The 55030-nt window shown below is 63.1% G+C and carries 60 protein-coding genes and 2 tRNA genes (1 of these 62 cut by a window edge); 24 read left to right on the top strand and 38 right to left on the bottom strand.

What is annotated here, in order from left to right:
* The 10 genes in view from ACSSV3_RS11030 to ACSSV3_RS10985 are tightly spaced (at most 24 nt apart) and all read left to right on the top strand, a layout consistent with a single transcriptional unit that may run on beyond the window.
* A protein-coding gene (locus ACSSV3_RS11030; protein WP_354325402.1) for a flagellar hook-basal body protein crosses the window boundary here: on the top strand, positions 1 to 86 show its end. The gene continues 727 nt to the left of window position 1, outside the view; only the last 86 of its 813 coding nucleotides appear in the window; its start codon lies off the left edge, out of view; the stop codon is at positions 84 to 86.
* A 3-nt stretch (positions 87 to 89) separates the two neighbouring features.
* A complete protein-coding gene (locus tag ACSSV3_RS11025; protein ID WP_354325400.1) occupies positions 90 to 848 on the top strand; it encodes a flagellar basal body rod protein FlgF in 759 nt (252 codons plus the stop codon).
* Positions 849 to 872: 24 nt separating this feature from the next.
* Positions 873 to 1664 carry a flagellar basal-body rod protein FlgG gene (gene flgG, locus ACSSV3_RS11020; protein ID WP_354325399.1) on the top strand — a complete coding sequence of 264 codons (792 nt, stop codon included), beginning with the start codon at positions 873 to 875 and terminating at the stop codon, positions 1662 to 1664.
* A gap of 5 nt (positions 1665 to 1669) precedes the next feature.
* Positions 1670 to 2383 carry a flagellar basal body L-ring protein FlgH gene (locus ACSSV3_RS11015; RefSeq protein WP_354325397.1) on the top strand — a complete coding sequence of 238 codons (714 nt, stop codon included), beginning with the start codon at positions 1670 to 1672 and terminating at the stop codon, positions 2381 to 2383.
* A 14-nt stretch (positions 2384 to 2397) separates the two neighbouring features.
* The gene (locus ACSSV3_RS11010) at positions 2398 to 3504 is read left to right on the top strand and encodes a flagellar basal body P-ring protein FlgI (protein WP_354325396.1); all 1107 of its coding nucleotides are present in this window, start codon (positions 2398 to 2400) and stop codon (positions 3502 to 3504) included.
* A complete protein-coding gene (locus ACSSV3_RS11005) occupies positions 3501 to 3821 on the top strand; it encodes a rod-binding protein (RefSeq protein ID WP_354325394.1) in 321 nt (106 codons plus the stop codon). The genes ACSSV3_RS11010 and ACSSV3_RS11005 overlap by 4 nt, the downstream gene beginning before the upstream one ends.
* Positions 3818 to 5158 carry a flagellar hook-associated protein FlgK gene (gene flgK / locus ACSSV3_RS11000; protein ID WP_354325393.1) on the top strand — a complete coding sequence of 447 codons (1341 nt, stop codon included), beginning with the start codon at positions 3818 to 3820 and terminating at the stop codon, positions 5156 to 5158. The genes ACSSV3_RS11005 and flgK overlap by 4 nt, the downstream gene beginning before the upstream one ends.
* A gap of 14 nt (positions 5159 to 5172) precedes the next feature.
* Positions 5173 to 6093 carry a flagellin N-terminal helical domain-containing protein gene (locus tag ACSSV3_RS10995; protein WP_354325392.1) on the top strand — a complete coding sequence of 307 codons (921 nt, stop codon included), beginning with the start codon at positions 5173 to 5175 and terminating at the stop codon, positions 6091 to 6093.
* 15 nt (positions 6094 to 6108) lie between these two features.
* The gene (gene motA / locus ACSSV3_RS10990) at positions 6109 to 6972 is read left to right on the top strand and encodes a flagellar motor stator protein MotA (protein ID WP_354325390.1); all 864 of its coding nucleotides are present in this window, start codon (positions 6109 to 6111) and stop codon (positions 6970 to 6972) included.
* Position 6973: 1 nt separating this feature from the next.
* Entirely contained in the window at positions 6974 to 7969 is a 996-nt protein-coding gene (locus tag ACSSV3_RS10985; protein ID WP_454184806.1) for a flagellar motor protein MotB, read from the top strand.
* Here the strand turns inward: ACSSV3_RS10985 and arsB are convergent.
* Positions 7919 to 8989 (bottom strand): ACR3 family arsenite efflux transporter, encoded by a 1071-nt coding sequence (gene arsB, locus ACSSV3_RS10980; RefSeq protein WP_354325388.1) that lies wholly within the window; start codon positions 8987 to 8989, stop codon positions 7919 to 7921. The genes ACSSV3_RS10985 and arsB overlap by 51 nt on opposite strands.
* Positions 8986 to 9327, bottom strand: a complete 342-nt coding sequence (locus tag ACSSV3_RS10975; protein WP_354325387.1) for an ArsR/SmtB family transcription factor — start codon at positions 9325 to 9327, stop codon at positions 8986 to 8988. Before ACSSV3_RS10975 ends, arsB begins: the two co-directional genes overlap by 4 nt.
* Positions 9328 to 9706: 379 nt before the next feature.
* On the opposite strand from ACSSV3_RS10975, the gene ACSSV3_RS10970 reads away from it, so the two are divergent.
* Positions 9707 to 12595, top strand: coding sequence for a M16 family metallopeptidase (locus tag ACSSV3_RS10970; protein WP_354325386.1), 2889 nt, complete (start codon positions 9707 to 9709; stop codon positions 12593 to 12595).
* 295 nt (positions 12596 to 12890) lie between these two features.
* A complete protein-coding gene (locus ACSSV3_RS10965) occupies positions 12891 to 13418 on the top strand; it encodes a hypothetical protein (RefSeq protein WP_354325385.1) in 528 nt (175 codons plus the stop codon).
* 129 nt (positions 13419 to 13547) lie between these two features.
* Here ACSSV3_RS10965 and ACSSV3_RS10960 read toward each other — a convergent pair.
* The 4 genes from ACSSV3_RS10960 to ACSSV3_RS10945 all read right to left on the bottom strand — a co-directional run bounded on the left by ACSSV3_RS10960 (position 13548) and on the right by ACSSV3_RS10945 (position 15958).
* A tRNA-Lys gene (locus ACSSV3_RS10960) sits at positions 13548 to 13623 on the bottom strand.
* Between the two features lie 44 nt (positions 13624 to 13667).
* On the bottom strand, positions 13668 to 14168 hold the full coding sequence (gene folK, locus ACSSV3_RS10955; protein WP_354325384.1) for a 2-amino-4-hydroxy-6-hydroxymethyldihydropteridine diphosphokinase: 501 nt from the start codon (positions 14166 to 14168) through the stop codon (positions 13668 to 13670).
* On the bottom strand, positions 14165 to 15043 hold the full coding sequence (gene aguB, locus ACSSV3_RS10950; protein WP_354325382.1) for an N-carbamoylputrescine amidase: 879 nt from the start codon (positions 15041 to 15043) through the stop codon (positions 14165 to 14167). The genes folK and aguB overlap by 4 nt, the downstream gene beginning before the upstream one ends.
* An 18-nt stretch (positions 15044 to 15061) precedes the next feature.
* Positions 15062 to 15958 carry a class I SAM-dependent methyltransferase gene (locus tag ACSSV3_RS10945; protein ID WP_354325380.1) on the bottom strand — a complete coding sequence of 299 codons (897 nt, stop codon included), beginning with the start codon at positions 15956 to 15958 and terminating at the stop codon, positions 15062 to 15064.
* Positions 15959 to 16065: 107 nt separating this feature from the next.
* Here ACSSV3_RS10945 and msrA point away from each other — a divergent pair, with 107 nt between their 5' ends.
* Complete coding sequence (msrA, locus tag ACSSV3_RS10940; RefSeq protein WP_354325643.1) at positions 16066 to 16611, top strand: peptide-methionine (S)-S-oxide reductase MsrA; 546 nt, start codon at positions 16066 to 16068, stop codon at positions 16609 to 16611.
* A gap of 100 nt (positions 16612 to 16711) precedes the next feature.
* Here the strand turns inward: msrA and ACSSV3_RS10935 are convergent, their stop codons facing one another.
* Complete coding sequence (locus ACSSV3_RS10935; protein ID WP_354325379.1) at positions 16712 to 17980, bottom strand: RsmB/NOP family class I SAM-dependent RNA methyltransferase; 1269 nt, start codon at positions 17978 to 17980, stop codon at positions 16712 to 16714.
* A gap of 112 nt (positions 17981 to 18092) precedes the next feature.
* Between ACSSV3_RS10935 and ACSSV3_RS10930 the strand changes: the two genes are divergently transcribed.
* Entirely contained in the window at positions 18093 to 18263 is a 171-nt protein-coding gene (locus ACSSV3_RS10930) for a DUF1674 domain-containing protein (RefSeq protein ID WP_354325378.1), read from the top strand.
* Between the two features lie 176 nt (positions 18264 to 18439).
* On the opposite strand, the gene ACSSV3_RS10925 is transcribed toward ACSSV3_RS10930, so the two are convergent.
* The 4 genes from ACSSV3_RS10925 to ACSSV3_RS10910 all read right to left on the bottom strand — a co-directional run bounded on the left by ACSSV3_RS10925 (position 18440) and on the right by ACSSV3_RS10910 (position 24254).
* Positions 18440 to 19855 (bottom strand): cytochrome P450, encoded by a 1416-nt coding sequence (locus ACSSV3_RS10925; protein WP_354325377.1) that lies wholly within the window; start codon positions 19853 to 19855, stop codon positions 18440 to 18442.
* A 65-nt stretch (positions 19856 to 19920) separates the two neighbouring features.
* A complete protein-coding gene (gene hemH / locus ACSSV3_RS10920; RefSeq protein WP_354325375.1) occupies positions 19921 to 20967 on the bottom strand; it encodes a ferrochelatase in 1047 nt (348 codons plus the stop codon).
* Positions 20964 to 23249 (bottom strand): molybdopterin cofactor-binding domain-containing protein, encoded by a 2286-nt coding sequence (locus ACSSV3_RS10915; protein WP_354325374.1) that lies wholly within the window; start codon positions 23247 to 23249, stop codon positions 20964 to 20966. The genes hemH and ACSSV3_RS10915 overlap by 4 nt, the downstream gene beginning before the upstream one ends.
* A 3-nt stretch (positions 23250 to 23252) precedes the next feature.
* Positions 23253 to 24254, bottom strand: coding sequence for an Mrp/NBP35 family ATP-binding protein (locus ACSSV3_RS10910; protein WP_354325373.1), 1002 nt, complete (start codon positions 24252 to 24254; stop codon positions 23253 to 23255).
* Between the two features lie 132 nt (positions 24255 to 24386).
* Between ACSSV3_RS10910 and hflK the strand changes: the two genes are divergently transcribed.
* The 3 genes from hflK (at position 24387) to ACSSV3_RS10895 (ending at position 28052) form a co-directional block, all read left to right on the top strand.
* Entirely contained in the window at positions 24387 to 25493 is a 1107-nt protein-coding gene (gene hflK, locus ACSSV3_RS10905) for a protease modulator HflK (RefSeq protein ID WP_354325372.1), read from the top strand.
* 4 nt (positions 25494 to 25497) lie between these two features.
* On the top strand, positions 25498 to 26343 hold the full coding sequence (hflC, locus tag ACSSV3_RS10900) for a protease modulator HflC (protein ID WP_354325371.1): 846 nt from the start codon (positions 25498 to 25500) through the stop codon (positions 26341 to 26343).
* Between the two features lie 176 nt (positions 26344 to 26519).
* Positions 26520 to 28052, top strand: a complete 1533-nt coding sequence (locus ACSSV3_RS10895) for a Do family serine endopeptidase (protein WP_354325370.1) — start codon at positions 26520 to 26522, stop codon at positions 28050 to 28052.
* 57 nt (positions 28053 to 28109) lie between these two features.
* On the opposite strand, the gene ACSSV3_RS10890 is transcribed toward ACSSV3_RS10895, so the two are convergent.
* The 4 genes from ACSSV3_RS10890 to ACSSV3_RS10875 all read right to left on the bottom strand — a co-directional run bounded on the left by ACSSV3_RS10890 (position 28110) and on the right by ACSSV3_RS10875 (position 31870).
* Positions 28110 to 30242 (bottom strand): transglycosylase domain-containing protein, encoded by a 2133-nt coding sequence (locus ACSSV3_RS10890; protein WP_354325369.1) that lies wholly within the window; start codon positions 30240 to 30242, stop codon positions 28110 to 28112.
* A gap of 117 nt (positions 30243 to 30359) precedes the next feature.
* Positions 30360 to 30767 (bottom strand): peptide-methionine (R)-S-oxide reductase MsrB, encoded by a 408-nt coding sequence (gene msrB / locus ACSSV3_RS10885; protein WP_354325368.1) that lies wholly within the window; start codon positions 30765 to 30767, stop codon positions 30360 to 30362.
* Between the two features lie 19 nt (positions 30768 to 30786).
* On the bottom strand, positions 30787 to 31455 hold the full coding sequence (locus ACSSV3_RS10880) for a glutathione S-transferase family protein (protein ID WP_354325367.1): 669 nt from the start codon (positions 31453 to 31455) through the stop codon (positions 30787 to 30789).
* Between the two features lie 67 nt (positions 31456 to 31522).
* A complete protein-coding gene (locus ACSSV3_RS10875) occupies positions 31523 to 31870 on the bottom strand; it encodes a hypothetical protein (RefSeq protein ID WP_354325366.1) in 348 nt (115 codons plus the stop codon).
* Between the two features lie 110 nt (positions 31871 to 31980).
* Between ACSSV3_RS10875 and ACSSV3_RS10870 the strand changes: the two genes are divergently transcribed.
* On the top strand, positions 31981 to 32370 hold the full coding sequence (locus ACSSV3_RS10870) for a VOC family protein (RefSeq protein ID WP_354325365.1): 390 nt from the start codon (positions 31981 to 31983) through the stop codon (positions 32368 to 32370).
* A gap of 5 nt (positions 32371 to 32375) precedes the next feature.
* On the opposite strand, the gene metW is transcribed toward ACSSV3_RS10870, so the two are convergent.
* Complete coding sequence (gene metW / locus ACSSV3_RS10865; protein ID WP_354325364.1) at positions 32376 to 32963, bottom strand: methionine biosynthesis protein MetW; 588 nt, start codon at positions 32961 to 32963, stop codon at positions 32376 to 32378.
* The gene (gene metX / locus ACSSV3_RS10860; protein WP_354325363.1) at positions 32960 to 34048 is read right to left on the bottom strand and encodes a homoserine O-acetyltransferase MetX; all 1089 of its coding nucleotides are present in this window, start codon (positions 34046 to 34048) and stop codon (positions 32960 to 32962) included. The genes metW and metX overlap by 4 nt, the downstream gene beginning before the upstream one ends.
* A 131-nt stretch (positions 34049 to 34179) precedes the next feature.
* Between metX and ACSSV3_RS10855 the strand changes: the two genes are divergently transcribed.
* Together ACSSV3_RS10855 and ACSSV3_RS10850 are read left to right on the top strand one after the other, a co-directional pair.
* Positions 34180 to 35280, top strand: coding sequence for a pyridoxal phosphate-dependent aminotransferase (locus tag ACSSV3_RS10855; RefSeq protein WP_354325361.1), 1101 nt, complete (start codon positions 34180 to 34182; stop codon positions 35278 to 35280).
* Positions 35277 to 36185 carry a prephenate/arogenate dehydrogenase family protein gene (locus tag ACSSV3_RS10850; protein ID WP_354325360.1) on the top strand — a complete coding sequence of 303 codons (909 nt, stop codon included), beginning with the start codon at positions 35277 to 35279 and terminating at the stop codon, positions 36183 to 36185. The genes ACSSV3_RS10855 and ACSSV3_RS10850 overlap by 4 nt, the downstream gene beginning before the upstream one ends.
* Positions 36186 to 36510: 325 nt before the next feature.
* Here ACSSV3_RS10850 and ACSSV3_RS10845 read toward each other — a convergent pair whose 3' ends face one another.
* The 6 genes from ACSSV3_RS10845 to ftsE all read right to left on the bottom strand — a co-directional run bounded on the left by ACSSV3_RS10845 (position 36511) and on the right by ftsE (position 41541).
* Positions 36511 to 37170 carry a potassium channel family protein gene (locus tag ACSSV3_RS10845; protein WP_354325358.1) on the bottom strand — a complete coding sequence of 220 codons (660 nt, stop codon included), beginning with the start codon at positions 37168 to 37170 and terminating at the stop codon, positions 36511 to 36513.
* The gene (locus ACSSV3_RS10840) at positions 37160 to 38488 is read right to left on the bottom strand and encodes a TrkH family potassium uptake protein (protein ID WP_354325356.1); all 1329 of its coding nucleotides are present in this window, start codon (positions 38486 to 38488) and stop codon (positions 37160 to 37162) included. The genes ACSSV3_RS10845 and ACSSV3_RS10840 overlap by 11 nt, the downstream gene beginning before the upstream one ends.
* Positions 38489 to 38628: 140 nt before the next feature.
* Positions 38629 to 39321: a lysophospholipid acyltransferase family protein gene (locus tag ACSSV3_RS10835; protein ID WP_354325354.1), complete on the bottom strand. Its 693-nt coding sequence runs from the start codon at positions 39319 to 39321 to the stop codon at positions 38629 to 38631.
* Positions 39318 to 39848 (bottom strand): YdcF family protein, encoded by a 531-nt coding sequence (locus tag ACSSV3_RS10830; RefSeq protein ID WP_354325352.1) that lies wholly within the window; start codon positions 39846 to 39848, stop codon positions 39318 to 39320. The genes ACSSV3_RS10835 and ACSSV3_RS10830 overlap by 4 nt, the downstream gene beginning before the upstream one ends.
* A gap of 8 nt (positions 39849 to 39856) precedes the next feature.
* A complete protein-coding gene (locus ACSSV3_RS10825) occupies positions 39857 to 40807 on the bottom strand; it encodes a cell division protein FtsX (protein WP_354325351.1) in 951 nt (316 codons plus the stop codon).
* Positions 40804 to 41541 carry a cell division ATP-binding protein FtsE gene (gene ftsE, locus ACSSV3_RS10820; protein ID WP_354325349.1) on the bottom strand — a complete coding sequence of 246 codons (738 nt, stop codon included), beginning with the start codon at positions 41539 to 41541 and terminating at the stop codon, positions 40804 to 40806. Before ftsE ends, ACSSV3_RS10825 begins: the two co-directional genes overlap by 4 nt.
* Positions 41542 to 41707: 166 nt before the next feature.
* Between ftsE and ACSSV3_RS10815 the strand changes: the two genes are divergently transcribed.
* Positions 41708 to 42661, top strand: coding sequence for an MJ0042-type zinc finger domain-containing protein (locus ACSSV3_RS10815; protein ID WP_354325348.1), 954 nt, complete (start codon positions 41708 to 41710; stop codon positions 42659 to 42661).
* A gap of 84 nt (positions 42662 to 42745) precedes the next feature.
* Positions 42746 to 42832 (top strand) — tRNA-Leu (locus tag ACSSV3_RS10810).
* Between the two features lie 306 nt (positions 42833 to 43138).
* Here the strand turns inward: ACSSV3_RS10810 and ACSSV3_RS10805 are convergent.
* From ACSSV3_RS10805 to ACSSV3_RS10755, 11 genes are all read right to left on the bottom strand, one after another.
* Positions 43139 to 43381 (bottom strand): hypothetical protein, encoded by a 243-nt coding sequence (locus ACSSV3_RS10805; protein WP_354325346.1) that lies wholly within the window; start codon positions 43379 to 43381, stop codon positions 43139 to 43141.
* Entirely contained in the window at positions 43347 to 43880 is a 534-nt protein-coding gene (locus ACSSV3_RS10800; RefSeq protein ID WP_354325344.1) for a hypothetical protein, read from the bottom strand. Before ACSSV3_RS10800 ends, ACSSV3_RS10805 begins: the two co-directional genes overlap by 35 nt.
* Before the next feature lie 3 nt (positions 43881 to 43883).
* Positions 43884 to 44051 (bottom strand): hypothetical protein, encoded by a 168-nt coding sequence (locus ACSSV3_RS10795; RefSeq protein ID WP_354325342.1) that lies wholly within the window; start codon positions 44049 to 44051, stop codon positions 43884 to 43886.
* Positions 44048 to 44329: a hypothetical protein gene (locus tag ACSSV3_RS10790; protein WP_354325340.1), complete on the bottom strand. Its 282-nt coding sequence runs from the start codon at positions 44327 to 44329 to the stop codon at positions 44048 to 44050. The genes ACSSV3_RS10795 and ACSSV3_RS10790 overlap by 4 nt, the downstream gene beginning before the upstream one ends.
* A 23-nt stretch (positions 44330 to 44352) precedes the next feature.
* Positions 44353 to 45306 (bottom strand): sulfotransferase domain-containing protein, encoded by a 954-nt coding sequence (locus ACSSV3_RS10785; protein WP_354325338.1) that lies wholly within the window; start codon positions 45304 to 45306, stop codon positions 44353 to 44355.
* 13 nt (positions 45307 to 45319) lie between these two features.
* Positions 45320 to 46087, bottom strand: a complete 768-nt coding sequence (locus ACSSV3_RS10780) for an SDR family NAD(P)-dependent oxidoreductase (RefSeq protein ID WP_354325336.1) — start codon at positions 46085 to 46087, stop codon at positions 45320 to 45322.
* Positions 46084 to 46485: a nuclear transport factor 2 family protein gene (locus tag ACSSV3_RS10775; RefSeq protein WP_354325335.1), complete on the bottom strand. Its 402-nt coding sequence runs from the start codon at positions 46483 to 46485 to the stop codon at positions 46084 to 46086. Before ACSSV3_RS10775 ends, ACSSV3_RS10780 begins: the two co-directional genes overlap by 4 nt.
* 16 nt (positions 46486 to 46501) lie before the next feature.
* Entirely contained in the window at positions 46502 to 46705 is a 204-nt protein-coding gene (locus ACSSV3_RS10770; RefSeq protein WP_354325334.1) for an SDR family oxidoreductase, read from the bottom strand.
* A 15-nt stretch (positions 46706 to 46720) separates the two neighbouring features.
* Complete coding sequence (locus ACSSV3_RS10765; RefSeq protein ID WP_354325332.1) at positions 46721 to 47119, bottom strand: DUF4440 domain-containing protein; 399 nt, start codon at positions 47117 to 47119, stop codon at positions 46721 to 46723.
* A 20-nt stretch (positions 47120 to 47139) separates the two neighbouring features.
* Positions 47140 to 47652 (bottom strand): hypothetical protein, encoded by a 513-nt coding sequence (locus ACSSV3_RS10760; protein WP_354325331.1) that lies wholly within the window; start codon positions 47650 to 47652, stop codon positions 47140 to 47142.
* 257 nt (positions 47653 to 47909) lie between these two features.
* Positions 47910 to 48200 (bottom strand): hypothetical protein, encoded by a 291-nt coding sequence (locus tag ACSSV3_RS10755; protein WP_354325329.1) that lies wholly within the window; start codon positions 48198 to 48200, stop codon positions 47910 to 47912.
* 198 nt (positions 48201 to 48398) lie between these two features.
* Here ACSSV3_RS10755 and ACSSV3_RS10750 point away from each other — a divergent pair, with 198 nt between their 5' ends.
* Together ACSSV3_RS10750 and ACSSV3_RS10745 are read left to right on the top strand one after the other, a co-directional pair.
* A complete protein-coding gene (locus tag ACSSV3_RS10750; RefSeq protein WP_354325327.1) occupies positions 48399 to 48626 on the top strand; it encodes a Fe-Mn family superoxide dismutase in 228 nt (75 codons plus the stop codon).
* Between the two features lie 98 nt (positions 48627 to 48724).
* Positions 48725 to 50836, top strand: coding sequence for a S9 family peptidase (locus ACSSV3_RS10745; protein ID WP_354325641.1), 2112 nt, complete (start codon positions 48725 to 48727; stop codon positions 50834 to 50836).
* Positions 50837 to 50994: 158 nt separating this feature from the next.
* On the opposite strand, the gene terL is transcribed toward ACSSV3_RS10745, so the two are convergent.
* From terL to ACSSV3_RS10725, 4 genes are read right to left on the bottom strand one after another with little or no spacing between them, the layout of a single operon-like run.
* Positions 50995 to 51627: a phage terminase large subunit gene (gene terL, locus ACSSV3_RS10740; RefSeq protein WP_454184805.1), complete on the bottom strand. Its 633-nt coding sequence runs from the start codon at positions 51625 to 51627 to the stop codon at positions 50995 to 50997.
* A gap of 21 nt (positions 51628 to 51648) precedes the next feature.
* A complete protein-coding gene (locus ACSSV3_RS10735) occupies positions 51649 to 52485 on the bottom strand; it encodes a hypothetical protein (protein ID WP_454184804.1) in 837 nt (278 codons plus the stop codon).
* On the bottom strand, positions 52478 to 53047 hold the full coding sequence (locus ACSSV3_RS10730; protein WP_354325323.1) for a DUF5681 domain-containing protein: 570 nt from the start codon (positions 53045 to 53047) through the stop codon (positions 52478 to 52480). Before ACSSV3_RS10730 ends, ACSSV3_RS10735 begins: the two co-directional genes overlap by 8 nt.
* Positions 53044 to 54360, bottom strand: coding sequence for a site-specific DNA-methyltransferase (locus ACSSV3_RS10725; protein WP_354325322.1), 1317 nt, complete (start codon positions 54358 to 54360; stop codon positions 53044 to 53046). The genes ACSSV3_RS10730 and ACSSV3_RS10725 overlap by 4 nt, the downstream gene beginning before the upstream one ends.
* Positions 54361 to 55030: the final 670 nt, after the last annotated feature.

The raw sequence follows: 55030 nt of genomic DNA, 5'->3' as shown, positions 1-55030 counted from the left end.
CTGCACAGCGCAATTTCCAGGCCAACGCCCGCGCGATCGATACCGCCACGCAGATTTCCCAGACCGTTCTGAACCTGCGGCAATAATCCATGGACCGGATGATCTACACCGCGCTGACCGCGATGAACGCGGCGATGGACCGGCAACGGACGGTGGCGAACAACCTCGCCAACGCTTCAACGCCGGGCTTTCGTCAGGAAGTCTTCGCGGTCACACCGGCGACGCTCAAGGACGGGTCGTTGGAGGCCCGCGCCATGGCGCGCGGCAATGTGCGCGGCGCGGATATGACCGCGGCGCGGGTGGTGCCAACCGGCAATCCAATGGACGTCGCGCTCGAAGGCAAGGCGTTGCTCGCCTATCAGGCACCCGATCGGCAGGGCGAGGTTTATTCGCGCCGCGGCGATCTCAGGGTTGCTGCATCGGGCGTGATTGAAAACGGCGAAGGCCTTGCGGTGTTGGGTGAAGGCGGAACGCCGATCACGGTGCCGCCGGGATTCAGCATCGCGATTGCCGCCGATGGAGTGATCCTCGCCAGCGATCCGGGCGACCCCAATGCCCAGCCCGAACCGATCGACCGGTTGCGGCTGGTCAACCCGGAAGGCAGCCCGCTCGCCAAGGGTATCGACAGCTTTCTCAAAGTGCCGGGCGTCAATGGCGCAAACGGCGTCTTGCCGCCCGATCTGACTGCGCGGTTGACCGCCGGCGCGCTGGAACAATCCAACGTCGAAACCGCCGATACGCTGGTGCAGATGATCGAAGCCCAGCGTGCCTTTGAACAGCGCGCCCGGATCATCCGCACCGCAGGCGAGCTTGATGAAGCCTCCAGCGGCCTGATGTCGCTGCGCTGATCCGTTTTACAGGAGACCTGACCAATGCCCACTTCAGCCCTTCACGTCGCCCGCACCGGGCTTGAAGCGCAGGATGCGCGGATGCGCGTTATCGCCAACAACCTTGCCAATATCGGCACCACGGCGTTCAAACGCGACCGCGCCGATTTTGCGACGCTGGCCTATCAGGAACAGCGCGTCGCCGGGCAGCAATCGACCGGGCAGACGGCCTATGCGGTCGGCCTGAACCTTGGCACCGGGGTGCAGGTGCAGGGCACCAGCCGGATCGAGGCGCAAGGCACGCTCAATACCACCGGCAATGCGTTTGACGTGGCGCTCGACGGGCCGGGCTATTTCCAGGTGGAGCTGCCGCCGGGCGGCCAGGTCGGCTTTACCCGCGCGGGCAATTTCACGCTTTCGGCCGATGGCACGTTGATCACTTCGCAAGGCTATGCCGTGCAGCCTGCATTGCAGGTGCCAGCAGGCGCGCAGTCAATCGCCATTTCCCCCGACGGCACGGTCAGCGCGATCACCCCCGGCAATTCCGAACCGACACTGCTGGGTCAGCTCAGCATCGCCAGCTTCGTCAACCCGGCGGGTCTGCGCGCGATTGGCGACAACTTCCTGTTGGAAACCGCAGCCAGCGGCCCGGCCGAAATCGGCGCTGCGGGAGAGAACGGGCGCGGGCAACTGCGTCAGGGAATGCTCGAAGCCTCCAACGTCAACGTGGTCGAAGAACTGGTCGAAATGATCGAGGCCCAGCGCGCTTACGAAATCAATTCCAAGATGGTCAGCGCAGTCGACGAGATGCTGCGCAACGCCAACCAGACATTGTGAGACAGATGATGAAGGGTCGAACCCTGTTCCTCGCCGCGCCGCTGGTGCTGTCTGCCTGCATGGGTGCAGGTAGCAGTGGCCCGCAGCCGGGCTTTGCCGCGCCGCCCCCACCGGGCGTTGCAATCACGGCTGCTACCACAGGCGATCCCTTCGCCATTGCTCCGTCGCAGCCCCAACGGGTAAGCGCGGGCGCAATCTTTCAGACTGGGCAGGGTTATGCGGGTCTGGTTACCGGCACCCGCGCCCGCGCGCTGGGCGATATGGTGACGATCATTCTGGTCGAAGCGACCACCACCAACAAGAGCACAACCGGACGCACCAACCGCGAAGGCAGCTTCGGAATCACCCCACCCACCTCGGGCCCGCTCGATTTTCTCAACCCCAATGCCCTTAAAGCTGCGGGCGAAGGGTCGTTCACAGGAGCGGGCAATGCTGCGCAGCAAAGCCGCCTGAACGGTGCGGTCGCGGTAACCATTGCCGCAGTCTACCCCAACGGCACCGCCGAAGTGGTCGGAGAAAAGCAGATGATGTTCAGCCAGGGCGATGAATGGGTGCAGTTTGCTGGCCGCATCCGGCTGGTCGATATCGACGGCGATAACCGCCTCGCATCGTCGCAGGTCGCCAATGCGCGGATGATCTATTCGGGCAAGGGCGCAGTGCAACAGGCCAGCCGTCCGGGCTGGCTCAGCCGGTTTTTCGGCATGATTTCGCCGTTCTGATGGGGAACCTGACCATGTCCAATCTCACCCGGTTACTGCCGCTGCTACTGGCACTGCTGGCGGCGTTCGCTCCCACCCCGGCACTGGCCGAACGCATCCGCGATCTCGGCCAGTTCGAAGGCCTGCGCGCTAACCAGTTGACGGGCTATGGCGTGGTTGTCGGCCTGCAAGGCACCGGCGACAACAACCTTGCCTATGTCACCGAAGCGATGCGCGGCGTTTCCGGACGCCTCGGCCTGCCGTTGCCTCCCGGCGTCAGCCCGACGCTGCGCAATGCGGCTGCTGTGATCGTGACGGCTGAACTGCCTGCCTTTGCCAAGCCAGGGCAGCGCATCGATATTACCGTTTCGACCCTTGGCCAGTCGTCTTCGCTGCGTGGCGGGGCGCTGATCCTCACCCCGCTATACGGCGCGGACGGGCAGATTTACGCCATGGCGCAGGGCAATGTCGCGGTGGGCGGGCTGGGCGTGACCGGGCGCGATGGTTCGCAGGTGACCGTCAATGTCGCTACCGTGGGCCGGATTGCCGATGGGGCCAGCGTTGAACGCGCGGTCGCCACCGGGTTCGACCGTGCTGGCCCGTTGCGCTTCAACCTCCACAAATCCGATTTCCTCACCGCCGCGCGCGTGCGCGATGCGATCAACAGCCGCTATCCCGGCATTGCCACCATCGCTGACGGGGTGAGCATCGAACTCGCCTTGCCCGATGGCAATGACCTGCGATCTGCCGTCATGGCCGAGATCGAGATGCTGGGCGTGACCCCGGCCCCGGTCGCAGCCAAAGTGATCATCAACAGCCGCACTGGCACGGTCGTGATCAACGACGCGGTGCGCCTGTCGCCAGCCGCCGTCAGTCACGGCAAGCTGGTGATCCGGATCGAGGAAAACCCCGCCGTGATCCAGCCCGCCCCATTTTCACGCGGCGAAACCGCGGTGGAGGAAGCGACCGATATTACGGTTGAGGAACGATCGGACCGGGTCGCCTATATGCCCGGCGCGGCGTCCTTGTCCGAAATTGTCGATGCGCTGAACCTGCTGGGGGTGGGAGCGTCCGATCTGGCCGTGATCCTCGAAAGCCTCAAGCAGGCAGGCGCCCTGCAAGCTGAAATGATCGTGTTGTGACTGGCCCGATTGCCCCCCAAGGGCCAGTTGCCCCCCGCACCCCGGCGGCTGCTCCGGCCCTATCGCCGGAGCACGCCGAGCTGCGCAAGGCGGCGGAGGGGTTCGAGGCGATCATGCTGCGCCGGATGCTTGCCACCGCGCGCGCATCAAGCTTTGCCGAGGATACCCCGCTGACCGGCGGCGGGATGCAGCAGTTCCAGACAATGCGCGACGAACACTTCGCCGACATCGCCGCCAAAACCGGTGCCTTCGGGTTTGCACGCAGTATCGAGGCGCAGCTTACGCAACACCTTTCAGGGCAAGGGGGTAGCCGATGACGAGCGCAATCTTCACCATCGGACGCAGCGGCCTTTCCGTGGCCCGCGCCAGCATCGAGCTGACCGCGCAGAACATCGCCAATGCCGCCAATGCCGATTATTCGCGCCGCACCCTGTCTCAGGGCGAGCTGGTGATGACCGGGTCGATCGGGATCAATGCCGCGGATTCGCTCGGCGGGGTGCGCCCCGGCGTGATCGAACGCGCTGAAAGTGCGCTGGTGCAGCGTCAGGCGCGCGATGCATCGTCCGCGCTGGCCGCTGCCGAGGCGGAGTTTTCCGCGATGCGTGATGCCGAAAGTGCGATTGAAAATTCGGGGGTGTTCACCGGCCTGGTCGATTTCGAGGCCGCGTTGACCCGGTTGGAAGCCAACCCGCTTGAAACAGCCTTGCGGGTGCCTGTGCTGGAAAGCGCACGGCAGCTGGCAGGCAATTTCGCGATTGCCAGTGCCACGCTCGCCAACACCCGCAGTCTGGTGCAGGGCGAGGCGAGTGCCGAAGTGCTCACCGTCAACGAACTTGCGGCCGAATTGGCCGAGATCAACCGCGATCTGGTGGGCACGCGCGAAGGCACCGCAGGGCGTGCGGCGCTGCTCGATGCGCGCGACAAGGCGCTGCGCGGCCTTGCCGAACAATTTGCGATCACCCCCACAATCAACGCCAATGGCACCGTTGATGTCACGTTGAACGGCACGCCGCCGGTTGCGCTGGTTACTGGCGGGGTGGCGGATAGCGTCGGCATCAGCGTTGCTGCTGATGGCACGCTGGCGTTTGCGGTTGGCGGGGTCAGCTTTGTCCCCGGCGGCGGGGCGATGGCGGGCCGCGCTGCGGCGCTCAGCCAGATGGCGGATCTGCAAAACGGGCTCGATACGCTTGCCGTTTCGCTCATCACCATTGCCAATAGCGCGCAGGCCAACGGCGTCGGCACCGATGGAACGCAGGGCCAGCCACTATTTGCCGGAACCGGCGCGGCTGATCTTGTCATGGTGCTTGGTTCGGCAGACGGGCTTGCCACCGCGCCTGCCGGATCGCCTGCGGGCAGCCGTGATACTGGCAATCTTGCCGCGCTGATTGGTGCGCTTGGGGCGGCAACTGGCCCGTCTGCCGGGGCCGATGCCCTGCTGCTGAACCTGTCGAGCCGGGTCGCCGCGTTGGAAACCTGGCGCGATGGGTTGGGCGTGGTCGCCGCCAGCGCCGAAGCGGAACTGCTGCGGGAAACTGGGGTCGATCTGGATGACGAGGCCGCCAATCTCGTCCGCCTGCAACAGGCATTCGAAGCCAACAGCCGGGTGATCCAGGTCGCCGCCGACCTGTTCGATACGATTTTGGCGTTGCGGTAAGGGGAGCAAGAGGCATGAGCTTTGTCAGCAATTCCACCGGTTCGTTCTTCAACCGATCACTCGCTCAGATGGCGGATTTGCGCGCGGGTATCGAACGCGCCCGCACCCAGATTGCCACCGGCAACAAGATCGAGCGCGGATCGGACGATCCCGTTGCCGCCGCACAGCTGCGCAACGTTGCCCGGCGCGAACGGCTTGCCAGCGTCGAAGGCGATAATACCGCGCGGCTGGGGCAGGACATCAGCTCAGCCTCGCAAGAGGTCGAAGCGGTCAAATCGCTGCTCCAGCGAGCGCGTGAACTGGCGGTGCAGGCCGCCAACACCCCGACCGGGGCTGATGGACGGCAGGCGATTGCATTTGAACTGGAACAGCTCACCGAAGAACTGTTTTCGCGCGCCAATGGCACTGCGCTGACAGGCGAACCGTTGTTTGCGGGCCTGTCATCCGGCGCGGCATTCACCCGCGATGCGGCAGGCAATGTCACCTATATCGGCACGCCCACCAGCGGCGTGGTGCCAGTTGCGCCGGGCACCGCCATTGAACGCGGCCTGCCGGGCAATGAAGTTTTCGAATTCGATCTTGGTGGCACCCCGTCAAGCGCCTTTGCGGTGCTGAGCGGGCTGGCGGCGGCGCTTAACGGCGGCTCGCCCGATCCGGCGGGTGCGGCGCTGGCGGCGATTGATGGGATCGACGCCGCGCTCGATACGGCGAACCGCGCACAGACCATTCTCGGCACGCGGCTGGCGTGGGTTGAACAGGTGCAGCAGCAACAGGGAGCCCGCAGCATCGAACTGGCCGAACGCCGTTCAAGGGTGGGCGATACTGACATCGCCGAAGCCATCGCGCGGCTCCAGCAATCGCTGACCGCGCTCGAAGCGAGCCAGGCGGCATTTGCCCGCATCAGTTCGCTGTCGCTGTTCAACGCGTTGCGCTGACAGGAGCCCTGACCCGTGTTTGTTGCAATCGGAATTGTCGTGCTGCTGGTGATGGTGTTCGGCGGGTTCATGCTCGCTGGTGGCGCCATGGGGCCGGTATTGAAAGCCGCCCCGCTCGAATTCATGATCATTGGCGGCGCGGCGCTGGGGGCGACGCTGATCGGCAATTCGATGCACGCTATCAAATTGCTCGGCGGGGGGTTGGGCAAGGTGTTCAAAGGCCCGAAATACACCCACGAAGATCACATTGACGCGATCGCGCTGACCAGCAAGCTGATGAAGCTATTGCGATCCGAGGGTGCAGTGGCGCTGGAAAGCCACGTTACCGAACCGGGCAGTTCGACCATCTTCAGCGAATATCCCCGCTTGCAAAGCGATCCGGTCGTGACCGGGATGATCTGCGATCCGCTGACCTTGCTGGTGGTGTCGTCGGGCACGCTGGATACCCATGCGGTCGAAGACGTGATCGACAGCGCGATCAAGACCCAGCTGCACGAAATGAGCGAGCCGGAACATATGATCCAGTCGCTGGCCGATGCCTTGCCCGCGCTGGGGATTGTCGCGGCGGTGCTGGGCATCATCAAGACGATGGGCGCGATCAACGAACCGCCTGAAATCCTCGGCAAGATGATTGGCAGCGCGCTGGTCGGGACGTTTCTGGGGGTGCTGCTGGCCTATGGCTTTGCCTCGCCGCTTGGCAGCAAGCTGAAACAGATCAACGGCCATGATCAGCAGATTTTCTATTCGATCAAGCAGGTGATCATCGCATCCTTGCACGGCTATCCGCAGCCGCTGGTGCTCGAAGCCGCACGTTCGGGCCTGCCGCCTGCGCATCGCCCGAAATTGACCGATCTGCTCGACATGATGCGAGGGCGGTAAAGTGGCCGAGGCTGACCCCAAAATGCTGGCCCCGGCCCAGCACATCCCGGCACCGATCATCATCAAGCGGATCACCATCCAGGAAGCCGGACACCACGGCGGGGCGTGGAAGGTAGCCTATGCCGACTTCGTGACCGCGATGATGGCGTTTTTCCTGCTGCTGTGGCTGCTCGGTGCGACTGAGGAGAAGCAGCGCAAGGGGATCGCCGATTATTTCTCCCCCACGCTGGTCAAGATGCGCAAGGAAAGTGCGGGCTCTGATGGGATGCTGGGCGGATCGTCGCTTACCGATGTGGATAATTATCCTAATGCAATGGGCCAAACTGGCACGCGTTCGATCACCATTCCGCGCGGCGTTACCGGTGGCCCGGTCGAAGGCGGTGGGCGCGGCGAGCTCGATTCCGACAAGCTCAAGGAACTGCGCGACAAGATTGAAAAGAAACTGGTGCAGCGCCGCCAGTTGTCGCACCTCGCGCGGCAGGTGCGGGTGATGCGCGCGCCCGAAGGCATTCGTATCGATCTGATGGATGATGCCGATTTTTCGATGTTCGAACTGGGCACCACCATCCTTACAAAGGATGCACGCGGGCTGCTCGAGGTGATGGGCGAAACGTTACGGGATGAAAACGCGTCGCTGATCCTGCGCGGTCACACCGATTCGCTGCCGTGGCGCAGCGGGGTTGCGGCCAATAACTGGTCGTTGTCCACCGGGCGGGCCGAGGCGACCCGGCAAGCGCTGGTGCTGAGCGGGGTGCCAATGCCGCGGATTGCGCGGATTGAAGGCGTCGCCGATACCGAACCGCTGATCGCGGATAATCCTGCCGATCCGCGCAACCGCCGGATTTCGTTGCTGCTGCTTGATAATCGCGCCGCTTCGAAACCGGCGCGCACCGGGCCGGTGGGTAAGCCGATCTTCAAAGCGCCCCCCGCCGCCCCCGCCAGCGTCTCAACCCGCAACGAAGCGCCCGCGCGTGCGGTTGGCAATAGCAACCAGTGACAGCATCACCGGCACTTCGACCAGCACGCCGACCACGGTAGCCAAGGCCGCGCCGCTGCCCAATCCGAACAGGCCGATCGCCACGGCAACCGCCAGTTCAAAGAAGTTCGACGTGCCAATCAATGCGCAGGGCGCGGCGATGGCGTGGGGCACCTGCCACACCTTGGCCCAGCCATAGGCGATGAAGAATATGCCATAACTCTGGATGATGATCGGCACCGCGATCAGCGCCACCAGCACCGGGCGGGTAACAATGGTTTCGGCCTGAAATCCGAACAACAAAAGCACGGTGGCAAGCAGGCCGATCACCGACAGCGGCTTCATCCGCCCAGTGAAATCCGCCACCGCAGCCTCGTTCCCGTCGTGGTTGGCGAGCAGCCGCTGGCGCACGAACGCCCCTGCGACAAGCGGCACCACGACATACAGCGCGACCGACAGCAGCAGCGTTTCCCACGGCACGGAAATGCTGGTCACGCCCAGCAACAACGCGACAATCGGGGCAAAGGCAACGATCATGATAAGATCATTCGCGGCGACCTGCACCAGCGTATAGGCCGGATCGCCCTTGGTCAGCTGCGACCACACGAACACCATCGCAGTGCATGGCGCAGCGCCCAACAGGATCAGCCCGGCGATATATTGCTGTGCATCAGCGGGCGCGATCAGATCGGCAAACACGATTTCGAAGAACAACACGCCCAGTGCGGCCATGGTGAACGGTTTGATCAGCCAGTTTACCGCCAGCGTGATGATCAGCCCCTTTGGCTTGTCGCCCGCGCGCCGCACCGCACCGAAATCGACTGCGACCATCATCGGGAATATCATCGCCCAGATCAGCACCGCGACCACGAGATTGACCGAGGCATATTCAAGCGCCGCGAGCGACGCGAAGGCGCCCGGCACAGCATTGCCCAGCGCAACCCCGGCCAGGATCGCAGCGCCGACCCAGACGCTCAGCCATTTTTCGAATAGGCCCAGCCCGGCGGCTGCGGGCCCGGTATCGGCGGTGATGGTGTTCATCGAATCATCGGCTCCTTACATGAATCCGACCCGGATAAAGCGACCGAGCAATCCTCGCCGCCGCAGCAATTTTCGGTGAGGTAGCCCATCAGCGCGTTCATCGCGTCGTAGTCGGCTGAATAGATGATCGACCGGCTTGCGCGTCGCTGTGTCACCAGCCCGGCATGGGCGAGCTGGGCAAGGTGGAAGCTCATTGATGACGCAGGAACGCCGATCCGGTCGGCCAGCACGCCCGCAGGGATGCCTTGCGCGCCAGCCTTCACCAGCAACCGGAACGCGGCGAGGCGATGTTCCTGCGCCAGAGCAGCGAGCGCGCGGATGGCATGATCGGGTTGCAAGGAAAACTCCAATAATTCGATAAATATAGAAATATGGGAGAATGGTTTAGCGGTCAAGCGCCTTCGGCAGCCCGGTGGTTGGCACGAGAACTGCCTGACAAGATGGAGGAGCGCCCCGCTGTAGTAATACCAAAGCGCGATGAGCCTGACTCATCGGACTTTGGTTAAGCCCGTGCGGCGCTTGAGCATTTCCAGCGCGTGATGCGTCAGCATCTTAGCGCGCTGGTATAAAGTTGACTTGGTTCGGGTGGGGCCCTGAAGGTCTGTTTCAAAGGGTTAGCAATGAAACGGGAACAAGGTTGCCTTGGCCTTGCGTCACTGCTTAATGTGAAAAAGCTGAGATAGTTCTGCCGGGTAACACATTCTGAGGAGAGATTACGTGGGTCGCACCGCCAAAGGTTCAGTTCGCGCCGTATCATGCCTTGCCATCGCGGTAGGGCTGGTTCTTTCCGGGGCACCCGCAGCGCTGGCGCAGGAGCACGGTGAGCAGCCTGCCGCGACGGCGCAAGCCCCGGCGACGGGCGTTCCGGCTTGGGGAATCGCCAGCACCGACTTTCCTGCCGACCCCGACATCGTGTTCGGCACCCTGCCCAACGGCATGCGTTATGCCCTGCGGCGCAACGGCAATCCTCCGGGTGAAGCGGTGATCCGCTTCTCCGTCGCCGTCGGCGGCAAGGAGGAAACCGATGCGGAGAATGGTGCCGCCCACTTCGTCGAGCACATGGCCTTCAACGGTTCGACCAACATCCCCGAAGGCCAACTGCTGCCGATGCTCGAACGGCTCGGACTGGCCTTCGGTCCAGACACCAATGCCGTGACGTCGCTCGAATACACGACCTATATGCTGAACCTGCCCCGCACCAATGGGGAAACGGTCGACGCCGCGCTGACGGTCATTCGCGATATGGCGGGTGAGTTGACCATCGATCCGGCAGCAGTTGAGCGCGAGCGCGGCGTCGTCATGAGCGAAGCGCAGATACGCAACGATCCGGCGCGGCGGCGCATCACGGATTATCTCCAAACTGCGTTGCCGGATTCCCGGCTCGGCTTTCGCGTTCGCGCCGATGTCGAGCGCATCCGCACCATCTCCGCAGACGAACTGCGCGCCTTCTATCAGGCCTATTACCGCCCCGAGCGAGCCACGCTGGTGATCGTCGGCGATTTCGATCCTGCCGCGATGCGCTCCAAGATCGAGACGGTCTTCTCGGACTGGCAGGGCAAAGGCGAAGCGCGGCCCCGCTATGCCTCGCCGGTGCCGGAGGTGGTCGGTGCGCCGGCGGTCGGGACTTTCGTCGACCCCGCGACGCCGGAGATCATCGATCTCCAGCGGATCTCACCCTGGGTTCCTTCGAGCAATACCGCCGCCGAGGCGCGCGAGGAAGTCCTGCGCGCCGTGGCGGCGGCAGCCCTGTCCAACCGAATCGCTGTTCTTTCACGCAACGCCGATTCCCCCACGCTCGGCGCGCAGGCTGCGGATCAACCATTGTTCCGCAGCGCGCGGTCCTACGGCATGTTGATCGTTGCCAAGGATGGCCGCTGGCAGGATACGCTTGCGCTGGCGGAGCAGGAACTGCGCCGCGCGCAGCAATTCGGCTTCACAGCGGCAGAGCTAGAGGAGGCCAAGGCGAACATCGCCACCGCGCTGGCCAATGCCGCCGCGCAGGCCGCCGGTAGGCCCAGCTCGCGCATCGCCGACGCCCTTGTCGCCGCCAGTCTCGATAATATCGTGCCGACCGCGCCAGCGACCGATCTCGCCTTCTACCAGGCCATCGCGCCCACAATCACCCCCGAAAGCGTGAGCGCGGCGTTCCGTGCCGCTTGGCAGGGCGGGCCGACGGTAGTTCACGTGTCGACCAAGCAACTGATCGAGGGCGGCAAGACGGCCATCCTCACCGCGCTTGAGGACAGCGCCAAGGTCGCCATCACCGCACCGGTTGAGGCCGCAGCAGCCACTTTTGCCTATCAGGGTTGGGGTGCGCCCGGCGTGGTGGTGAGCGATAGCACCATCGCCGATCTCGGCATCCGCACAGTACGCTTCGCGAACGGGCTCGAGCTAAACCTCAAGGTCACCGCCTTCGAGCCCGGCAAGGTGGCCTTCGCGATGCGGGTGGGCGATGGCGCCCGCGACTTCCCGATAGACAAACCAGGCCTGCGCGAAATCCTGCCGTTTATCGTCAGCATTGATGGGCTGGTGGCGCATGATGCCGACGAATTGCGACGGGTGCTGGCCGGAAAGGCGGTGAGCACCGGCCTCGCGGCAGGCCAAGATGCGCTTCAGGCGAACGGGACTACCACACCGGCCGATCTCGAAATGCAGCTCAATCTGCTGGCCGCGCGGCTGACCGCCACTGGATGGCGTCCGGAAACGCAGGCGCAATGGGCCGGAGTCGCGCCGGTCATCGTGCAGAACATCCGCGCCAATCCGCTCCAGCTGTTTTCGGTTGCGCTCAACGCGGCGCTAACCGGTGGAGACGCGCGCTTCGGGCTGGTGAACCCGGAGAGTCTGGCGCAGCTTTCGCTCGACGATGTGCGCGCCGCGGTCGCTCCGCAGTTGGACAAAGGGTCGATCGCGCTGGGCCTGGTCGGCGATTTCGATCCTGATGCGGCAATCGCCGCAGTCGCGCGGACGCTAGGCACGCTGCCGACACGGCCCGCGCGCAAGGAGGCCAAGGCCGGTGGCAAACCCGTCACCTTCGTGCGCGATCCTGCCGTGGTGGTGCTCAATCATGCCGGGGCGAGCGATCAGGGCGTTCTGGCGCTCAGCTGGCAGACCGACGACGCTGCGGATCAGCGCGACGACATCACCCGCGATCTGCTCGCGGCGGTAATGCAATTGCGTCTGCAGGACAAACTGCGTGAAGAGCTGGGCGCGACCTATTCGCCCGTGGCCACCAGCTATTCAGAGCTTCGGTTCGAGGGCCTGGGCCACCTGACGGCCTACACTACCGTTTCGCCCGAAGCGATGGATGCGACCGCCGCAGCGATCCGCGCGATTGCGGCGGAACTGGTGGAAGGGCCAGCGCCGGACGACCTGATCGAACGCGCGCGCAACCCGATGCGTGACAGCTACAAGCGCGCCGAAAGCCAGAACCTCGATTGGACCGGCCCTGTCGTCATGGCTCAGAGCGATCCGCGGGTTCTCGATCAACGGCGAACCAGAACGGGCATTCTCGAAGCGCTCACGGCCGCCGACCTCCAGACCGCCGCCCGCCGCTATCTGGCAGGTGCCGGGGCGGTCGAGATCAGGGTTGTGCCCGCCGGTTCGTAATGGCGCAGCGGCATCCGGCCGCTGACAGCCCATCTTGCCGTTCATCTTCGAAACCTGATCGAAGAGGCGAACGTCATTGAAGACGATGAGCGAATGCCCCATTGTGCCCCGCCGCAAGGCGTGGGCCGCAAATCACATCTAAGTCATTGAAAAGGTGGTTGACGCACTAGGGCTCGAACCTAGGGCCCACCGATTAAAACCCCATCAAGGCCGCGAGCATGGGCTCACGCGATATTGAAGCGTGCAGATTGAGACGCTTGACGGGGCACCTTATCTCGTGCGCTAAACTATGCGCATGGACGCGTCATCCGTCATTCGCCGCCTCACCCAGCGCCTGTATGGGTGTCCCATCATTAGGAATGACCTTCGCGGCGAACTCGTCGAGGAGATCGTCGCCGCAGCGCTGGAACCCGAATGGCGACTTTGCTCGACCGACTGGGGGTCGTGCGATCTGGTCCATTCGACGCGGAAGATCGGCATCCAGGTCAAACAGTCAGCAGCTCGTCAGACGTGGCACAAAGACAACCTAGTGCTGCCTAGGCCTAGATTTTCGATCAAAGAGAAAACTGGGCGGTGGGAAGACGGCAGTCGCTGGGTCGCAAAGCCAAGTCGAAACGCCGAAGTCTTTGTTTTTGCATGGCACTCCGACACGAGCGACGCCGCTGATCACCGCGATCCGCAGCAGTGGCAGTTTTTCGTTGTCGCAGAGCGGGACCTACCTCCGCAAGGCTCAATCGCATTGTCACGTCTCCAGTCGTTAGTGGAGCCCGTGCAGTTCGCACAACTTGCCATGCGGGTTAGATCGCTGATTGATGCTGTGTGACAACTCCAGTCCAAAATTGGCGCATTTCAGCCAATTCTATTGACTTGAGCCGGCTCAAGAAGATCTGATGCCCCATTGGTGCCCCGCCGGAAGGCGCAGGTTACAAGTCGCATCTAAGTCATTGAAAATTGGTGAGCCCGACAGGATTCGAACCTGTGACCCGCTGATTAAAAGTCAGCTGCTCTACCTACTGAGCTACGGGCCCACGCTTGATGGTCTTTGGCGCCGCGATTGTGGCGGCGAGCGCGCTCACCTAGGCAGGGGGCGGCGGCGGGTCAAGCGGGCATGAAGATGAGCGAGCGTCAAACCGTTCAACGGGTCGCGCCAATCGGCGGCAATCGCGCGCGCCGGGGTGAGCACGAAGGCGCGCTGGCGGAAGGCGGGGTGCGGGATGGTGAGCGCCTGTGACCGCCGCCCCGAACGCCATTCCCCGCCGCTCCACAGCACAATATCGCAATCAAGCACCCGGTCGCCCCAGCGCTGCCCGCGCCGCCTGCCAAATTCACGCTCGATCCGTTTGAGCGCGGCGAGCAGCGCGGGCGGGGCAAGTTCGCTCTCCAGCACCAGCGCCGCATTGGCGAATCGGCGCTGCGCCGCGCCCATCGCCGGGGTGGCGATTATCGGGGAGCGCGCAATCACCAGACCGAGCGCCGCCAGTTCCTCCATCGCCGCGCGCACCACTTGCCGCGGCGGGCCATATTGCCCGCAGTGCCGGTTGCTGCCCAACGCTATCAGATAATGGCTGCTCAAATGTCCTGCGCGATCCGGCCGTAGAGCTGCGGGCGGCGGTCGCGGAAGAAGCCCATGCCCGCCCGGTGTCGCGCCGCGCGCGCGAGATCGAGCCGCGCCGCCAACACGCCCGCTTCGCCCGCACCGAAGGATTCGACCAGATCGCCCCATTCGTCAGCGATGAAGGAGTGGCCGTAGAACCGCTGCGCGCCATCCTCTGGCCCCTCTACACCGATGCGGTTGGCGGCCACCACCGGCATACAATTCGACACCGCATGGCCGACCATCGCGCGCCGCCACATCCGGCTGGTGTCGAGATCGCTATCGTAAGGTTCAGACCCGATCGCGGTGGGATACATCAGCAGTTCCGCACCCTGCAATGCCATCACCCGCGCAGCTTCGGGATACCATTGGTCCCAGCAGATGCCGACCCCCACGCGGACGATCGCCCCGCCCTCACCCGGCACATCCCACACCTTGAAACCATCATTGCCGGGGCGGAAATAGTATTTTTCCTCATACCCCGGCCCATCGGGGATGTGGCTCTTGCGATAGGTGCCCATGATCCCGCCATCGGGGCCGATCATTGCCAGCGTGTTGTAATAGTGATGCCCGTCGCGTTCGAAGAAGCTGGTCGGGATCGTCACCTTGAGCCTTGCCGCGAGCGCCTGCATCGCGGTCACGCTGGGGTGCTCAAGCGTAGGGCGGGCGAGCGCAAACAGCGCCTCATCCTCCTCACGGCAGAAATAGGGGCCGCTGAACAGTTCGGGCGGCAGGATCAGCTGCGCGCCCTTGGCCGCGGCATCCTCCACCAGCGCGGCGACGGCGGCAATGTTGGCGGCTTCGTCCGCTGAACCAAGCGACAATTGCAGGGCGGCGACGGTGATGGATGTCATGCCGCCGCCCCTACATGATTACTTTGCTTTCTTGAACAAGAGAGTCATGCGGTCGCTTTCGCCCAGATCTTTCAGGTCTTCGCGCTTGGTCGTCAGCACCGGGGGCATTTCCCACACGCCGCGTTCATGATCGGCGGTGTCCTTGGGGTTGGCGTTGATCTCACTCGCTGCGACCAGTTCAAACCCGTGCAGGCGCATGAAATCCACCACGTCCTGTTGTTTGAGATAACCGCGCGTGCCGTTGGCGTAAGACCACGGCGCATCCGCTTTGGCGCGGTGCTGAACGATGCCGATCATGCCATCATCCTTGAGCAGATCGCGCATCGCGCGGATTTCAGCAGCGGCAATTCCCGCCCGGGTGATGCCGTGCAGCCCGCGGATCACCAGAATGCGATCAAACGTGCCCTTTTGTTCATCGGGAACGGCATCCAGCGTGACAGCAGTGAACTTATCAGCGGCAAGCCCGGTATAGCTTGCAACCTCATCGCCAAAGCCCGCCGCCTGAACGCGGATACGCTCCTGCCGCTCGGGATCGCTGGTCGCCAGCCGGGGGTTGGCATAGATGCCGACCAATTCGCCTTCGCCGCCCAGATAATGCCCCAGCAGGCGCGAATACCAGCCGCCGCCGGGGGCATATTCACCCACCTTCATGTGCGGGGCAACGTGGAAGAACGCGAGCGTTTCGGCCGGGTGGCGGTACGCATCGCGCGCGCGGTCTTCGGCGCGGGTTGGATGGTTGATCGCGCCCGACAATGCCTCGGCATGATGCTTGAGGAACATCGCCGACATCTCGTCGGGTGACATGTCCTTGTGCATCTTCGCCACGTCTTCCTTCCCGCCGTGGTGATCGGCAATGGCGGGTGCGGCGATGGCAAGGCCGCTCGCAGTGGCGAGGGCAAGGATCAGTTTGTTCATGGTGGAATTCTCCCTTGGGAACGCTTCGTAACCGGAACACACCAGTGGCATTTCCGATCCGTCACCCTATCTCTGGCAGAAATCAGCGGAGATTTCGAGTGAGCAATTTGGAAACGATTATTGTCGCAGGCGGATGCTTCTGGTGCACCGAGGCGGTGTTCCGCGATGTGGTGGGCGTGAGCGAGGTCGAAAGCGGCTATATCGGCGGAACCAAGGCGAACCCGACCTACAAGGAAGTATGCACCGGCGCGACCGGCCATGCCGAGGCGATCCGGGTAACGTTTGATCCCCACGCGATCAGCCTTGGCGAGATGTATGACGTGTTTCTGGGCACGCATGATCCGACGCAATTGAACCGCCAGGGCGGCGATGTCGGCACGCAATATCGCAGCGCGATCTTTCCGCTATCGGACGAACAGGGCGGCGAAGCGAAAGCGGCAATCGGGCGCTGGAATGCCGAGAACGGCAAGTTGGCAGTGACCTCGATCGAAGGCCTGTCGGGCGGCGCGCAGACCTGCGAATGGTATCCGGCGGAGGATTACCATCAGGAATACTGGGACGGCGAAGGCCAGCGCAACCCCTATTGCCTCGCAGTGATCCCGCCCAAGATCATGAAATTACGTAAGAGTTTTGCGGATAAGGTGAAGGGGTGATTCTCCACCTTTCGTCTTCCCGGGCTTGACCCGGGATCCCGCTTTCTTTGTCGGCCTCAAGGCAGCGGGACCCCGGCTCGGGGGCCGGGGCGACGATGGGTTATGATTTCACCCACCGCCCCACGAAAAATCCGTCCAGCCCGCCTTCGTCCGCCAGCATCCCCGGATGGGTGCGCAGCCAGCCTTCGGCGGTGGGGGTGAGGCCTGCGGGCAGTTCCTCCGGCGTAATCGGCTTGGGCGCGAGGCCGCAATTGGCGTCAATCCACGCGGCCTGCTGCTCGCCCTCCTCCGCCTCCAGCGAGCATACCGCATAGACCAGCACCCCGCCGGGGTTGAGCCATTCCGCTGCCTTGGCGGCAAGGCTGCGTTGCAGGTCGACCATTTCGGGTATTTGCCGCGCGCCAATCCGGTGCAGCACATCGGGGTGGCGGCGGCAGGTGCCGGTCGCGGTGCAGGGCGCGTCGATCAGGATCGCATCGAAGCGGTGCTTCGGTTCCCACACCAGCGCATCGGCGCGCACGGGGGAGGCTTTCAGCCCGGTGCGTTTGAGGTTGTCTTTGAGCAGTTCCAGCCGCCGTTTGCTCATGTCGAGCGCGGTGACGTTCCACCCGGCCGCCGCCAGTTGCATGGTCTTGCCGCCCGGCGCGGCGCACAGATCAAGCGCGTGCTTGCCAGCCCCCACACCCAGCAATCGCGCCGGGATCGAGGCGGCGAGATCCTGCACCCACCAATCGCCCGCCTTGAAATCGGCAAGGCTTTCGACCGCCGCGCCGCGCGGCAGGCGGACATGGCCCGGCGCCAACGTCACCCCGCCCATCGCAACGCTGCGGGTTTCGGTTTCGGCAGCGTCTTTCAACGCCAGATCGAGTTCGGGCGGGAAGGCGAGGCCGGGGGCGATGGCGGCTGCGCGTTCCTCGCTCCAACGGGCGACGACCGATTCGGGCAAGGTGGGCGCATCGGGCAGCACGCTCACACCCGGCTTCACCCCCCCGGCCTTCATCAACGTGGAGAACACGCCATGCGCCAAGCGGCGCGGCCCGCCTGCCAGCAGCGGCAGCCCGGTGGCGATCACCGCGTGCGGCGGGGTGTCCAATCGCAGCGCCTGCGCCAGCATGATCCGCAGCACCATCCGTGCCTTGGCATCATCGGGCAGGCGTTGTTTGGTGACGCTGTCGATCAGCGCATCAATGTCAGTCAGCCAGCGCAGGGTCTCACTCGCAATCGCGCGGGCGAGCGCACGGTCGGGCGCGGTGCGAATAGAGCTGAGCGCCGCGCCTTCGGCGATTTCCAGCGTCTCCCCCCGGCGCAAAACCGCATCAAGCAAACGAAGCGCAGCGCGGCGCACGGGAAGTCCGGGGGTGGTGGGCATGGGCGGCCCTTAAAGCATCGCGCGGAAAAGTGGGAACCGGTTTTTCGCCTACAGCGATGCTGGCCCAAAAGGACGTATTGAAACCAAGCGCCAGCACGCGCATTTGGGTGACATGACCAAGCAGAAATCCGACGCTGCCAAGCAGTTCACCAAACCCGCGCATTGGACCAACGACCCGGTGCCTGCGCCCAAACAGGTCGATCCGCTGAAGGGTGAACCGAAGGAACTCTCCCCCACCCGCTACGGCGATTGGGAGAAAGACGGCATCGCGTGGGATTTCTAGTAAACTTCGTCATTGCGAGGAGCCGAAGGCGAAGCAATCCAGTTTCGGGCCTCGGCGTAAATGGCGCGGGCGGATCATGGATTGCCACGTCGTCTCCGGCTCCTCGCAATGACGAATGCCACCTTAGCCTAGACCCCCGCTAGACCCCCTCTTGCCAATGTTTCACGTGAAACAATTTATAACGGTTTGAATTTTACCTTCAGCCCATCCTTGGGCTGCGGGATCGGCCAGTCCTGCCACGCCGGAGCATAGCCAGCCTCAACTTCAATCCGATAGCGTTGCAGCAATTGGGCGAGCAGAATCTTGACCTGCATATAGGCAAAATGCAGCCCCAGGCACATATGCGCCCCGCCGCCAAACGGCACCCAGGCGTATTTGTGCCGCGCGCGCACCTGTTCGGGGGTAAAGCGCATGGGATCAAAAACGGCGGGATTGTCCCAGTAATCGGCCGAATGATGGGTCCAGTGGATATTGATCCCCACCATCGCGCCCGCCGGGATGCGGTATCCGCCAAATTCAAATTCACGCAGCGCCCGGCGCGGCATCGAAGGCACCGGGGGGATCATCCGCAGCGATTCCTTGAACGCCATTTCGGTGAGTTCCAGCTTGGCCAGATCATCATAATCAAGACCGCGTGGATTGCCCTGCCCATCCGGCCCGCCAGTGACCGCGAAAATCTCCTCACGCAGTTTTTCCTGCCATGCGGGATTGGCGGCGAGGTGATAGATCAGCGATGTGGCCGATGATGTAATGGTATCATGCGCCGCCATCATCAGGAAGTTCATGTGATCGACCACTTCATCGACCGGCAGCAATGATCCATCTTCGCGGGTGGCGGTGGCGAATTGGCTGAACATATCCTGCCCGCCGCCCTGTTCGCGGCGGCGCAATGTTTCACGTGTAAAATAATCGACCAGAAACGCCCGGCCATCGACACCCTTTTTCATCTTGGTGAAAGGCAGCGGCTTGCGGATCGGCGCGACCGAGGCCTGCACCATATCGACGAAAGCGGCGTTGATCTTGTCCGCCTCCGGCCCCCACGGCAGGCCGATGAAACTGTCTGCAGCGAGATCAAGCGTCAGCTTCTTGATCGCGGGATAGAACCGCAAATCGCCCGCCCAATCCGCCACTTCGCGGGCAATCCCGCGGTTCAGCGCGCCCGAATAATGGCGCATCGGTTCAGGCTTGAAAGCGATCGACAGGGCGCGGCGATCAATCCGGTGGTGATCGAAATCCAGCAGCATCAGCCCGCGCGGGAACAGCTGGTCCAGTACCGGCCCCCAGCCCTGTTCGCTGGAGAAAATCTTGTCTTTGTTGAACAACAGCAGCTCGTTCGCCTCGGCCCCGATCAGCGCCACCTGCCACCCGCCGAACGCGCGGTTTTTATAAACCCGCCCGTGGGTATCGATCATCCGCTGCGCAAAGCCATGGGGATCAGCCAGCATGGTGAAGGTGTTGCCCACCACCGGCCAGCCCGCATCGCCGGGGATGTGGGCAAGGTCAGCTTCACTGAGGCGCCCCTCGCTCCAATCGCGCGGCGCATCGGCAAAGGGGGCATTGGCGGAATGCGGGGCGTCGGCAAGGGTGGCCATGGTCAGATCAGGCTCCGTATCGGGTTCGGATTAGCAACTGACCCTGATGTAAATAATCGCAGCGGTCAAATCCACCCCGAAAGCTCACGCCGGAGCATTGCTTCGACCATCGCAAGGCCTGAGTCCGAGGTGTTGAGGCAGGTAAGCACAGCATAATCCTCACCGCCCGCCTCGATGAATTCACGGCGGCCTTCCAATGCCAGTTCCTCCAGCGTCTCGACACAATCGGCGGCAAAGCCGGGGGCGGCGACGATCAGGCGTTTGGTGCCCTTCTGCCCTTCTGCGATCAGCGTGGTGTCGGTGGAGGGTTCAAGCCAGCGCGCCGGGCCAAAGCGCGATTGGAACGTGGTTTCAAACCTGACGCCCGCAAATTCAGGGCGCGCTGCCAACCGCTCGCGCAGCAGCCGCGCGGTTTTCTGGCAATGGCAATGATAGGGATCGCCCTTTTCCAGCGTTTGCAGCGGCATCCCGTGAAAACTCATCAGCATCACCTCAGGAGTAAAGCTGAGGGCTTGCACCTGCCGGGTCAGATCATCCGCCAGCGCACCCAGATAATCGGGGTGATCGTGATAAGGCGGCGCGAACCGCAGCGCCGGTTGCCAGCGCATTGCGCCGAGCACGCGGGCCACCTCGTCAAACACCGTCGCCGTGGTCGCCGCGCAATATTGCGGATACATCGGCGCAATCAGGATGCGATCACAGCCCTTGCCTGTCAGTTCGGTAATGCGCTGTTCGATCGAAGGGTTGCCATAACGCATGGCGTAATCGATCACGATATTATCACCGAACCGGGGTTCCATCACCTTGGCCATCGCCTCCGCCTGACGCGAAGTGATATCGGCCAGCGGCGATCCGCGCTCCGTCCATATCTTGGCATAGGCTTTCGCGCTTTTCTGCGGGCGGGTGTTGAGGATGATCCCGCGCAGGATCAATTGCCACACAATCGGCGGAATCTCGATCACGCGCCGGTCAGACAGAAACTGCTTGAGGTAGCGCCGCACCGAAGCCGGATCAGGCCCGTCAGGCGTGCCAAGGTTGACCAGCAAGACGCCGATCTGGCCGCTCGATACAGGGGGGTGGTCGCCCGGAAGGCGCTGGGTTTGCCAGGTCATATGCCGTCCGAAAGTAAGGGCAGGCGGCGCAGGCGCAACCCCGTCGCGGAAAACAACGCATTGGCAACCGCCGGAGGGGCCACCACCGCGCCCAGTTCGCCGGGATCGGCAGGCGGGGCTTCGCTGGCGATGAATTCAATTCGCATATCCGGGCAATCGGCCAGCACGGGCAGTCCCAGCGCTTCGTAATCGACCACTTCGGGCACACCGCCGCGCAGTTTGACCGGGTTGCCCAGCGCCGTGGCGATCCCGAACACCAGCCCGCCTTCAATCTGCTGGAGCGCGATGTCGTGATTGATGATCCGGCCAATATCCACCGCCGCCGACAGGCGCGTAACGCGCACCCCGCCTTCGCCTTGCCGCGCAGTGGCCACGCAGGCGATGCGCGCTGCCCCCGGCCCTTCGCCAATCCGTGCGCAGGCAATGCCCTGCCCGCTTTGGTTGGCCCCGCCATCCCATCCCGCCAGCTGCGCTGCGCGTTGCAAACACGCCGCCAGCCGCACATCGCCGCCCAGCATCGCCATCCTGAACGACAGCGGTTCACGCCCGTATTTCGCGGCGATTTCGTCGATGAAGCACTCAATCGCGAAGGTCGTCGGCCCATGGGCATTGCCGCGCACCCGCCCGACCGGCAGGCCGATGTCAACCGGGATATGCTCCACCAGCAGCGCAGGCAGCTGATAGGGCGGCACCGCACCTTCGCACGCCATCGCATCAGCCTGCCCGGAAGTTTCGCGGATCGCGGCCATGCTGGTGAGGTTGCCGAACAAACGCTTGCCAAATTCGCGCGCGGCGGACGGCGTCGCGATGCGTAGCCGCAGCGCATCAATCGCGCCGGGATCGGCCTGGGAAAGCTGCGCCCCGATCAGCAGCCATGCGGGCGCACGCGGGCGGCTGCGGATCATCTCGTCACGGCGGGGCCAGGTGAGTTGGACAGCGCGCGGCGCTTCCTTGGCAAGCTCGCGCGCGATCAGGGCGATTTCGATGGCGTGGTCATGTTCCAGCCGCGCATCGAAACTGCCGCCTGCGGGCATCGGGTATAGCGCCACGTCCTCAGTAGCGATGCCGATCGCGCGGGCGGCGGCAATGCGCGCCTGTTCGGGGGCCTGACTGGCGATCCACAGATCGAGCCGCCCGTCGGCATAGCGCGCGGTGGCGGTCGCGGTTTCGAGCGGGGCGGCATAGCCCGGCTCGACCTCGTAACGGCGCGCCATGTCCACGCGCTTCAGCGCCGCGCCGCCAAACCCGGTTTCGGCAATCGGAAAGGCTTCCCCGCCATCAAGCATGGTATCAAGACGGGCGGCGATTTCATTGCTGTTGACCGGTGAGGTCACTGCGAATCTGGGCTTCATCGCATTAAGCGCCTGATCCGCGCTCCACCATGTGTCGGCCGCAACCGCAAGCCAGCGTTTGGACTGGATGATCCCGGCCAACCCCTTGATCCCGGCAGCGGCATCGCGATTGAACCCGGTCAGTTCCGATCCATCGGCAGGCCCGTGGCGGATCGAGGCATAGACCATCCCCGGCAGCCGCACATCGCCGGCAAAGCGATACGACCCATCAACCTTGGACGGCAGATCAAGTCGGGGAAAGGCGGGGGCCGCGTCGGATTCGGCAGATAGCGGGGCTTCGCGCAAAGGTTCGGGGCGCAGCGGCGCGGGGTCGGGCGGAGTCCACGCGGCGGCGGCTTCGGCCAACTCGCCAAAGGTGGCGCGCCGTTCGCTATGCGAGACAAAGCCCTCTGCGACCTCGCATTCTTCCCAAGCTACGCCCCAGCGCGAGGCGGCCTCCTGCGCCAGCATCGCGCGGGCAGCGGCGGCAGCTTCGCGGCAGGGTAGTTCATAGGCTTCGATCGCGGTGCCAGCGGCGGTAGCGTTGAACCGCTGCGCCCCGGCAAATCGCTGCGCCATCAGGGCATCGGTGCTGGCAGACAGCCCGGCGGCAACGGGATCCCACAACGCGATCCATTTCTGCGCCAGCGGCACATTGGCATAGGCACCCGAAACCGGCGCAGGCTCCACGGCAATCTGCCGCCAGTCCGCGCCCAATTCATGCGCCACGATCTGCGGTAGCAGGGTGGTGATGCCCTGCCCCATTTCCAGCTGCGGCACCGCCACGGTGACTACGCCATCATTGGCGATCTTGAGCCATGCGCCGAACACCTGCTCGCCCTTCGCCGCCACCAGCGGGCTGGCATAGCTGCGCGGCATCAGCCACCATGCGATCAGCAGGCCGCCCCCCGCTGCTGCCCCTGCCAGCACACCCCGCCGCGAGACCTGCATCGCCTAGACCGCCCCTGTATCAAGCCAGCGCGCAAGACGCTGCGCAATCGCTGCAAATGGCGCGCCGACCTCGTCATCGCGGGCTGCCGGCGGCTCACCCGTGTCGCCCGCAATCCGCGTCGCCAATGTCAACGGCACCCGGCCCAGGAACGGGATTTCCAGTGCAGCGGCGAATTTCTCAACCCCGCCCTGCCCGAACGGATCGCTGATCTCGCCGCAATGCGGGCAGGCATAGCCCGCCATGTTTTCAACCAGCCCGATGATCGGCACATCGCCCTGTTCGAACAATTGCCCGGCACGCGCAGCGTCGATCAGCGCGAGATCCTGCGGAGTTGAAACGAGGATCGCGCCATCGGGTCGGTGGGCGGACAGCATCGACAATTGCACATCGCCGGTGCCCGGCGGCAGATCGACCAGCAGCAAATCGGTATCGCCCCATTCGGCATCGACCAGTTGCGCCAGCGCCTTTCCGGTCATCGGCCCGCGCCAAGCCAGTGCCTTTCCAGGCGCGACCAGGTGGCCCATCGATAGCACCTTGACCCCGTGGCGGCTGGCAATCGGCACCAGCTTGTCGCCTTCGACCGCAGGCTTGATCCCCTCGGTTCCCAGCAATTTGGGCTGCGAGGGGCCGTAAATGTCGCCGTCAATCACGCCCACCTTGCGCCCCATCCGCGCCAGCGCAACCGCAAGATTGGTGGTCAACGTCGATTTGCCGACCCCGCCCTTGCCCGACCCCACCGCGATCAAGCGGCGGCGGCGGCGTTCCCCCGTCAGCGCGATGCGCACGACGTCGACTTCAGCCAGCGGGGTTAGCGCGGCGGTGATCGCGCTTTCCAGTTCGGCGCGGGCGCTATCGGACAGGTCACCTGCCTCAGCCACAACCACCGCGCGGCGCGAAATGATCCGGGCCGATTGCAAACGCTGGTTGATTTCAGGCGGCAAAGCGGCGCGGATCAGCGCTTCTTCAGCTGTCGGTTCGCGGGATGGTTCGGGTGGTTTGCTCATCGCGGAACGCCTCTACCATCAAATTCACGCTGCCAACCCCTGTTTTTCGCCGCAGAGCGTGCCTATAACGGCATTATGCAAAGATTGGTCGGTTGGAGAGAACGTCTTGGTGTGGCCGCACGCGGCCTTGCCATGGCTGGCAAAAATAATCCGTGGGGCGGATCGGGCAAGGGCGATGAGCCCGGCAGCGATGGCGGCAGCGGTGCAGGCGGCAGCGGCGGGCCGGATGGCCCGCGCAATCCGTGGCTGCCCGGCGGGGGTGAACCTGGCAAGCGGCGCTCGGCCAGTATCGAAGATATCTTCAAGGGTCGCGGCCCCGAAGGCCCGCGCCGCGCGGGTGGTGGCCCCGGCGGCCCCGCTTTCCGCCTGCCAGAACGGCCCGGCGGCAAAAGCTGGCTTCCGGTCATTATCGGCTCAGTTGCATTGATCTGGGTCGCCGCAAGCAGCGTCCATTTCGTCCAGCCGGGCGAACAGGCGGTGGTCACATGGCTCGGCGGGAAATATTCGGACACGCTTGATTCGGGCACCAATTTCACCGCGCCCTGGCCGATCAACATGGTCGAAAAGGAAAACGTCACGCAGATCCGGTCGGAGGAAATTCCCGGCACCAACACCGAAAAACTGATCCTGACCGGGGATCAGAACCTGGTCGATCTGTCTTACGTGGTGCGCTGGAACATCTCTAACCTGACGCTTTACAAATATCAGCTGGCCGATCCGCGCAACGCGCTGCTTGAAATCGGCGAAGCCGCCATGCGCGCGGCAGTGGCGCGCAAGAAACTCGACGAGGTTCTGACCGGTGAAGGCCGCGCGGAAATCGAACAGGCGGTGCGCGAACGGATGCAGGCGCGGCTTGATGCCTATCGTTCGGGGATCACCGTGCAGGGCGTTGAAATCAACAAGACCGACCCGCCAAGCCGGGTTGAAGAAGCGTTCAAGGACGTGTCTTCGGCGCAGCAGGATGCCGATGCGGCGGTCAACCGCGCGCAGGCGATCGCCCAGCAAGTGCTGGCGCGGGCACAGGGTGATGCGAGCGAATTCAACAATATCTATGCGGAATATCGCCTCGCCCCCGAAGTGACGCGCCGCCGCCTGTATTACGAGACCATGGAATCGGTGCTGTCCAAGACCGACAAAACCATCGTCGAATCCGGCAATGTAACGCCCTATCTGCCGCTGCCCGAATTGCAGCGCCGGGCGCAGACCGCAGCCCAGCCGCCGCGGCCGCAAGGGGAATAACGCCATGAATGCTGTGTTTCAGAACTACAAAGCGATCCTGATCGCCGCCATCGTCATTCTGGTGGCGTTGCTGTCCAGCGTGGTGATCGTGCCCGAAACCCATCAGGCGGTGGTGATCCGCACCGGTCAGCCCGACCGGGTGTTCAACCAGTTCCGGCCCGAATTGCCCTACGGCCAGACCGGTGCGGGCATCAACTGGCGCATCCCGTTTGTCGAAGCGGTGCAGATGGTTGACCGCCGGGTGCTCGATCTCGACATGACCCGGCAACAGGTGCTCTCCAACGATCAGCAGCGCCTGCAGGTCGATGCCTATGCCCGCTATCGCATCATCGATCCGGTGCGGATGGTGGAGCGTGCCGGGACGGAAGAACAGCTCGAATCGCAATTGTTGCCGATCCTCACTTCGGTGCTGCGGCAGGAACTGGGGCGGCGGCCGTTTTCGGCGCTGATCAATGCCGAGCGCGGCACCGCGATGGCCAACATCACCCGCACGCTGGATACGCAGGCGCGCAATTACGGCGCGCAGGTGCTCGACGTGCGGATCAAGGCGGCAGACCTTCCCGAAGGTCGCCCGCTTGATGCCGCCTTCACCCGGATGGAAACCGATCGGCAGGAAGAAGCCGCCACCATCCGCGCTGCCGGGCAACGCGATGCGCAAATCACTCAGGCCGAAGCCCAGGCGCAGGCCGCGCGCATCTATGCCGATGCTTATGGAAAAGACCCGGAATTCTACGATTTCTATCGCGCCATGCAAAGCTATCGCCAGACCTTTCTGGCCGGGGAAGGCAACAGCGCGATGGTGCTTTCGGACGACAGCGAATATTTCCGCCAGTTCAGGGGGAAACGCTAACGCGTTCGACCAGGGGATGATCCTGAGCGCCGAATGTAATGTTGCGTTCAATCAGCGTTCAGGCCCGAAAGGTGCATTTGGGGCAATCCAGCCATCTGTTCGGCTGGCCCCGTTGACAGTGTAAGGAACGTAGCGACCCCCGCGCGTTCCTGCTTGATGATAAGGACCAAGAGGACGTGAAGAACGTGCGCTATGTATACGGACTGTCGAGCGCGCTGCTGGTCGGCGGCGCTGCCATTTCGCTGATCACCGGAACGCCGCTGGGCGCGCAGGTGGCGCAGAATGATGATGCGGTGATGGACCGGGTGGTGCCGATTGAAGGTGCCCCTGTCAGCTTTGCCGATCTCACCGCGCAATTACAGCCTGCGGTGGTCAATATTGCCACGCGCCAGCGGATCGAGGTTGCCAATAACCCATTCGCTGGGACACCCTTTGCCGACCTGTTCAGCCGCCGTCAGGGCGGCGGCGGTCAGCCGCAAACGCGTGAGGCGCAGTCGCTGGGGTCGGGCTTCATTATTTCGGCCGATGGCTTTGTGGTGACCAATAATCACGTGGTCTCCCCCGATAGCCGCGCCAAGCTGGAATCGATCACCGTTACCTTGCCCGATGGCACCGAATACGAAGCCGAACTGGTCGGCGCTGATGCCGCATCCGATCTCGCGGTGCTCAAGATCAAGGCCAACCGATCCTTCCCGTTCGTGACCTTCGGCGATTCGAGCGCGGCGCGCGTGGGTGATTGGGTCGTGGCAATCGGCAATCCGTTCGGCCTTGGCGGCACGGTGACCAGCGGGATCATTTCCGCAGTCTATCGCAACACCGGCCAGGGCGGCGCTTATGACCGCTATCTCCAGACCGATGCCAGCATCAACCGCGGCAATTCGGGCGGGCCGCTGTTCGACATGCGCGGCAATGTGATCGGCATCAATAATGCAATCTTCTCGCCTTCGGGTGGCAGCGTCGGCATCGGCTTTGCGATCCCCGCTGAAATCGCCGCGCCGATCGTCGAGCAACTGCGCGACGGGCGCGAAATTCAGCGCGGTTATCTCGGCGTCGGCCTCCAGCCGATTGATGAAGACTTCGCCGAATCGCTCGGTCTGCCCAAACGGCGCGGCGAATTGGTGCAGACCGTGCAGGATGATAGCCCGGCAGCACGCGCGGGTTTGAAGCCCGGCGACATCGTCACCAAGGTCGACGGCAAAGACGTGACTGGGGAACAGACGGTATCCTTCCTGGTCGCCAATATGGAACCCGGCGCGCAGGTGCCGGTCGAATTGCTGCGCGATGGCAAACGCCTCGCACTCAACGTCACGCTCGGAAAACGCCCAAGTGAAGCGGAATTGCAGCAGCAGACTCAGACTTTCGATCCCGATTCCGAAGAGCCGATGGCACCGGGCGCCTCGAACGAGACGATCGAACAGAAGTTGGGTTTGCAGGTGATTCCGATGACCGCAGCGATTGCCCGCTCGCTTGGCGTGCCGGCTGAAACGCAGGGCGTGGTGATCGCAGCGGTTGATCCCAATGCCGACGCGGCGCGCAAGGGTCTGCGGCGCGGAGACATCGTCCTGTCGGCCAATTATCAGGCGGTTGCCTCAGTCGAAGCGCTGGCGGAGCAGGTCAAGGCTGCCGCGACCGAGGGGCGCGAGGCGATCCTGCTACGCGTCCAGCGCCGCACGCAGCCTCCGGCGTTCTTCCCGATCCGACTGCGCTGATCGGTTGATATCGCAAAACAGAAAGGGCGCCGGGAGCAATTCCGGCGCCCTTTTTTATCATAACTCAGGCGGTGGACGGCGCGGGGCTGACGGGCGTGGGATTTCGCCGCCGGTGGCTTCTTCAAGGAAATCCTGGCTGGCCGCAGGGGGTGCAGCAGGCCCGCGCTCACCTTCGATCCCGAATGGGCTGGGCGCAGGTTCACGCCGCCCCGGCTCGACCAGATTGCCCTGTTCGTCGATGTAGTAATAATCGTCAGGCTCGCCAAACAACGCCTCTTCATCGGGTTCGAGCTGCCATTCGGGCAGTTCGAGCGTGATGTCGAACTCCTCAACCGGGCGATCCTTGACGGCATAGCGCATATAGGCGGCGAACGCCTGCGCGGGGGCGCGCCCACCCTGCAGGCCCGCCACCGGCTTGGCATCATCGCGGCCCATCCATACGCCAGTGGTGATTCCGCTGGAAAAACCGATGAACCAGCCATCCTTGTTCGATGAAGTGGTGCCGGTCTTGCCCGCCACTGGCCGCCCGATCTGCGCCGCACGGCCAGTGCCGGTCTGCACTGCGGCTTGCAGCAGATCGGTCGCCCCGGCGACCACGTAATCGGGCACCTGCTGCACCTTGCGCGGTTCGTCGCGGCGATAGAGCACATCGCCGCTCGCGCCTGTGACCTTGGTGATGCCATAGGGCTGCACCGCGACGCCCTTGGCAGAGATCCCGGCAAAGGCCTGCGTCATTTCGATCACGCGCACTTCGGATGAACCGAGCACCATCGAGGGGTAAGTCGCCACATCCGAGCTGATCCCGAACCGCCGCGCCATCGACGCAACCGTGCCAAAACCGACTTCGTTGCCCAACTGGGCTGCGACCGTGTTGATCGAAAAGGCGAACGCGGTGCGCAGATCGGTTTCGCCGACATTGCGCCCGTTCGAATTGCGCGGGCTCCACCCGTCAATAGTCACCGGCGTATCGACCACTTTATCTTCCGGCGTGTAGCCCGCTTCCAGTGCGGCGAGATAGACGAACAGCTTCCACGCCGACCCGGGCTGGCGCATCGCGGTGGTAGCACGGTTGAAATTGCTGGCGACGTAATCTGTGCCGCCGACCAGCGCGAGGATCGCTCCGTCGCGGTCAAGGCTGACCAATGCGCCTTGCGCGCCGCTGGGTGTGTTGGCCTCGATCGCGGCGGTCGCGGCGCGCTGCATTCCGATGTCGAGCGTGGTCCACACCTCAATCGGTTCGTAGGTTTCGGGCAGGATGATATCGAGCTGCGGCAGCACCCAATCGGTGAAATAGCGCACCGAATTCTGCCCCGCCTGCTGTTTCAACTGCACCGCGCTGACATCGACCCTGGCCTGATCGGGGGTGATATAGCCCTGTTCGCGCATTAGCCGAAGCACCACCTGGGCACGGTCAACCGCGGCCTGCACATCGGCGGTGGGGGAATAATGGCTCGGCGCTTTGACCAATCCGGCGATTATTGCGGCTTCGGCAACGCTCAGTTCGGTGGCCGGGTGGCTGAAGAACTTGCGGCTGGCGCTGTCGATCCCATAGGCCCCGCCGCCGAAATAGACTTTGTTGAGATAGAGTTCGAGAATCTGCTGCTTGGAGAATTTCCATTCGAGCGCCATCGCCAGCACCGCTTCGCGCGCCTTGCGGTCGAATGACCGGTTGTTGTTGAGGAACAGGTTGCGCGCCAGCTGCTGCGAGATTGTCGAGGTGCCGCCGATCCGGTCATCCCCGGTCATCCCTTCGATAATCGCGCCGGTCAGGCGCACCGGGTCAACCCCGAGATGCGAATGGAACCGCTTGTCCTCGACCGCGATCATCGCGTTGGTCATGTTTTCGGGAATCTCATTATAATCGAGCCATTCGCCAAAGCTTGGCCCAAGTTCGACCAGTTCGCGCCCGTCGCGCGCGCGCACGACAATGGTCTGCCCCGGCTGGGTTGCCTTGAGCGCGGCGTAGCTGGGCAGCGATTGCGCCGCGAACCCGACCGCAAAGGCGAGAAATACCAACCCCAGCAGCGCCAACGCGCCGCCCCACAACATCCCGCGTTTGAACCAGCGGCGCAGACGCGAAGGCGGCGCATTGTCCGGCTTGCGTGCTGCCGCGGGTGCCGACCGCTGCGCCGCCGCCCGGCGCTTTCCGCGCGCGCCCCTGTCCTGCAATCGCTCACCCCTTTTTGACATGGCCTGTGCCCATTTGATGCCCACCGGTCAGGGGCGGAAACGCGCGCCATGCATAGGCGAGTTGTAACCGGGGGTGAACCTGCGTCTGCAAAACTCTCCCCGGTTGGCCGCGCGGCCTCATTCCTCTGCCGGGGTAAAAATCAGCGCGGCGGAGTTGATGCAATACCGCAGCCCCCCCTGTTCGGGCGGGCCATCGGGAAAGACATGGCCGAGATGCCCGCCGCACTTGCCGCAGCGTACTTCGGTGCGGATCATGCCGTGGGCGGTGTCGCGGTGTTCCTCGACCACCTCGCCATCGGCGGGCTGAGTAAAGGCGGGCCAGCCGCAGCCGGAATTGTATTTGGCGGTGCTGTAGAACAGCTGCGTGCCGCAGGCGGCGCAATGATATTCGCCTTCATCGTAAAACTTGTCATATTCGCCGGTGAAGGCGCGTTCGGTGGCCGCTTCGCGCAGCACATGATACTGCATCGGCGAAAGGCGTTCGCGCCATTCGGCATCGGTCAGGCTACGGGGATCGTCAGTCATAGCGGCACCTCTTGATAGCTCACCCGTCCAGCAGCGCATAATGCGGCGGCGGTTTGATCGCGTCCATCCGCTCGGTCAGTAGCGGGCGGAAGCTCGGGCGGCTTTTGAACACCGCATACCAGCCGCGCGATTGTTCGTGGCCCGTCCAGTCGATCCCGCCGAGATAATCCGCGACCGAAATCTGCGCGGCAGCGGCCAGATCCGCGAGGCTCATGGTCGAACCCGCTACCCACGGGCGGTTGTCGATCAGCCAGTCGAGGTAATCCAGGTGCCCGTGGGCCAGCTTCATCGCATTGCGCAACGCACCGCTATCGGGCGGCTGGCGCAAGATGCGCTTCCTCATCCGTTCTGACAGCAGCGGCGCGGTGACATCGGCGTAGAAATTCTCGTCAAACAGCGCCACCAAACGGCGGATTTCGGCGCGCTGCGTGGCCGAGCCGTTGATCATCGGGCTGCGTTCGACCACCTCTTCGAAATATTCGGCAATCGCCCTGCTATCGGGAATGATGATGTTCTTGTCCCGATTGACGATCACCGGCGTGCGTCCAGCGGGGTTCAAGTTGAAGAACATGTCCGATGCCGCCCAGGGATCTTCGCGCACCAGATCATAGGCGACGTTCTTTTCGCCCAGCAGCAGACGGATCTTGCGGCTGAAAGGGCACAGCGGGAATTGATAAAGGAGCCACATGGTGCCGCGTTCCTTGCCGCAATTTTTAACGCAAATCCATGCCCTGCACCCGGTAACCGGGGAGTAATCAGACGCCAGAGGATTCCAGCATCAGCAGGCAGGTCGGCATGATCTTGTGCACCTCATCATTGGTGATCAGCGCCTGCGCCTCGTCCTTGGCAAGCTGGGTGATCCCGGCGCGATCCAGCCCGCTGGCATCCATCAGCTGCGCCATTGTCAGCACGAAGAATTCGCGGCCCCGCGTGCTCAGATCAGGCCATTGCTGCGCCGCCACATCGCTGTTCGCCTGCCCGTTCGCCACCACCGCAAACGCCGCTGCACAGCGCAACAGCGCGCGGTTTTCCTGAGAAAGGACGGGAGACTGGGCGGGGGCAGCCTGCAGCATGAGCGCAGCGGCGAGAAGCGAAGTGAGCATAGGCCACCCTATGCACCGCGATATGAACCTGATGCTACCGAAATCCGCATTGCTGCAAGCGTAAATCCGTCCTAATCCGCAACTTGTCTTATAAGAGGAGACTCCAAAATATGTTCAGTCACATAATGGTTGGCACCAACGATTTTGACCGTGCCAAGGCGTTTTATGATGCCGTGCTGGCCACGCTCGGCGCAGGGCCGGGAATGGTCAACGTCGCCGCCACCGGGCACAAGCGCGCGTTCTGGATGCACAATGGCGGGATGTTCTCGATCAGCCAGCCGATCAACGATGCCCCTGCCTGCGTCGCCAACGGCTCGACCATCGGCTTCGCCTGCGACAGTCTGGAGCAGGTAAAGGCCTTCCACGATGCCGCCGTTGCAGCGGGCGGCACGTCGATCGAAGACCCGCCGGGCCCGCGAGTCGGCGCGATGGGGACGATGAACCTCGGCTATGTGCTCGATCTTGATGGTCACAAGCTGTGTATGTTGCACCGCGCGTGATGATCTTACCGGCTTAATTCAAACACCGCGAATTCGGCGCGCCAGTTCGCTGCTGGCGCGCCGATTTCGCTTTCATTGGCAAAGAACCACGCACGTTCGATCCTCGCGCCTTTTTCCCGCGCCAGATCGCGGAAATCCTCCACCGTCACATGGTGGATGTTCTGCGTCTCGTACCAACTGACCGGCAAGGCGCGCGTGACCGGCATCCGCCCGCCGAACATCAGTGCCGCGCGGGTGCGCCAGTGGGCAAAGTTGGGGAAGGAAACAAACGCCCGCCGCCCGACGCGCAGCAGCTCATCGAGGATCAGATCGGGCCGGGTCGCGGTTTGCAACGTCTGGCTGAGGATCGCGTAGTCAAACGCCTTGTCGGGATATTCGGCCAGATCGACATTGGCATCGCCCTGCACCACCGATAGCCCGCGCGCAACGCAGCGTTCCACCAGCGCGCCGTCCAGCTCCATCCCGCGCGCATCGCATCCGCTGACGCTTTGGAGTTCCGCCATCAACGCGCCGTCGCCGCAGCCGATATCGAGCACCCGGCTGCCGGGTGCGACATGGGCGGCGATAGCGGCCAGATCGGGTCGGAGCGTCATTCGATGAACCCCTTAACCACCCGATCACACTGATCGTGGGGGAGCAGGAAACTGTCATGCCCATGGGCTGCGCTGAGTTCGACAAAGCTGACCTTCGCGCCCGCGGCGTTGAGCGCGTGGACGATGTGGCGGCTTTCCGCAGTGGGATACAGCCAGTCGGTATCAAAGCTGATCAGGCAGAAGCGCGCCTGCGTCCCGGCAAAGGCGTTGGCGAGCTTGCCGCCATGTTCCTCGGCCAGATCGAAATAATCCATCGCGCGGGTGATGTAGAGATAGGAATTGGCATCGAAGCGCCGCGTAAACCCGCTGCCCTGATAGCGCAGATAGCTTTCCACCTGGAATTCGGCATCAAAGCCGAAACCCTTGGCCTCACGATCCTGCAAGCGTCGCCCGAACTTTTCGGTCAGCCCAGCCTCGGACAGGTAGGTGATATGCGCCGCCATCCGGGCGACGGCGAGGCCATTATCGGGCCGCGCCTCGCTGGCGTAGTAATCGCCGCCCGCCCACGCCGGATCGGCCATGATCGCCTGACGCCCAACCTCGTGAAACGCGATATTCTGTGCCGAATGGCGCGCGGTTGACGCCAGCACCAGCACCCGCGCGGCGCGTTCGGGCCAGTTGGCGGCGAGGCTCAATGCCTGCATCCCGCCCATCGATCCGCCCACCACGGCGTGGAGTTGCGCGATCCCCAGCCCATCAAGCAGCGCCACCAGCCCGCGCACCATGTCGCGGATGGTGATGACGGGGAAGCGCATCGCATAGGGCTGCCCATCGGGCGCGATGCTGGAGGGGCCAGTTGATCCCATGCAGGAACCGATCACATTGGCGCAGATCACGAAATGGCGGTTGGTATCGATCGGCTTGCCGGGGCCGACCATGCGTTCCCACCACCCCGGCTTGCCGGTGATCGGGTGTGCGCTGGCAAGATATTGATCCCCGGTCAGCGCATGGCACACCAGCACCGCATTCGACGCATCGGGCGCAAGCGCGCCATAGGTCTGATAGGCAATCTGCGCGCCGTCGAGCGCCTGCCCGCTATCGAGCGGCAGGGGCTGGGGGATCTGAAATACAAGCGAAGGGTTCAACACGTGGCACTTAACCGAACAAGGGGCAGTGCTTCGACAAGCTCAGCACGAGCGGATTAATTTTGAGGTTAGCCCCATAACCGCTCACCCTGAGCTTGTCGAAGGGCTGTTTTTCTTTAATCGGGCTTGCGATGACAACCAAACCTCAGCCCAAACTCTGGATCGCCCAGATCCACGCCTATCAACCGGGCGCATCGCGCTCGGCCAGCGGCACGCCGCTGGTCAAGCTGTCCGCCAATGAAAACCCGCTCGGCTCCAGCCCGGCGGCGCTGGCGGCGCTGGCAATGCCGCATATCGCCGCCGATTATCCTGATCCCGATGCGCGGGCGCTGCGCGAAACCATCGCGGCGTTGCACGGGCTTGATGCCGACCGGATCGTGTGTGGTGCGGGTTCGGGCGAATTGCTGCAATGCGCGGTGCAGGCCGTGGCCGGGCCGGGGGATGAGGTGGTGTTTTCGCGCTATTCCTTTTCGCTTTACCCACTGCTGGCGCACCGGGTCGGCGCGGTTCCGGTGTTTGCGGATGATGCAGCCTATGCCGCGTCGGTCGACAAGCTGATCGCCGCCGTCACGCCGAACACCAAGGTCGTGCTGCTCGACAACCCCAACAACCCGGTTGGCACCTTCCTGCCGCCTGCCGAAGTGGCGCGGCTGCACGCGGGCCTGCCGCCGCAGGTGCTGTTGGTGGTGGATGAAGCATACGCCGAATATGTCGACCCCGCGCATCAGCACGCGGCATTTGATCTGGCGGCAGCGCATGACAACGTGCTGGTCACGCGGACATTTTCCAAGGCTTACGGACTTGCATCGGAACGCGTGGGCTGGGCGACCGGCGCGCCGGAGCTGATCTACCTCATCAACCGGCTGCGCGGGGCGTTCAATGTTTCCACCAGCGGGCAGAAGGCAGCGATTGCGGCGCTCGGCGATCAGGGTTTCGTCGCCGCCAGCCGCGCCCACAACGCGGCGGAACGCGCGCGGTTTTGCGATGCTATCGCCGCGCTGGGCAATCACGGCCTGACCGCCTCCCCCAGCGAGGCCAATTTCGTGCTGGTGCATTTCGGCGGCGGTGTGACCGCCGCAGCCGCACTCACTGCGCTGGCCGACGCGGGATATGCGGTGCGGCATTTGCCCGGACAGGGCCTGCCAGACGCGCTGCGCATTACCATCGGCACGGCGGACGCCATGACCGGCGTGATCGCCGCCTTGCGCGCCCTGTGCGGAGAACCGGCGTGACGATCGAACGCGTCGCGATCATCGGGCTGGGGCTGCTCGGCGGTTCGATCGGGCTCGCCGTGCAGGCGCGCGGGCTGGACATTGCCACCACCGGCTGGGACCGCGACCCGCAGGTGCGCGCCAAGGCGGCGGAGCGCGGGCTGGTGGGCCGGGTATGCGATACCGCCGCTGAGGCCGTTGCCAGTGCCGATCTTGTCATCCTCTGCGTGCCCGTTGGCGCGATGGGCGATGCGGCGCGCGAACTTGCCCCCGGCCTTTCCCCCCACGCGATCATCAGCGATGTCGGCTCGTCCAAGGAAGCCGTGGCAGACGCGCTCTCCGCCGCATTGCCGGAGGCCTGCATCATCCCTGCCCACCCCGTCGCAGGCACCGAACAGAGCGGGCCGGAGGCGGGCTTTGCCACGCTGTTCGCGGGCCGTTGGTGCATCATCACCCCGCCCGATGGCGTCGACCCGGCGGCGCTGGCGGCGCTTTCGGACTTCTGGGCGGCGCTCGGCTCGAAGGTCGAACTGATGGACGCCGCGCACCATGATCTGGTGCTCGCCGTGACCAGCCACATCCCGCACCTGATCGCCTACACGATTGTCGGCACGGCGAGCGATCTGGAGGATGTCACCCAAAGCGAGGTGATCAAATATTCCGCCGGGGGCTTCCGCGACTTCACCCGCATCGCCGCGTCCGATCCGGTGATGTGGCGCGATGTATTCCTGACCAACAAAGGCGCGGTGCTGGAGATGCTGGGGCGCTTTTCCGAAGACCTCACCGCGCTGCAACGCGCGATCCGATCAGGCGACGGGGATACGCTGTTCGATCTGTTCACCCGCACCCGCGCGATCCGGCGGCAGGTGATCGAACAGGGGCAGGATGATGAGCGGCCCGATTTCGGACGTGGGCACGGGGAATAGGGGGCACGGGGAATAGGGGGCACGGGGAATAGACGCCCGCTCCCTCATTCCTGCGCCTCCTTCCGGCCCGCCTGTTGGAGACACATGTTACACTGTCCAGAAGCAGAAAAATCCGCCGCCCCGCGCCGGCCGCCACAGGGCGGTTTTGCGGGATGGCGAAGGCGGATTTCGGACGGTTCATGCAGGCCACGCTGACAGGTCGCGCCAGAGTAGGAAAGCAGGTCGGCTTGGCGAGCCTTCGCGATAAAAGCCGCCATTCGGGGAATGGCGCCGAACTAGACATCCGCGAAAGGAACTGACGACCCGACAGCTGCCCCATGCTGGATCAGATCGCCGAAAAGCGCTCGATATCCTTGATCCTGCCTGACACAACCAATTCGTCGTCGGGGAAGATGATCGTGTCGGGCACAGCATGAATAAACGCCTCACCCGCACGCTTCACGCCCACAACAGTGACATCATATTTCTTGCGACATGCGCTGGTCACCAGCGGCAGGCCGATTATCGGCTCGGGAGCGCGAAGGCGCGCAATCGCGAACTCATCGCCAAAGGCGATGAAATCCAGCAGCCGCTCGTTAAGCAGATGCGCGACCCGTTCGCCCATGCGCTGTTCGGGGAACACGACATGGGTCGCGCCGATGCGTTCGAGGATCCGCGCGTGCTTCGCATTGCTCGCCTTGGCCCAGATGTTGGTGAGGCCCAGATCGGCGAGCGCCAGCACCGTCAGCACGCTAGCTTCGATATCGCTGCCGATCGCGACCACCGCCGCCTCGAAATCAGCGACACCCAACTGCCGCAGCATATCACCATCGGTGCAATCGGCCTCGACCACCTTGGTGAGGTCTGCTGCATATTCCTGCACCAGGTGGGGATCGCTATCCACCCCCAGCACTTCGCTGCCCATGTTGGTGAGCGTCCGGGCAACCGCGCCGCCGAAGCGGCCAAGGCCCACGACCAGAACGGGTTTGCGCTTGTCAGCCGACAATGAGATTCTCCTTGGGATAGCGATAGGGCCGCGGCGGCCGTCCTACGGCAAGCGCGGTGGCGACGGTTATTGTTCCCACCCTGCCGATGAACATCAACAGCACGAGCACCACCTGCGCGGATGGCGGCAGATCGGCGGTAATGCCGGTAGACAGGCCGACGGTGGCAAAGGCGGAGATGCACTCGAACAGGATCGTGGGAAGGGGCAGCGTGGTGATCGCGGAGATGTAAGTGGCGGCGACGAAGATGATGCCGCCCGCCAGCGCGGTCACGGTGAGCGCCTGCCGCTCAATCTCGCTGCCGAAGCGGCGGTCGAACAATCCGGCATCGCGGCGGCCCAACACTTCGGACAGGACGATCGCGAACAGCACGATGAAGGTCGTTACCTTGATCCCGCCCGCTGTGCCCGCACTGCCGCCGCCAATGAACATGAGGAGGTAATTTACCATCAGCGTCTGATCGTGGAACGCGCCCACATCGACGCTGTTGAAGCCGGCGGTGCGCGGCATCACCGAATGGAACGCGGCATTGAGCAGCTTGCTTCCCACGCCCATCGGGCCAAGCGTTGCCGCATTGGTCCATTCCATCGCCAGGATTGCGACAAAGCCCAACGCCAGCAGAGCGGCTGTGCCGTAGACGGTAATCTTGGAATGAAGCGACCACCGCTTCCACGCGAACCGCTTGTCGCGCAAATCCTGCATCACCGGAAAGCCGAGCGCCATCAGGATCACAGCGAGCATGATTGGCACCAGGATCACCGGATCGGACTGATACCCCATCACGCTGTCGGCATGGGTAGAGAACCCAGCATTGTTGAAGGCGCTGACCGCATGGAACACCCCGTGCCATATCGCGCTGCCCACACTCATATCGTAACTTGCTGCCATGCGCAGCGCGAGGATTGTGGCCACCGCCGCCTCGACGATAATCGTGATGGTGAAAACCAGCTTCAGCACAGATAGCGCATCGCCGCGTTCAAGCCGTCCGCGCTCAACCTGCGTGGCCATGCGATCATGCAAGCCAAAGCCGCGACCGGCGATCAGGCCAAACAGGGTTGCCGCCGTCATGATCCCAAGTCCGCCTATCTGAAACATCAACAGGATCGCGGCTTGCCCAAAAGGTGACCAGTAGGTACCCGTATCGACCACCACCAGCCCGGTGACGGCGATCGCCGAAGTTGCTGTAAACAAGGCTGTCAGTAACGGCGCCCGGGTGCCGTCAGCGGTAGCAATCGGCAGGCTTAGCAGCACAGTTCCCACAGCTATTGCGAGCAGAAAAAGGCTCGGCACCAGCCGGATCGGATTGCGCATTAGCTTCATCAGGGTGAATTGCCGACGAATCGTTCGGTAGGCAACAGCTTGGTGGAATTACCAGTGTGAGTATGGCAGCAATCGACCCACTTCCGGTCATCAGCGCCGCTGCCGTTCTCTCCCGACAGCGGACATGGCAGATGGAAACCTCACCTGTTCAGCGCGTTGATCGCGTCATGCACCCGCGCCTCGACCTCATCGCGCGGCAGGCCCGCGGGGATCGTCTCGCCGACCTTGTAGGTGATCCGCCCCGGGCGCTTGACCACGTGGTGATAGGCCGCCCCGCTATCCACCGCGATCGGCACCACCGGCAGGCGCAGCAGTTTGTAAAGCCCGGCAAACCCCGCCTGCAACCCCGGCCGCGTGCCTTGCGCCACGCGCGTGCCTTCGGGGAAGATCACCAGCGGACGCCCTTCTGCCACGCGCTGCTTTGCCACGGCGAGCATTTCGCGCAAAGTCTTCGCCCCCTTGTCGCGCGCCACCGGGATCAACCCATAGGTCAGCGCCGAATAGCCCCAGCCCGGGATGCTGAACAATTCCTGCTTGGCGAACACCGCCGGGAAGGTGAACAGGCGCGGAGTATCAATCGCTTCGAAGAAACTCTCATGCTTGACCGCGATCAGCACCGGCATATCGGGGATTTCGCCGTCGATCACCACTTCGATGCCGAGCACGTGTTCCACACACCACAAATGCCAACCGCCCCACTTGGCCACCACCGGGCGCAGCCACGCCTTGCGCGCGACAATCGCGATCACCGATGCGCTCACCAGAAATACGCTGCCGCCATAAAACAGCACATAAAACGCCAGGCTGCGCAGCGCGGCGAGGAGGAAGATCATAACTCGGCAAGCCCCGCCGCCCGGCTGGCGATCAGTTTGTGATATTCCAGAAACAATGTGCCGAAATCCGGTTGCGAAGGCACGGCATCGCGAATCACGGTGACATGGTCGGGCAGCGTCCGTTCAACCTCACCCGCGGCGCGGCGCATATGCCAATCGGTCGTCACCAGCCTTATCGATGTGACTTCGTTCTGCGCCACCCACTTGGCAGTTTCCGCCGCATTGGAACGGGTATCCACCGCCGCAAAGCCCAGCGTGACGCAGCATTCCATCTGTTCCGGCGCAACCCCGAATTCGGCAGCGAATTCGCCGGGGCGCACTTCGGAATCGACCCCGCTGACCAGCATTTTGGCGGCCAACCCCTGATCCAGCACCTCCAGCCCGCGCGCGATCCGCCCGGCCCCGCCGGTCGGCACGATCACCGCGTCGGTTGTCACGTCGGATGCCTCCTCCGGAAGCGTCACGACGAACCACAGGAAGCCGATCACCCAGACCAGAAACACCAAAGAAACACCGCGCCGGATCATGCCTGCCCCTAGAGCATGTCCTTGAGGGCAAGCGCAATGGTGATCCGCGCTGTCAGCAACGCAATCAGCACCCCGGCAAGCGGAACGGCAGCGATCACCAGCCACTCAGCAAGGCCAAATCCAACGCCGCTGGTCAAACCGCTATCCAGCGCGGCGAATTGCTGTCCCAGCAGCAACACCGCGGCCACGCCCAGACCCGCGCCGACCACCGCTCCGAAAGCGGCTTCGCGCAGCACGGTGCGCAGGAACACGGCGGAAATCTGACGATCGGTCGCGCCGAGCAGGTGAATGATCTCAACCGTGTCGCGCGCGCCGGCAAAGGCATTGCGCGCCGCCAGCCATACCGCCGCCGCGGTCGCCAGCGCCACCAGCGCAATCAGCCCCAGCGCCAGCCATTGCAGCGCCGACAGCGCGCGATAGACCGGTTGCAGCCAGTCCGATTGGGCATCAACCCGCGCGCCGGGAACCGTTTGTTCAAGCGCCGCCGCGATCCGGGCGATATCATCAGGGGCAGCGCTGCGCGACAGCTCGACATCGATCAGCGCCGGGATCGGCACATCGCCGCTCGCCGCGCCTTCACCCAGCCAGGGTTCAAGCAGGGCGACCAATTCTGCCTCGGGCACCAGTCGCACCGCGCGCACCCCATCCATTGCGGTCAACACCCGCACCGCATCAGCGCCGCGCGCCGCGCGCAAATCGGGGTTGGGTTCGATCACCTGCACCGTCACCGCCGCCGACAGATCGGCGCTGGCGCTGGTCGCCAGGTTCTTTAACGCCAGCCCGCCCGCCGCCGCGATCACCACCAGCGCGATCAGGATCGCGATGACCCAAGGGATCGGCCCGGCAAAGCGGCTTGCAGGCAGCAGCCGCGCCGCTGCCCGGTTGCGCGCAGGGGTGGCCAGATCGGCGGCGCTATCGGTTTCGGGTGCATCCGACAGAGGCGGCGGCGGCGTGTTCATGCCCCACTCTCACCCGAGGCGGCTGGGCGAGGGGGATAACGCAGTGCGCCGGTCGGATCGGACAACTGCCCCTTGTTCAGCCGCATAATCAGCGAATCGGGCACTTTCTTGAGCAGGTGGACATCGTGGGTCGCCACCACCACGGTCGTCCCCACGCGGTTGTTCAAGGCTTCGAACAGGCGCAGCAGTTTCAGCGCCATTTCGGGATCGACGTTGCCGGTCGGCTCGTCCGCGATCAGCATTTGCGGGCGCGCGATCACGGCGCGGGCAATGGCCACGCGCTGCTGCTCCCCACCCGACAGCGTCGCCGGAATCGCATGGGCGCGGTGGGTGAGCCCGACCCAGTCGAGCATCTCCGCAACCGCCTTCACCACCCGCTTTTCATCCGCGCCTGCCAGCCGCAGCGGCAAAGCGACATTGTCAAAGGCGGTAAGGTGCGGCACCAGCCGGAAATTCTGGAACACCACCCCCAGCCGCCGCCGCAGATCGGGCAGGCGTTCGCGCGGCATGGTGATCAAATCCTGCCCGAACATCCGGATCGCCCCGCGCGATGGCCGCTGCGCGAGGTAAAGCAGTTTCAACAAACTGGTCTTGCCCGCCCCGCTCGCGCCGGTCAGAAAATAGAAGCTGCCGGGGTAAAGCGTGAAAGACAGGTTGCTCAGCACTTCGGGATCGGTGCCGTAACGCAGGCCGACATTGTCAAACTTCACGTGTCCGGCAAGGCGATCATTCATTGCGCGCACCTATCAGCGCGGCAAGGCCGGGGGAAGGCGAACATCGCACGCTCGTAACAAAGAGTGCCGAAAAATCGCTCACGATGTGGAAAAACCCGCTGAAATCGCCTGTGTGGGGGTGCTTGCCCTTGTGCGCGGATGAACGAAGGCTATTGCAATTCAAGAGATGATCATCGCCTGCCCAGCCTGCGGCACCCGCTACGCGGTGCCCGATGCTGCCATCGGCAGCGACGGGCGGACTGTGCGCTGCGCCAAGTGCAAGCATAGCTGGTTTCAGGACCCGCAGGTGCTCGATCTGGAAAACCCGGTTGACGCTGCGGCGGCACCGCCCCGCGCCGCTGCTGCCCCCACCCCGCCGCCCGCTACCCCTGCACCAGAACCAGCGATGCCGCAGCCCGCTCCTGAAGCGTCCGGCGAAGGCCCTTCGATCAACCATTGGCGCACATCGGATACCCCCGCATCTTCAGCGACCGATTATGACGAATCGTCGATTGCGGTGCGCGCCTTGCGACGCGGGCTTAGCCAGAACACGGCAGATGGCGATGAAAGCCGGGTAATCCCCCGCACCGATCCGCCCGCCGCGCCTGACGAACGTGAGGCCTATGCCGAACCGGATGCTGACCCCCCGTTTGCAGATGAGGAATTTGCAGATGAGGAATCGCGCTTCGGGTACCGCGCCCCCTTCATCCGGCGGCGCAACACGTTAAAATTGTGGACTTTTGCTGCGGCAATCTTTGCTGTGCTGGCAACCGGGACAATTGTTGCGGTCAATTACTACAGCCTGCCGGACTGGTTTCCCTTAAGCCAACCGACCTTCGGCATCGGCCAACCGGGGCTTGAACTCGATTTCCCACCCGCCGAACAGCGCCCCGAAACGCTGGAGAACGGCGAGACCATGTTCCGGGTGCGCGGCACCATAACCAACACCGCGCGCGAAACATTGACCGCGCCCAACCTGCTGGTGGTGTTCAGCGACGCGCGCGAACGCAAGGTCGGTGATTGGGTGGTGGTTCCGGCCAAACGCCAGCTGGCTCCAGGAGAAACCGTCACCGTGACCGAAGCGATCGCCAACATTCCTCCCGGCGCGGCGGTTGCCGATCTGGGTTGGGCGCCCAATTAAGCGGCTTGCGCGGTGCTAAACCCCTTGCTAGTGGGCCGCTCCTACCGCGGGGCCAGCACCTTGGCTGCCCCGACATACCCGAGTGCGGTCGTGGCGGAACTGGTAGACGCGCAACGTTGAGGTCGTTGTGGGCGAAAGCCCGTGGAAGTTCGAGTCTTCTCGACCGCACCAAACAGTAAGTCCTTGTTTTGCAAGGATTTTACTTCCCTAAAGCATCGCCAGAAAGCGCGCAGTTCTGCGCCTTTCTGCGCGTGGAAAGTGCCGAGTGTGTGCCAGAGACGGCGTTTGAGGCCCAAACGTAGGCGCAAATCTCAGCCCAATCTCTGCCCCTGAAAAACTGACCGCAAGTCACCGCAGAGTGCGTTGAGATCACTGGCACAAAGTGCGCTGAGACTCTTTGCTTGGCCATGGAGTCATCGAACGAGGGACGCGGAGCCGACGCCGCTCCGCGTCGAATATTTCAAGAGACCGGTGACCTCAGATGGCGAACCCAAGCATCCGCTTCTGATCTGTCCAGCACTGCGGCAGGTCCGCCTCAAGCAGCATCCTGCGATCGAGCCGCGCCGGCTGACGACCATCGATGATCGATTCCACGATGCGCGGGCTCAACCATGATATCCGGAACAGCTTGCCAAGCTGGGTGCGGCAGCGGCCCTCACGCTTACCAAGCTGATTGAGACTGAGCTCAGGAGAGGCCAGAACCAATTGCCGAACCTCCATCGCCTCCCCGCGCGGCAAGCAGGCAGCTGATTACGAGCACGCCAAGAGCTGTCGCTTGCGCGACCGGCCAGACAGGCGCTGGGGCGAGAAAATCGAGCCCGATCAGCACTTCGCGTGTGGCATCGCCTGCCATGATCGAAAGGATTGCAGAACTGAACGGGACAACACTCATCACCAGCAGCACAGCCAGCAGGCTTGTTCCGCTCGGGCCGAACGCGCTGCGCATGTAGACGAAGCTTTCGGTGCCGGTTCGATAAACCGGCAGCAGCAGCGCGAAAAACAGGATGCCAAGGCCGATGGCCGTGCCAAAGAACAGCGCGATAGCACCATCAACAAAGCCGACAAGCTGCCCGGTCGCTCCGCCGAACAAGAATCCCCACGTAGCGATCGAAAGCCCGCTTTTGACCGCCAGCATATCGCGGAACGACCAACTGCGTTCTTCTGGTAGCAGGGGAAGCGTTTCGGCAAGCGCAGCTTCGATATTGTTGGTGACCGCCATGCCCTAGAACGCCTGTGCAATAAGAACGACCGCGAAGGATCCGATGGTGATCGCTGCGAGCGCCATGGTGTCCGCCACAGGCAGGCGCCGATCGGCTCCTTCATCCTGCGCGAGGATCGCCAGACGCCGTTCAAGCTCGCCCTCGAATGCGGTGGGCCGCGGGCGGGTCAATGCGCTGCTCCTTGGAGAACATGCAGCCGCATGTGCGCAGCATCGCGAAAGCCCATGCTGCGGCAGAGCGGTCGCCCCGCCTCGGTGACTTGCAGCCAGAGCGGCAATGGCTGGGACGCGGCCTGCTGCGTTGCAGCGATTACCGCCCGCCGCATCGCCGCATCGCCCTGCAGGAAATAGAGCACGGTGATCGTCGCAAACTGCGCGTTGCGATGTTTGGAAAGCGCCGGAAGCCTTGCCGCAAGCGCCGCTGCGCCCGCCGGAATTGCCTGTGCCATGATTGTGCCCCCTTTTTTGCGGCTTAAGCTCGCGTGGAAACCGATGTCGTATCAAGGGCGGTCAGGCGCCCATGTTCCAGCCAGTTGGCAAGATCGGCGGGAACGCTAGCCTCGATGGCTGCGCGGTAATCGGCGAGGTCTTCATCGGTCAGAACACTGCGCCAACGGTCGTTTGTGCCCTTGTGGAGGAAGGCATCGGCCCCGCCCTTGAAGGCCTGTTCGGCCAGTCCCAGAAGCTTCGCCCCGTCGCGCTTCATGCTGGCAAACCCGGCTGCCTCGACCATTTCTGCTAACAGCGGCTCAGGTGTCGTGATGCCGCAGAAGTGCGCGATCCGGCGCATTTCGCCTTCGCGATCTGCCTTGAGGTCGTTGTAATGGACCAGCAGCACATTGGACCGCTCGCGTGCTTCCCAGAAACTGGTCTCGAGCTCCATGAATTCGGCGATCGTGAAATCGTCAAACGGCGCGTAGTCGGGATCTCGCAGCCAGCGCCGAAAGAATGCTCGCTGGTCTTCCAGCGCACGCGGATAAGTGGCCGCGATCAACGGGTCCGCCAGCCCATCCTGATCACGACCGGCGAGAAAATCGTCGCTCAAATTGATCGAATGATTATGAAACGACATTACCGCATCGCGCGGGTCGCGGGCGACGTTGATATAGAACACATCGTCATGCAGCGGCAGCGCGGTGAGCGGCGAATGAGACTTGAGCCCGCGCCGCCCTTCCGCAGCGGATAACGCGGCGGCGACTTCGGTCTGCGGGATGAACCGCGCATCGAGCCAAGGCTGCTCTTCCATGATCTGGCGCGGCTCGGCTGACTGCGCGAGCAGCATGCCGACAATGCGCTGCGTCCAGGTCGTCCCGGTCTTGGGCGGGGTGCAGACGATGATGTCACCGGCGTGCAGTTCGAAACTGTCCCAGATCCGGCTGTCGGTGTGCCAGGTGCGAATGACCTTTTCGGGCTTGCGGATCAGCATGGAGGGATCCCTTTCAAAGCGTCATGTGAAAGCCGCCATCAGCGGTCAGCGTGGTGCCAGTGATGAAGCTGGCTTCGTCGGAGGCGAGGAAGGCGATGGCGCGGGCGATCTCTGCCGGTTCACCGATGCGGCGCTGGTGGGTCTGCGCTTTCAGGCCTTCAAAGGCATCGGGGCCGAGATTGCCCTTGATCTGGTGATGCAATGGTGTGTCGGTGACACCGGGACACACCAGATTGACCCTGATCCCCTGCGCCGCCAACTCCGCCGAGGCGCTGGTGGTCAGCGCCAGTTGCCCCGCCTTGGAAGCGCAATAGGCCGCCGCGCCCGGTCGGCCGAGGAAGGTGTTGACCGAACCGACATTGATGATCGCCCCGCCATCGCCCGCCGCCACCATCGCGCGCGCCTGATGTTTCAGGCACAGGAAATTGCCTTTGAGGTTGGTGTTCAGCACGCTGTCCCAATAATCATCGGGCAATTCCACGATCGAATGGACCTGTGCGCCGATGCCTGCATTGTTGACCGCGATGTCGAGCCGGCCGTGGGTGTCGATCGCATGCGCGACCATCGCCTCGACTTCGCCCGCATCGCTGACATCCGTACGGATGAAACTGGCCGTGCCCCCGGCGCCCAAAATCTCCCCGGCAAGTGCGGCAATCATTTCCTCACGCCGCGCGGCGAGCACCACAATAGCGCCGCGCTGAGCAAGCAAACGCGCTGTTGCCTCGCCAATCCCGGTGCTCGCGCCGGTAACGATCGCGACCTTGTTGGCAAACGGCGTCACGCCGGTTCACCCATTGCCTTGGCGAGCGCGAAGGTATCGACGTGCTGTTGAAAGCCGGTGATCTTGCCGTGCTTCAAGGTCCACCAGTGGACGATCTGCGGCGCGATCTCGGCCCCGCTTGCCTTGACCCTGGCGCGGTATCGCCCCTGCATCACCACCGTGTCGTCATCTGCGACGACCTGCCCCACCTCGACCGCGAAACTGTGGTATTCTTCGGGAACGCGGGCGAACACGCCTGCGGCCACGGCCTGCGGCCCGACATAGGGATTGCCGTCAGCCCACTTATTGTTTTCCGCTTCGTGCCAGACGATATCGTCGGCCATTAGCGCCAGCACGGCATCCATGTCGCCCCGGTCGAACTCTGCATATAGCGCCATGATGATGTCGCGATTGCTCATTAGTCGCAGTCCTTGCTCAGAAAACCGAATATCCGCCGTCGACCGGCAGGGTGATGCCGGTCACGAAGTCCGCCACCGCGCTGGCGAGGAACACCGCTGCACCTGCACATTCTTCGGCCTCTCGCGACCGCCGCGCCCGTCTTTGCGAAACCCACCGAAATAGCGCGCCCGATCCCGCGATTGCCGCCGGTGATGACGGCGACCTTGCCGGTGAGGTCAAAGGCGGAAAGGCCGGTCAATTCGACACGTCCGCCGCGATGATCCAGCGGCCGTCCACGCGGCGCCAAAGGAGCGAGGCATAGCCGCCGAACAGCCGTTCGCCTGCCGCGTCGAAGACATCGTATTTCTGAATTTCCACAAAAGAATCGGGGCCAAGCCGTTCGATCTTCAGCACTTCTAGCGTGGCATCATGCGCAGCGCTGGAGGCAACACCAACCCAGAAGGCTTTGATGGCTTCGAGGTCCGAAAGCAGCGTTGCATTATCAGCCGAATACACCGAACCGGGGCCATAAAGCGCCATGATCCCCGACACATCGCCTGAGCGGATGCCTTTGATTATCACGCGGGTGCGGTTGTCGAGTATTGGCGTCAGATCGGCCTTGCCAGTATCGTCCTTGATCTCCACCCGGATCAATCGGACTTCGACACTATCGCTCAGGTTGACTGGAGAATGGGGGCTTCAGGGCCTTTCCACATGGTTAGGGGCAGCTCTAAGGAAGGCCCAGCGCGCGAATCGAAGATCACGTTTCCGTGGGCGTCGCGGTCAATCCATTCATCGGCCTGCATGATATGGAGAACGCTGGGCCAGCGATGGAAATGAAGCGGCTCGACCTCGCCGGGGCCAAGCGTGACCTCAAGCACACGGACGCGCTCATTCTCCAACAGGATCTTGTGATTGTCCGGCGCGGCAATGGTTGCCTCCAGCTCAATAGGCCAGGTCGCGGGGTCGCCGGTCACATAGTTGATTTGATCGTCCTCGACGACCTGTTGTTCGAGAGTGGTGCTGCTGTTGGCGGAAGCCGCAAGCGGCGCCAAGAAGAACGCGGCGGCAGACCAGAAAGGGAGCTTGGCCATATCAGCGCCCCCGTTGCGGCCGGTATCGTTGGGATTGATCGCCGCGACATAGGCGTGATGCAGATCGCTTGCGGGTGTTGCGGTGCTGGTCATCTTGAATGCCCCCTTGCCTGGGGGGTGAATGCCAGCGGGCGACCGGGTCGCATTATCGCCCTCCGGGGCCCACTCTATCCGCGCCCCCCTCGACTGCGGATTTCGACGGCAACACTTCTCCTGCGCCCTGAACAAGCCGTTTGGTGAGCGTCAGTGCAGGAGCCAGATTGACGTTTGCTTGTGGGCCAATGAATGCGGCTGAACGCTGCGTTCGGTCAACCGGGCAGACCGTCAAAAAAGCGTCAATTCGTGCGCGCTCAAGCGCAGCGGGGATCGCGGATCGTGCGGTTGAAGGGATCAATATCGATCCACAGGTTCATCAAGCCGAACATGTTGGCGGGGTGGATGCACTCCGAATAGATCTTCATGACGAGATTGCTATGCCTTATCCAGATCGCGGGGAAGGCAATCGAGCTATCAAATGGGTCGGGCATGGCGGCGTGCAGCCCATCGAGCATTGGGCAATAGGCCGCGCGGTCCGCTTGGTTGCCATTGAAGATCCCACGAGCGGCGAAGCCGAAATAGGCATCGCGTGCCGCGTCATCCATCGGCGGCATCCCGGGCGGACCAAGGGATTTTGACAGCAACCATCGCAATGATGAGGACGAACAAGCCGGGGCCAATCCCTCCGACCAGCGTGCAAACAAGAATGACAGGGAAGAAAAGTGCGACGGGAACCACGCCATCCCCAAAAATCTCTAGTCACCATCTAAGTGCGACCGCGGACAGGGTGAGAGAACCTGCAAATGCGTACCAGAGCCAAGAAGGAGGATTGCTACCAAGAAACTTGGCAGCCTTTGATTCTCCAGTATCTGACTGAGTCGTTGCCGACCTCGCCTCTCTATGCCACCGATAAGGACACGCCGATCCTTGGCAATGAAGTGTGGGGACACGCCTATTTCCTTGAGCACCAGAGCCGCCGGAGCAACCATCTGGAAGGATGGTGGCAGGTGGTGAATTGGGGCAAGGTCTAGCTTCGCTTCGCGGCGGCATCCGGGACGAAGTAAGCGGGTTTGACCAACGCACGTTCGCGCTTCATTGTCGGACGGACAACAAGGGATTGCGGTTGATGATGAAGACAACCTGCCTTGCCGGAGCGCTGGTGCTGCTGGCTGCCGATGGCGCGCTGGCGCAATCAACACCTGAGGAAGCGGCCACCTCTGTTGCCGCACCTAGCGGTCCGGAGCGGCGCTTTACCGCGCAGGACCTGTTCGACCTGTCGATGGCGAGCGATCCGCAGATCAGCCCGGATGGCAGTCGCATTGCCTATGTTCGGGTCAGCAACGACATCATGACCGACCGGGCGCGTCGCTCGATCTGGCTCGTCGACACCCGCACAAGCGAGCAGGTCCCGCTGGCGGGCGGATCGGGGGAGGCTGATGCCTTTGCGCCGCGCTGGTCGCCAGACGGCACGCGCCTCGCCTATGTCTCCACCGCAAGCGGGGATGCGCAGTTGTGGGTAAAGTGGCTGAAAGGCGGCGAGGAAGTGCGGCTCACGAGTTTGCCGAGCAGTCCCTCTGGCATTACGTGGTCGCCCGATGGCGCAGCAATAGCCTACACTATGCTGGTTGAAGGCGAAGGCTTGAAACTGGGCAAGGCCCCCGAAGGCAAGCCCGAGGGCGCCAAGTGGGCCGAGCCGCTCGAAACCTACGACCTGCTTGCCTACCGTGCGGACGGGGCGGGATATCTGAGGCCCGGTTTCGAGAAGGTCTTCATCATTCCTGCCACCGGCGGAGCGCCGCGCCAACTGACCTTTGGCGACTATCACGATGGCGGCATGCTGGCCTTTTCCAAGGACGGGCGCAGGCTCTATTTCAGCGCCAATCGCAAGCCCGATTGGCAGAACCAGCCGGTCGAGAGCGAGCTTTACGAGTTTGACATCGCCAGCGAGGCCATCACTGCGCTCACCAACCGAAATGGCCCCGATCACAGCCCCGCAGTCTCGCCAGATGGCAAGCTGATCGCATTTCTAGGCTTCGACGATGCGGGCCGCGCTTATGAGGATGACGATCTCTACATCATGGCCCCTGACGGTACGGGGATTCGCAATCTTACCGAGAGCTGGGATTTCAGCCCAATGGGGATTGTCTGGGATGCTGACGGCACCGCGATTTATGCGCAATACGACATCAGCGGAGAAACGCGGGTCGCGCGGATTGGCCTCAATGGGGCGATCCGCGATGTTGTGCTGGGGCTGACCGGCAGCAGCTTCGATCGGCCCTATACTGGCGGCAACTTTTCGGTCGCAGGCAACGATGCCATTGCCTTTACCGGCGGTGCGCCAGTCTTACCTGCGGAGTTGATACTGGCAGCGGCAGGCAAGACCCGGACGCTCACTGATCTCAATGCCTCATTGAAGGCGGTCAAGACAATGGGCGAAGTGCGCAAGATCACTACAAAGTCGAGCTTTGATGGCCTTCCTATCGAAGGTTGGCTAACGCTGCCGCCGGGCTATGTGGCGGGCACGCGGGTGCCGCTGATCCTTGAAATTCACGGCGGGCCGTTTGCTGCCTATGGCCCGCATTTCGCCACTGACAATCAGCTTTATGCCGCAGCAGGTTACGCCGTCCTCTCGGCCAATCCGCGCGGCTCGACCAGTTATGGCGAGGATTTCGCCAATCGGATCGATAAAGCCTATCCCGGCAATGATTATGATGATCTCATCAGCATCGTCGATGCCGCGATTGCAGAAGGCGTTGCCGACCCTGACGCGTTGTTTGTCACTGGCGGTTCTGGCGGGGGTGTGCTGACCAGCTGGATCGTGGGCAAGACCAACCGATTCAAGGCCGCCGCCACGCAAAAGCCGGTGATCAATTGGACGACTCAGGTGCTCACCGCCGACAATCCCGCTTTCTTCGGGCGCTATTGGCTGGGCGCGCAGCCGTGGGAAGCACCGGACCTATACTGGAAGCAGTCGCCGCTCTCGTTGGTCGGCAACGTCACCACGCCGACGCTGGTGGTGGTTGGTGCCGAGGATTTCCGCACCCCGGTGAGCGAGTCCGAGCAATATTACACCGCGCTGCGCCTGCGCGGCGTGCCGACGGCTCTGGTCAAGGTCCCCGGCGCCAGCCACGGCGGGATTGCCGCTCGCCCATCGCAAAGCGCGGCCAAGGCATCAGCGATCCTCGCATGGTTCGAAAAATACAAGGTGGGGACAGTTAGAGCGGCGGCCCCGCCGCCCTGAACTTTCGCGCCCAGCCGTTCGGCGACCTGCCCCTGATCAGAAACTCTGAAAGCCATGAAGCGGGCATTCGGTTTAGCGCCCTCATCACGGTGATCATGGACAACCGCCGCTTCCTCGATGGCAAATTCGGGTTCAATGCCAACTGATCCCGACAGGTTTCAGTAGGCTCCCCACGGATCATTGTAGTTGCCCGGCGAAGCAAAGGTGAGTGCCGATCCGGTCAGCAGCATCTCCATCGGCCCTTCGTTGGCAGGTGCTCGCCAGCGGTCCCTTTCCTGTACCCAGATAAGAAGCTGCGACAGGGCATCGACCTGATCGTCGTATCGGGCCGAGGGGAACCCAAGGAGTTCACCGGTGAACTCACCAAGCCAGTGCGCGCAAGACGGAAGGAACAGCCGCCCGGACATGATCATCGAGCTGACGTTCATGACGCGGGCAATCTTGTCGCCCTCGGGCCGCCGCGCAATCGCAGAAGGTACACCAACTGGCTCGTCCCCCTCGAGCGACTGGATCAGCGCCGTGCCCGAGGAAGCATCCTCGATCAGCAGTGTAGTCGCATGATGCGTGCGGGCTAGTTCGATTACCTTTGCCTTCAGTGGATTAAACTGCAGGCGCGCCCTGAATACGTCGAGCACGTACACGCGCTTGCCGGCCACCAGCGCTACAAGACAAACAGACCAGTCGTTGAACGGATTGTCTTTCGAGGCGGTATCAAGCGACATCACGATCTGACCTTGTCCAAGATCAAGCGTTGCAGGGTCGTAAACCTGCAGCCAGCTTGCCTCGATCATGTTGCCGTGCGCCGGCACTGGCTACTGCTGGAACTGGGCCGCAAACACGAATGGGTTGTCGGCTTTCTTGCGTAGCAGCTCGGACAGCGGCAGGCGTGCAGGATGCAATGCGCAGCCCTCACGACGTCGGTAGACCCTGCCGCGCGTCAGCGTCACGTCCTCGTCGTGAGTGGCGATCGCCGGCAGACATAGCTCGTGCCAGCCCTCGCGTTTATTCAGCACGCCCACCAGATCGCCTTCGTGGAGCCGCTGCATCACTACAATGATGGAGCCAAACATCTGGTTATTGAGCCTCTGCGACAGGGTCTCGTCAAACCAGCGCACGACCTTGTCGCGTGCGGCCTGAGACATTGCGTCCTGCCCCTTCATCGGATCGTCTACGATGATGAAGTCGGCCCCGAACCCAGTTGTTGCCCCGTCGACCGATGTCGCCATCCGCCGACCGCCAGCGGTCGTGCGTATGTCGGAGACCGCGCTACGTTTGATGACGGTGTTCGGGAACGCCTCGCGATACCAGCGGCACTGCATGATCTTCAGGCAATCACGCGCGTAATCATCCGAGAGATCCTGCCCGTAGCTCACACAAAGGAACGAGAGGGCCGGATTGTGACCCAGCATCCATGCGACCCATGCGATCGAGATGATCCGCGACTTCAGGTGCCTTGGCGGCATGGTGACGAGAAGCCGGCGATTCCCGCGTCCGCGCACGAGGTCGAGCTGGTGGATAATCGCGTCGATATGCCAGTTGTGGCAGTAACCGCCTTCGCCGCCGAGTTCGCCAAACGCGCGCTGCAGGAACAGCCCGAAGTCGAGCCGGGTCGCAGCCGCAAGGGCATCTGATGCATCAATGTCAGCCATCGCAGTTCTCCTGACCAGAGCCCGGCGAAACATCATCTGGGCTATCAGGGGAGGCAATGTCGCCGCCGCGGACGGGGTCACCGAGAAGGGCGGGATCGAGGGCCAGCTCATCGGCGCGCTCGCGCAGGTAAGCTTCGAGGATGGCCTGATCGCTCTGGATGTGGCGGTGACGGTTAAGTTCTGCGGCATCGGCAATCCGGCGCCTTCGCTGGTCGACCATCTCGATGGCCCGGTTGTCGCCTTTGCGGGTCGCATTGTCGATCAGCCGCAGGTCGACGGCATGACTCTTGGTCACCTTTCGCTCTACGCCATTCTCCTTCACCACCATTCTGCGGTTGAGCTCGCGCGCGAACTCGGTGTCGGCGTTCTGCACCCCCTTCGCCCGGCGCCCGCGTTTGCGCCCGTCCCCGACCGCAAACCGGCCAGTTGCCGGCGGACGTCCCTTTCCAACCTTGTAGCTCCCGTCCTCGCGCATGTTGTCTTCGCGGTAAGGCCTGCCATCCTTGCGGCGGCCTCCTGCCGGCGACCGCGGAGCATCTCCGCCCTCGTCCTGCCCGCTCATGACAGGTCCCCCAGGCGCTCGGCAGCCACCTGCGACAGCGGAATCTTTCCATTCAGCAGCGGCTCGCATTTCGACACTTCGCTGACCCGGCGCAGGACCACATCGGCGTACTTCGGGTCGAGCTCGATTCCGAACCCGCGCCGCCCGGTAAGCGCGCATGCAACAAGCGTCGTTCCCGACCCGGCAAAACCGTCGAACACAACATCGCCAGGCTTCGTGACATCGAGGATGGCATCGGCGATCATTTTTCGGTTCTTGATCGTCGGATGATCAGCAAGGTCCTGCAGTCGGCCCTTGCGGAATGCATTTGCACCCGGGTACCTCCACACATTGCTGCGGTTGCGCCGGCCGAGCGCGATGTTGCTGGTGTGCTTGCCCTCGCTGACCTTGAACGCGAGGCACAGCTCATAGGCCGAGCGGTAAAATGCTCCCATCCCCGGGTCCTTGACCCAGACGATCTGGTTCTTGAGTTCGTGGAACACCCCTTGCGCCGCGTCGAGCATAAAGGGCAGTGCTCGCCAGTCGGTCCACACAAACGCAATCGCGCCCGGCAGGCAGTGGGCGGCGATCGTACGGAATGCCGGGCGGAGCAGCGTCATGCCAAACTCAGCCATCGAAGTTTCGCCTGCACCGGCGAGGAAGTCGCCATGTTTGACCCGGCCATTGCCGGAAACGTTGTTAGCGATCTTGCAGCCGTAGGGCGGGTCGGTCTGGACGAGCCGGATCCGGTTCCCGTGCAGCAGCCGTTCGACGAGGGCGATATCCCGGCAGTCGCCTACAGCAAGCCGCTGTTCGTCAATGTGCCAGATGTCTCCGGGCCGGGTGACTGGGACAGCCTGGTCTGCCAGCAGCTCGACGTTGTCTTCTCCGCCTTCGTCATCAACCTCATCGAACGACAGGATTCCGTCGATCTCGAATGTATCGAACCCCGTTAGCTCGACGTCGTAGCCGAGCTCGATCAGGCCTGAGAGCTCCGAACGGAGCAGCTCCTTCGACCACTCGGCATCCTCAGCAAGCCGATTGTCCGCAATGATGTAAGCGCGCCGGTCGGCTTCACTCATGGAGCCTAGGCTGATCACCGGGGCCCTGGTTTCACCATTTGCCTGCGCAGCGATGATCCGGCCGTGGCCGCACAGAAGGTTGTCGGCATCGTCGATGATAAGTGGGTTAGTCCAGCCGAACGCCGTCAAGCTTTGCTGAAGCTTCCGGATTTGCGCCTGCGAGTGCCGCCTTGCATTTTTCGCATACGGGATGAGCTCGCTGATCAGTCGATACTCGACCGCGAGAAGCTTGTTTGGATTTGAAACTGGCATGATTCACCACTCCTGAAAAACAGACTTTCTTGTTTTTCCGTGGTGGGATCTGCCGACCGCATGCGGCTTGCGGAACGGCATATAGCTCAACGCGCACTCCGCGAAAAGCCGATTTCGAACAGAGGGAGGATATGGAATGCCCGTTCACAGAAAAAAAGCCGGAGTTCCCACGAATTCTGGATATGGGAAACAAAGCCACAACACTGCGGAAACGCGCTTGGGATCACTGCGAATTTGGCGGCTCCGAAGCCATTTATGGGGATTTTCCCACTACTTTCCCAGCAAATGGGAAAAACGCGTGTCGAGACAGGTTCGCTACGGACTGCGTCGCGCACCAAATTTGTCAAGTAACGAATTGTTTTAAAAATAAATTGTGATGGGGGGGGATTTTAATCCACCTTTCCATCCCCTCTGAGGCGCGCCATAGGCGGGCTATTGCTCCAGCAACTTGGCCTTCAATGCGGCAAGTTCTTCATCAGCAATAAGGCCGCGCGCTCGAAGGTCAGCATGCGGCTTAACAGACATTTGTCGCGCTACAGACATTAGTGTAGAAATGGCTGGGCTTTGCTAACGTGCCGCGCCTAGTGGATTGACTCCAACGTTTGGAACCCCCGGTTACGTGCGGCGATGATTTCGTCGGGGTCCGCCTTCCAGACGAAGGGCTTTGGAT

The organism is Porphyrobacter sp. MBR-49 (genome assembly GCF_053628655.1).
Note: the sequence above shows the minus strand (reverse complement) of the source record. Positions and strands in the feature narration are given on the sequence as shown.

Excerpts from the sequence above, each read along its gene's own strand:
- ACSSV3_RS11025 (WP_354325400.1), top strand. The coding sequence starts at position 90 with ATGGACCGGATGATCTACACCGCGCTGACCGCGATGAACGCGGCGATG.
- flgG (WP_354325399.1), top strand. The coding sequence starts at position 873 with ATGCCCACTTCAGCCCTTCACGTCGCCCGCACCGGGCTTGAAGCGCAG.
- ACSSV3_RS11015 (WP_354325397.1), top strand. The coding sequence starts at position 1,670 with ATGATGAAGGGTCGAACCCTGTTCCTCGCCGCGCCGCTGGTGCTGTCT.
- ACSSV3_RS11010 (WP_354325396.1), top strand. The coding sequence starts at position 2,398 with ATGTCCAATCTCACCCGGTTACTGCCGCTGCTACTGGCACTGCTGGCG.
- flgK (WP_354325393.1), top strand. The coding sequence starts at position 3,818 with ATGACGAGCGCAATCTTCACCATCGGACGCAGCGGCCTTTCCGTGGCC.
- ACSSV3_RS10995 (WP_354325392.1), top strand. The coding sequence starts at position 5,173 with ATGAGCTTTGTCAGCAATTCCACCGGTTCGTTCTTCAACCGATCACTC.
- arsB (WP_354325388.1), bottom strand. The coding sequence starts at position 8,989 with ATGAACACCATCACCGCCGATACCGGGCCCGCAGCCGCCGGGCTGGGC.
- ACSSV3_RS10965 (WP_354325385.1), top strand. The coding sequence starts at position 12,891 with ATGGACGCGTCATCCGTCATTCGCCGCCTCACCCAGCGCCTGTATGGG.
- aguB (WP_354325382.1), bottom strand. The coding sequence starts at position 15,043 with ATGACATCCATCACCGTCGCCGCCCTGCAATTGTCGCTTGGTTCAGCG.
- ACSSV3_RS10945 (WP_354325380.1), bottom strand. The coding sequence starts at position 15,958 with ATGAACAAACTGATCCTTGCCCTCGCCACTGCGAGCGGCCTTGCCATC.
- ACSSV3_RS10935 (WP_354325379.1), bottom strand. The coding sequence starts at position 17,980 with ATGCCCACCACCCCCGGACTTCCCGTGCGCCGCGCTGCGCTTCGTTTG.
- ACSSV3_RS10930 (WP_354325378.1), top strand. The coding sequence starts at position 18,093 with ATGACCAAGCAGAAATCCGACGCTGCCAAGCAGTTCACCAAACCCGCG.
- ACSSV3_RS10925 (WP_354325377.1), bottom strand. The coding sequence starts at position 19,855 with ATGGCCACCCTTGCCGACGCCCCGCATTCCGCCAATGCCCCCTTTGCC.
- hemH (WP_354325375.1), bottom strand. The coding sequence starts at position 20,967 with ATGACCTGGCAAACCCAGCGCCTTCCGGGCGACCACCCCCCTGTATCG.
- ACSSV3_RS10915 (WP_354325374.1), bottom strand. The coding sequence starts at position 23,249 with ATGCAGGTCTCGCGGCGGGGTGTGCTGGCAGGGGCAGCAGCGGGGGGC.
- ACSSV3_RS10910 (WP_354325373.1), bottom strand. The coding sequence starts at position 24,254 with ATGAGCAAACCACCCGAACCATCCCGCGAACCGACAGCTGAAGAAGCG.
- hflK (WP_354325372.1), top strand. The coding sequence starts at position 24,387 with ATGGCTGGCAAAAATAATCCGTGGGGCGGATCGGGCAAGGGCGATGAG.
- hflC (WP_354325371.1), top strand. The coding sequence starts at position 25,498 with ATGAATGCTGTGTTTCAGAACTACAAAGCGATCCTGATCGCCGCCATC.
- ACSSV3_RS10890 (WP_354325369.1), bottom strand. The coding sequence starts at position 30,242 with ATGTCAAAAAGGGGTGAGCGATTGCAGGACAGGGGCGCGCGCGGAAAG.
- msrB (WP_354325368.1), bottom strand. The coding sequence starts at position 30,767 with ATGACTGACGATCCCCGTAGCCTGACCGATGCCGAATGGCGCGAACGC.
- ACSSV3_RS10880 (WP_354325367.1), bottom strand. The coding sequence starts at position 31,455 with ATGTGGCTCCTTTATCAATTCCCGCTGTGCCCTTTCAGCCGCAAGATC.
- ACSSV3_RS10875 (WP_354325366.1), bottom strand. The coding sequence starts at position 31,870 with ATGCTCACTTCGCTTCTCGCCGCTGCGCTCATGCTGCAGGCTGCCCCC.
- ACSSV3_RS10870 (WP_354325365.1), top strand. The coding sequence starts at position 31,981 with ATGTTCAGTCACATAATGGTTGGCACCAACGATTTTGACCGTGCCAAG.
- metW (WP_354325364.1), bottom strand. The coding sequence starts at position 32,963 with ATGACGCTCCGACCCGATCTGGCCGCTATCGCCGCCCATGTCGCACCC.
- ACSSV3_RS10855 (WP_354325361.1), top strand. The coding sequence starts at position 34,180 with ATGACAACCAAACCTCAGCCCAAACTCTGGATCGCCCAGATCCACGCC.
- ACSSV3_RS10840 (WP_354325356.1), bottom strand. The coding sequence starts at position 38,488 with ATGAAGCTAATGCGCAATCCGATCCGGCTGGTGCCGAGCCTTTTTCTG.
- ACSSV3_RS10835 (WP_354325354.1), bottom strand. The coding sequence starts at position 39,321 with ATGATCTTCCTCCTCGCCGCGCTGCGCAGCCTGGCGTTTTATGTGCTG.
- ACSSV3_RS10830 (WP_354325352.1), bottom strand. The coding sequence starts at position 39,848 with ATGATCCGGCGCGGTGTTTCTTTGGTGTTTCTGGTCTGGGTGATCGGC.
- ACSSV3_RS10825 (WP_354325351.1), bottom strand. The coding sequence starts at position 40,807 with ATGAACACGCCGCCGCCGCCTCTGTCGGATGCACCCGAAACCGATAGC.
- ftsE (WP_354325349.1), bottom strand. The coding sequence starts at position 41,541 with ATGAATGATCGCCTTGCCGGACACGTGAAGTTTGACAATGTCGGCCTG.
- ACSSV3_RS10815 (WP_354325348.1), top strand. The coding sequence starts at position 41,708 with ATGATCATCGCCTGCCCAGCCTGCGGCACCCGCTACGCGGTGCCCGAT.
- ACSSV3_RS10805 (WP_354325346.1), bottom strand. The coding sequence starts at position 43,381 with ATGGAGGTTCGGCAATTGGTTCTGGCCTCTCCTGAGCTCAGTCTCAAT.
- ACSSV3_RS10800 (WP_354325344.1), bottom strand. The coding sequence starts at position 43,880 with ATGGCGGTCACCAACAATATCGAAGCTGCGCTTGCCGAAACGCTTCCC.
- ACSSV3_RS10790 (WP_354325340.1), bottom strand. The coding sequence starts at position 44,329 with ATGGCACAGGCAATTCCGGCGGGCGCAGCGGCGCTTGCGGCAAGGCTT.
- ACSSV3_RS10785 (WP_354325338.1), bottom strand. The coding sequence starts at position 45,306 with ATGCTGATCCGCAAGCCCGAAAAGGTCATTCGCACCTGGCACACCGAC.
- ACSSV3_RS10775 (WP_354325335.1), bottom strand. The coding sequence starts at position 46,485 with ATGAGCAATCGCGACATCATCATGGCGCTATATGCAGAGTTCGACCGG.
- ACSSV3_RS10760 (WP_354325331.1), bottom strand. The coding sequence starts at position 47,652 with ATGACCAGCACCGCAACACCCGCAAGCGATCTGCATCACGCCTATGTC.
- ACSSV3_RS10755 (WP_354325329.1), bottom strand. The coding sequence starts at position 48,200 with ATGGATGACGCGGCACGCGATGCCTATTTCGGCTTCGCCGCTCGTGGG.
- ACSSV3_RS10750 (WP_354325327.1), top strand. The coding sequence starts at position 48,399 with ATGCGTACCAGAGCCAAGAAGGAGGATTGCTACCAAGAAACTTGGCAG.
- ACSSV3_RS10745 (WP_354325641.1), top strand. The coding sequence starts at position 48,725 with ATGAAGACAACCTGCCTTGCCGGAGCGCTGGTGCTGCTGGCTGCCGAT.
- terL (WP_454184805.1), bottom strand. The coding sequence starts at position 51,627 with ATGATCGAGGCAAGCTGGCTGCAGGTTTACGACCCTGCAACGCTTGAT.
- ACSSV3_RS10735 (WP_454184804.1), bottom strand. The coding sequence starts at position 52,485 with ATGGCTGACATTGATGCATCAGATGCCCTTGCGGCTGCGACCCGGCTC.
- ACSSV3_RS10730 (WP_354325323.1), bottom strand. The coding sequence starts at position 53,047 with ATGAGCGGGCAGGACGAGGGCGGAGATGCTCCGCGGTCGCCGGCAGGA.
- ACSSV3_RS10725 (WP_354325322.1), bottom strand. The coding sequence starts at position 54,360 with ATGCCAGTTTCAAATCCAAACAAGCTTCTCGCGGTCGAGTATCGACTG.